We start from the raw sequence: 57671 nt of genomic DNA, 5'->3' as shown, positions 1-57671 counted from the left end.
GACCATTCTTCTATTCCGCGAATAATAGCTTCTAAAGCAAATCCTTTTTGAGTTAAAGAATATTCTATACGAACTGGTGTCTCAGGAAAGACTTTACGTTCGACAATTCCTTCTAGTTCTAATTCTTTCAATCTTTCTGAAAGTAATCTTCCGCTAACAGGAAGAGAAGATTCAAGCGTACAAAAGCGCTGAGATCCAGAAAAAAGTTGGTAAATAATTAGTGCTGTCCATCGTTGGCTAAAAAATTTCATTCCTTTTTCAAAGCGAGGGCATAATGTAGAATCATTCATTTTCCTTCACCTCCTAAAATAAATTATATAACATCTTACTATTAGTAACAAATGTTTTTATAATTAATTACTTGACGTAAATTAATTACGAATGTATACTCACTTACATAAAGTAACTAAGTTGTTTTATGTAACTAAAACTCTTTTCTTTAAATGGCCAAAGTTGTAATGATACATATTGCATATAAGCTGAGAGAAAAAAGAATAGCATCTGTAAAAACACTTACGTTGTGTAAGTTAAACAATAAAAAATATAACAATGGAAGAGAATTTTTAGAGATTCTCAATACTAGGAGGTACCTAATGGTTACAACAGATACAATTCATATGTTAGAAGATAAAATTCAATTTATACATCAAGATGGAAAGGATATTTATTTAGTAGGACCTATCAAATTGCCAATTAATTTATATGGGGAGACTAAAATTTTCCAATGGTATTCTTGGTTACAATGTAGTGAGGTTACAAATAGTGTAGAAGGAATTATCGAAAAACTCTCATCTATTAATTTAGCTGATATGCAGCAATCTAGTGTGCTTGTATATGGTGATTTTGAGAATTCTGAAGATGCCCTAATTCGTATACATAGTATTTGTCACACCGGTGATATCTTTGGTAGTAAACGTTGTGACTGTGGATTCCAATTAAAGCAGTCTTTACAAATGATTACAGAACATGGTTCAGGTGCTTTATTTTACTTAGCGAATCATGAAGGAAGAGGAATTGGTTTGTTTAGTAAAGCAATGACGTACCTCTTGCAAGAAAATGGGTTAGATACAGTAGAAGCTAATCTGAACCTAGGCTTTGAAGATGATGTTCGAAACTATGATGATACAATTGAAGTATTAAAAGCGCTACGCTCAAAACCTGTAAAACTTATTACAAATAATCCGAAAAAATTAGAAGCGTTACAAAAAGCTGGATTAAATGTCACGAGTCGTGAACCGTTATGGGGTGATATCTCAGAGTTTAATGAGAAATATTTGCAAACGAAGATTCAGCGTTCTGGACATTTTGAAGGGGGACACTTACATGCTTGAGCATGAATTGTATATGAAGCTAGCACTAGAAAATGCCAAGGCTATGAAGGGACAAACGACTCCAAATCCATTGGTTGGATCTGTAATTGTAAATGATAATCGAATTGTAGGGGTCGGAGCACATATGAAGGCCGGAGAACCACATGCCGAAATACATGCGATACGTATGGCTGGAGAACAGGCACGTGGTGCTACAATCTATGTAACTCTTGAACCTTGTTCTCATTATGGTAGAACAGGGCCTTGTGCTGAAGCAATTGTACAAGCAGGAATTAAGAAGGTAGTAGTTGCTACACTTGATCCAAACCCGCTTGTTTCTGGACGTGGAATTAAAATTCTACAAGATGCAGGTATTGAAGTACTTGTAGGAGTGTGTGAAGAAGAATCTAAAAAAATGAATGAAGTCTTTAATAAATATATTTTGACAAAGCGTCCATTTGTAACGATTAAATCAGGAGTTACATTAGACGGGAAAATCGCTACGTCTTCATCGGATAGTAAGTGGATTACATCTACAGAAGCAAGACAAGAAGTACACCAAATACGAAACGAAAATGCGGCTATTTTAGTAGGAGCGAATACTGTTCAAAAGGATAATCCATCATTGACAACGCGTATTCCAAATGGACGAAATCCAATTCGAATAATATTGGACTCGACATTACGCATACCGATGGAAGCTAACGTTGTTACAGATGGAGAAGCTCCTACCTGGATATTTACAACAAGTAATCATGCAGCGAAAAAAAAGAAAGCATTAGAAAATGTAGGAGTTAAAGTATTTGTTACTAGCGGAGAAAAGCATATAAACTTACATGAAATGCTTGATGTTTTAGGGCAAAAAGGAGTTTCCTCCCTGCTTATTGAAGGTGGTGGAGAGGTAAATGCTTCGTTTATTGAAAATAAATTGATGGATAAACTTATATTATATGTCGCACCAAAAATTATTGGGGGCAGATTGGCGCCTAGCTTTGTAGGGGGGACTGGTATTACTAAAATGCAAGATGCAATTGAATTTAAGGATATATCATTTACCCAGGTTGGAAAAGATTATAGATTTATTGGCTATCCAGAATATCGGAAAATATAAGGAGAATAAAAGCTACTTATATTTTCCGATAAATGGATTGCAGAAAGGAGCGATGAAGAGTGAAGTTTGGATTTGATATCGATGATACATTAATTGATTTAAGGCAGCATGCTTTTCATTTATATAATAAGAAATTAAACAAAAAAGTAGGATTGGATGTATTTCATTCTTTAAAAACAATTGAAATTCATGAAGCATTTGGCATGACTTCGGAGGAAGGCAGTCATATGTGGAATAGTTTGCTGGATGAGATTTATTATACTTCTTGTTCACCGTTTCCATATGCAGTAGAGACATTACAAGAATTAGAAAAACAGGGACATGAAATATACTATATAACAGCACGGCCTAAAGAACATGGAGAGCAAACAAAAAAATGGTTAATAGAAAAAGGTTTTCCGGTATATGAAGATCGCTTTTTCTATGGAATGAGGGATGAAGAAAAAATACACTTCATACAAGAAATAAAATTAAACTATTTCTTTGATGATAAGCCGGCAGTCTTAGAAACGTTAATAGGAAAACCGATAAATGTGTATGCAAAAACTACTTCTTACAATCAACATCTCAATATCCCGCGGATTACAAGTTGGACGGAGTTAGGAGATATTATAAAGAAAGAAATGTGAGGATTTAACTGGCAAATCAAATAGAGCTAAGAGTATATTGAGTGTTACAATTTTAGAGGAAAGACATAGGTGTTATGTCTTTCCTTATTTTTTTTTGGATTACAGGGAATACTATCGTTTCTTTAAAGTGTGATGTGTTAGGAGTACTTTTGATAAAGAGGAACTAGAAAAATGAGCAATAAGAAAAATATTTTTAAGCTAGTCTTGTATGCAGTGTAATTTATATATCAATGATGGGTTCCTCTGGTGCCACAATATTTTTGGATATTTTGGATGAGAAGTTCAAGAATTAATAGGGTGTGTTCATAATCATGAATTTTTGGAAAACCAAAATTACAATGTTAGGTTATTTTGAATCAGTAGTGGATGATATGCAAAATTGCATATTACAAAATAAACATCGTAATTTTTGGATTCTTGGTATAAAATACATTACTTAAACTATATATTAGAATGGAGAAAGTGAATTGGAATTATTAAGAAACAGTAAGGTTGGTACAAAACTAAACATATTAATAACTATATCAAGTATTGCATGTATAGTATTATCCCTAATAGGGTTTTGGGGATTAGAAAGAGGGAAAAGTACTTCCTCTAATATGTATGAGGATAATTTACTACCAATTGAGTGGATTGGGATTGTAGAATCTAATTTTTATCATGTTAATATGAACTTTATGGAAATTATGGTATCAAAAGATGAAAAAAGAATGAATGAATTAATAAGAGAAATGGACGGAATTCGTCAGGAAAATGATCATCTTTTAAAGCAGTTTGAGGCTAAAGTTATTTCTACTAAAGAAAAAGAATTATATAACACGTTTTATGAAACATTTAATGAATTAAGAACTCAAATGAAGAAAGCGCAAGAATTAGGGAAATCTAATAATGAGGAAGCATATGCATATTACCTAAAAGAGATTGAACCTAATATGCAAAAATCAATAAAATCAATTCGTGAATTGATTTTATATAATAGTAATAATGCAGAGCTTTTACAGAAGGAAAATAATAATAGTGCTCAAAATACAATGATAATGTTTGTTAGTATTTCGCTTTTAGCAATTTTAATAATTATATTAATTGGATATATTATTAAATTAACTATCCGAAAACCACTTGTGTTACTACAAAATGATATGGAAAAAGTAGCAGCTGGAGATTTAACAACACGTACTCCTTATAAAGCAAATAATGAATTAGGGCATATTGTTCAGTCTTTTAATAGTATGTTAGATAACCTTCAACAATTAATTGCGAATGTTAAGATGACAACACAAGAGGTTATTTCTACTACGGAGGGCGTATTACAAGATACAAATCGAGCGTCTAGTATTTCAAATGAGGTTGTACAGACTGTTTTAGAAGTAAAAACAAAAATAGAAGGACAGGTAACTAGTATTCAGGAGAGCTCATCCTCAATGGAAGAAATTACAACAGGGGTGCAAACTGTAGCTGAATCTTCAGCAGTAGTCGCTGAGGTAGCAGTAACGACTACAGAACGAATAAATATCGGTAGTGAAGTGATAAATCACTCTATTCTTCAAATGAATAGTGTACATGATGTTGTCGAGGAAACATCAAAAGTAATAAATAAACTTGTTACACGTACACAACAGATTGATACAGCTCTCGCTGCAATTACTAATATTGCCGAACAAACGAATCTTCTTGCCTTAAATGCCGCTATTGAAGCGGCACGTGCTGGAGAGAATGGGAAAGGATTTGCAGTGGTTGCCGCAGAAGTTCGAGACTTGGCTGAGCAATCTAAAGAATCTGCAAAGGAAGTGAATCATTTAATAAAATCCATTCAAAAAGATACCCAAGATACAGTTAATGTCATGCAAAAAGGACAACAAAAGGCAGTAGAAGGAAAAGAAGCTGCTTACAAAGCGAATCAAACCTTCTTGTCTATTATGAGAGATATTGATAAGATTACAAGTCAAATTCAAGAAGTATCCGCAGCGACAGAAGAGATGTCTGCTGGTACAGAAGAAGTAAATGCTTCTCTTTCGCTAGTTTCTGAAACTGCAACGGATGTGAAAAAGGAGACGCTTCAAACAGTAAATTCAATTCAATCACAGGCCGTATCAATTGAACAAATATCAATCCAATCCAACAAAATGAAAGAAAAGGTGGAAGAATTAACGGAACTGGTTTCAAAATTTAATATTACAGAACAAAAAGGATGAGTAAATCATAAAAGTTTACGTATGGCTATCAGCCTAAAAATAATTGATTTTTCGCGATTAAAAAGATTTAAGTAATTAATTCAATCACAAGTTTAATAACATGTATAAAAAAACATGAAGACTTAAGAGTCTTCGTGTTTTTTTTTGAATAATGTCTGAAAAAATATTGATAATTATAGGATACTTTGGGAATTGTCATTAAGTATTCGTATATGCAAAATTACATACATTTAATGATTGATAATCACGAGTTAATGTAACTATAATAATTACACTGATAAGTAACTTACTGACGACAGTTATAAGTGAAGAAGGAGGGTTTTATTGTATTTTGTATATAAAAAATAGAAAAGGAGATATGCAAATGAAAAGATTACTTGTTATAGGCATCATGTATACAATCTTTTTCCTCATAGGAAATATACATTTACATGCTGATGAACGAACAAATGTAAAAGAAATTACTAGTTTAGAAGAGCCTACTTGGATATTTCAGGCGGGCATAAGTAAGGGTAAATATCACGATCGACAAGATTTAGGATTTATTTTGCAGAGAAATACACCATTAAAGGTAAGACAAACGAATCCTAATTTTAAAGACAAATTAACATTACGTTTATTGTCTAATGACTCTAAAAATGAAAAATCCATACAAGTAGGAAATGAATGGATTACCATTCAAGGTGATACGCCTTTAGTTCCTTTCATAGATACTCCGTATGGTGAAGAGCACGCTGTACTTGAGTACCAAGTAGGGAATGAAAGTGCTACTAAACCTCTTCCCATTTATAAACAACAAGGAAGTGTATCTCAATTTTTTAGTACATGGGATCAATTTGATGGAGAGTATGCGTTACTTCAAGGGGAGAGTTTTCAATTATTTATACCTAAAAAAGATAAAGAAATAGTAAGGTCTTTAAAAGATTTTCAATCATTGGATGAGTTAATTGCGTATTATGAAGATATTTTTGCGATGTATGATTCAATTATTGGTTTAGATGGTTCAGCGGTTGAAAATAAAAAAAGTCAAAATCGTTATTTTTTAAAAGCAGATATATCTGGTGCTGGCGGTGCCTATTATGGCACAAATTGGACAGCGAATAGTTCAGATAGTACAAAAATGTGGTTAGATAAACTGAGTTGGGGAACTTTACATGAAATCGCTCACGGATACCAAGCTGGTTTTGATAATCAAGGAATATTTACAGGAGAAGTTTCTAATAATCTATTCGGTGTTCAATATCAATATAGTAAATATGGAAAAAAAGCAGATCAAGTTGGTTGGTTGTTTAATTTCGGGAAAAAGGAACAAGTAGAACGGAATTTATATTATGCTTTAATGAAAGAAAATAAAAATTATGATGATTTAGATTTACGACAAAAACTTATTCTTTTAACGATGGCGAAACAAAAAGCTGGTGATGAAGCTTTTGCAAAAATGTATCAAGGTTATCGAAAACTAGCTAGCAATGCTGCTTTCAAAAAGGATGATCATTCTTTACCGGATTTAATGAATCAGTATTATAGTGAGAATGGACAAGTTGATTTTACACCCGTGTTTGAAAGATGGGGCTTTAAGCTTAATAATAAACAAGTAGAGATAAATAGGGCGAAAGGTTATTCGGCTGTTACGTCTTTAGCCTATATAGTGCCTGAATCACAATTAGCTAAAGCGAGAGCTCTAGTTGATTCTGATATTACGATAAACTCCAACTTTGAAATAGTTACAAATCAGCAAATTGCTTCACTTGGGCTAAAAGGGAATTTGCATATCCATTTAAATACAAATGAAATAGATACATTGAAAGGAGGAAAAATTAAATTAAAAGAAGGGAATACAGTTGTTCAAGAGAAAACAATTGAAACAACAGATATCAATTTACAAGACGTACCAAATGGAGTTTATACAGTTGAAATTTCAGGTGGGAAAACGGATAGTATGTACCATTTTAGTTCGTATTATGCCTATGTAAAAGAAAAAGATAATAGTCTAACGATTGATGTTAACGAAATGAAAGTGAGTAAGTTGGTAAATCAAACAATTCAATTCCTAGGATTAGGAGATGACCAGTTTGCCGAATTAAATACAGACTTAGAGCAAAAGCAAGCTGTTTTTACGGTTACTACTAAAACTCCTCATAGCTATTATACAGATGAAAAATACGCATCAATAGAGGTGTTTAATGATAAGGGAGAAAAAATTTATACGAAGGAAATGGAAGGAACAAATGTAACGATAGTAAACGATAGCATTTCACTAAAAGAAGGATATAGAATTAAAATCTATCATGATGAAATAAAAAAACGATTAACTAGTACAGCTACTATTATTAATCCTATGAATAAAACGAATGAATTTATAATGACAAAATGGGGATTGAAAAATACTTATTTGAAAAATAATCCAGAAGGAAATCTTATGCAAAGAATTGATGAAGAAATGGAAGAAATTATAGGTAATCCAGTTTTAAAAGAGATACCAATGCAAAAATTAGAAATGAAAAAGAATGTGTGGATGGCGATAAATATGTTATCAGAACCACAAAAAATAACGTATATAAATAAATATAAAGATAGCTTATATAATGAGTAATTTTTGAGAAATGAAATGAATCTAAAAGTAACGACGCAATCTATCTATATTATGAGGAATCACAATTCATAGTAGATAAACATAGATAGCTTGAAATATCTATGTTTCCAATTTTGAAAAAACATTCGTTTAACTTAATAATAAGATTATAAAGGAGTAAGAATATGAATAATTTCGTAAAGGTAGGTTTAACTACAGGAGTCGTGTTATCGGCGATTATACCCTATGGAGGAGTGCATGCGGAAACAGAAGATTTAAAAGTGGAAACAAAGGAAGATACGTTCCGAACAGGTAATTTAACAGCACCTTCTCAAAATTCGGCAGAAAATGTAGCAAAGGATGCACTAAAAGGAAAAACAGAACAAGCATTATCATCAAAGCAAGTTAATACGGAATCCAAAGTTAATTATAATGTTACGCAAAGTCGTAAATCTTATGATGGTACTACATTGGTACGTCTTCAACAAACGTATGAAGGACGTGATGTATACGGATATCAACTAACAGCACATATTAATGATGATGGTGTACTTACGAGCGTTTCGGGGGATAGTGCCCAAGATCTACAACAACAGGAAGATTTGAAACAACCTATTACTTTATCAGAAGAGGATGCAAAGAAACAGCTTTTCAACATCTATGGAAATGATCTCACATTTATTGAAGAACCAGAAATTAAACAAGTGGTATATGTAGATGAAAATACAAATAAAGCTACAAACGCATATCAAATTACTTTTAGTGCATCTACACCTGAATATGTATCTGGTACAGTATTAATTGATGCTTTTGGTGGTAATCTATTAAAAGAACTCGTTCAAAAATTGGGTATACAAGTAGATAGTAGTATTGTCCAATCTGCGACAGCAAATAAATCACAAGATCCTTCAAAATTAACAGGTACAGGAAAAGATGACTTAGGCATTAATCGTACGTTTGGAATTACACAGCGAAGTGATGGAACGTACATGCTTGCAGATTATTCTCGTGGTAAGGGAATTGAAACATATACTGCTAATTATAAAGATTATAATAATTATAGAAGAAATGTATGGGGGTATCTCGATGATTTAGTAACAAGTAATTCTACAAATTTTACAGATCCTAAAGCAGTTAGTGCCCATTATTTAGCAACAAAAGTATATGATTTTTATCAAGAAAAATATGGCCGTAACAGCTTTGATAATAATGGGCAAAAAGTAATTTCTGTCGTTCATGGTTGGAACACAAATGGTACGAATAAAGGAAATCCTAAGCAGTGGTTCAATGCATTTAGTAATGGGGCTATGCTAGTATACGGAGATCCAATTGTTAGAGCATTTGATGTGGCAGGACATGAATTTACACACGCGGTTACAAGAAATGAGTCTGGACTTGAGTATGCAGGAGAAGCTGGTGCAATTAATGAGGCTCTATCTGATATTTTAGGAGTAGCAGTTGAAAAGTATGCCAATAACGGAAAGTTCAATTGGACAATGGGAGAACAATCAGGTCGTATTTTTAGAGATATGAAAAACCCATCATCTATCTCTTCTAGATATCCGGAGGACTATAGACATTATAATAACTTACCTATTGATGCTGACCACGATCATGGTGGTGTACACACGAACTCTAGCATTATTAATAAAGTAGCTTACTTGATTGCTAGTGGTGGAAACCATAATGGAGTAAACGTACATGGCATTGGAGAAGATAAAATGTTTGATATTTTCTATTATGCAAATACGGATGAATTAAATATGACTTCTAACTTTAAAGAATTAAAAGAAGCTTGTATTCGTGTAGCAACGAACTTATATGGTAAAGACTCATTAGAAGTACAAGCTGTCCAACAAGCCTTTAAAGCAGCTTATATTTAATATTATTTTGATGAATTATAAACCCTTTTATTTTAATATAGTAATTAATTTGTGTGTATAGGCAAAAACCTTGTAGAATTTTTCTGCAAGGTTTTTTTAGAATTTTATTTTACAAATGTGTTATATGGTTTTTAGTTAATTAGAATAAAAATAATCTTATAACTGTATGTAAGAATGTGTGATTTTACAACCTTTTCTATGATAGAAAAGGATACTACGTTAGTAAATGTAAAGGGTTAGAAATTATGGTTTATGGGTTACTTTTTTGTTCCTATGGAACTTTAAAGTGCGTAATTTTCTTTATCGTTAATATATATCATAATGGTATTTATTAGTTGGTTTTAGCGTTACTCTGTTGTTGATGTGATTTTTTAACATTACAATGATTAGAATCAGAATTATCGAGTAGATCTAAATGATGATAATTTCGATTTTTAATTCCGTACAGAGTCCAATAGCTACATAATTTTCGTTTATACTCTTTCGAAAAAAGGGTGGATCTGCTTATTTTCTGTTAAAGATAAGAGAAGTGAACCACAATATAAACGTAATTATTTATTCCAACGTAAGTCAATCATTTAGCACATGAATTTGGAGGAATCTATATGCATATGCAATTAAAAGGAAAAACAGCACTGGTTACTGGATCTACGGCAGGGATTGGAAAAGCAATTGCCACTTCATTAGTAGCGGAAGGAGCTACTGTACTTATTAATGGACGCCGTGAAGAAAATGTTAATCAAACGATAAACGAAATTCAAGCGCAGTATCCGGATGCTATCCTTCAACCCGTAGTAGCTGATTTAGGAACAGAAAAAGGGTGCCAAAATGTGATTGAAAAGTACCCTGAAGTAGACATTCTTATTAATAACTTAGGAATTTTTGAACCTGTAGAATATTTTGATATTCCTGATGAAGATTGGTTTAAATTGTTTGAAGTCAATATTATGAGTGGTGTTCGACTTACTCGCTCGTATTTAAAACAAATGATTGAAAGAAAAGAAGGAAGAGTCATCTTTATTGCTAGCGAAGCAGCTATTATGCCATCTCAAGAAATGGCTCACTATAGTGCGACTAAAACGATGCAACTCTCACTTTCTCGCAGTTTAGCTGAGCTGACGACAGGAACGAATGTGACTGTTAATACTATAATGCCTGGTTCGACTTTAACGGAAGGAGTGGAGACTATGTTAAATAGTCTTTATCCTAATGAGCAATTGACAATAGAAGAAGCTGAGAAGCGATTTATGAAAGAGAATCGACCAACCTCTATTATTCAAAGACTTATTCGACCAGAAGAAATTGCCAATCTTGTCACTTTCTTAAGCAGCCCACTTTCTTCAGCAATTAATGGTTCCGCGTTGCGAATAGACGGGGGATTAGTACGTAGTGTGTTTTAAAAAATTAAAAACAACATAATATTCTGTTGAAGGTAAAGATGGTAAGGCAAATGAGTTGTATTTTATCTATTAATGGAAATATACAAAAAGTAAATTGCGACATGCAAACAGCCGAATTTTCTACTATAAGAAAAATTCGGCTGTTATTTTTTACTTGTTGTAAAGGATGGAAAGCTTTTAAGGTTGTGGCACGCCTCTTAAGACAAAGATAAGGCGAAGCAATCCCGCTGTTATTTGTATTATTTAGTGAAAGTTACCAAACGTTTTTCAACACTATTTTCCCAATTGCTTTATTTGACTCCAAATATTCATGTGCTTGTGCAACTTCATCAAACGTAAAAGGTTTAGAATCTAGCAATGGTCGAAGGTGTCCTTCTTCTACTATTTGCGTTAGTTTAGTTAAAATTTCCCCGCAAGCGTCACGTTTATCTGTATGTAATATTTTTAACGCCATAAAAGTAACGTGCAGAGAGAGTCCTTTTGCGTGTAAAGGAGAGAGGTCATGGGTTGAACGAGCAGCGATTGTTACGACGGTTCCATTGACCGCAGCAGCTTCAAAAGAATGATCAAGATTCTTGCCGCCTACTGTATCAAATATAACTTCAAATCCGTTTCCGTTCGTATGTTTTTGTACATATTCTTGAACAGATTCTTCTTTATAATTAATAGCTATGTCGGCTCCTAGACGATGGGCTATGTCTATTTTGCTTTGCTGAGAAGCGGTTGTAAAAACTTTAGCGCCTGCCCATTTAGCTAGTTGAATGGCTACGTGTCCTACGCCACCAGTAGCTCCATGAATGAGAACATTTTGACCAGGTTTAATATTTGCACGATCAAATAAAGATTCCCAAGCTGTAATTGCAACTAATGGTAGAGCAGCTGCTTCTTCCATTGTTAAATTTTTAGGTTTGTGAGCAATTAATCGCGCATCAGCAAGCATAAATTCTGCAAGTGCACCTCCAGTTTCTCTAAAACCTCCGGCACATCCGTATACTTCATCCCCTGATTTGAATTTCGAAACACCTTCTCCTACTTCAATAACAATACCAGCTACATCGCCGTGTAATATAGCTGGAAACTCAGGAGCGACTGCTGAAACAGCGCCACTACGCATTTTTGTATCGATTGGATTTACACTTGTTGCTTTTACATCGATTAGAACATGACCTGGTAAAAGTTTTGGTTTTGAAACTTCTTCTAATTGAAATACAGATGAATCCCCAAAAGAATGAATAATTTGTGCTTTCATAGTTTATACCTCCTGTTTGTGGTTATAGCATAGCAAAGTGCGAAAAATAAGTATAATATTTTGAATTTGGTTAGTGAGAATTTTATATAAAGAAGAGGAAAGTGCATGAAATGAAATAATGTAACGTACTTCTAAAAACTACTGTAAAGCTTTTTGAAGAAAGGGTAGATGTTATTTTTGCAGCATGATTTATTATTACTCACTTAGTATAGGTACTTAAAAGTGCCTACATCACTTTAAAGTACGTACTGTTATTCATGTTATGGCCGATTTATAATAACACTCGTAGCACAAAGAAAGTTATAACGATTACAATCGGCAACAATGTGGTGTTGCAGTGTTGCTTATGAATTTTGAGAAGAAATATGAAAAGTATAGATTTATATGAATGAAGGAAAGTGAGTGAAACACATGGAAAAGTTTGCGAACCATTTTGGATATAATCGTATGTTTGCGAAAGATCAACTTACATTAGGAGTTCACATTCCGATTGAAAATTATCAGTTTCATGCTCCAACGATGGAAAAACAAGTAGAGTTAGTACAAAAAGCGGAACAATATGGTTTTACAGGTGTATGGCTTCGCGATGTATTGCTGCAAGACCCTGACTTTGGTGATCCTGCAACAGGTCAAATTTACGATATGATGATTTATTTGACATATTTAGCAAGCAAAACAGAGAAAATCGCATTTGGAACGTCGGCAACTGTATTGTCACTTCGTCATCCATTGCGTGTGGCGAAAGAAATTGCTACATTGGATCAACTATTTCCAGAAAGAATTATGCTTGGCGTTTCATCCGGTGACAGACGTGCTGATTTCAAGGCGTTAGGTGTTAGTCATGAAACACGAGGTGAAAAGTTTAGAGAAGCGTTTGCTTACTTGGAAGAAATTTTGTATAAAAACTTCCCGTCTATCCAGTCGACACTAGGAGAAGTTCATGGTGCGAATTTAGTTCCAAAACCGTCTAAGCATATTCCAACCTTTATTACAGGTTTTAGTCAGCAAAATATGGACTGGTTCGCTGAACATGGAGATGGATGGATGTATTATCCACGTAGTCCAGTACATCAAGCGGGAGCAATTGGACAATGGAGAGAACTAGTAGAGGATTATCATCCAGATGTATTCAAACCATTTATACAACCGATGCATTTAGATTTATCTGAAAATCCAAATGAACGTCCTACACCGATCCGTTTAGGTTACCGTACAGGGCGTAAGGCACTAATTGAATTACTTGATATATATAAAAGTATTGGTGTGAATCATTTATTCCTTGCTCTATTTGATGGTCAACGTCCAGCTGACGAAGTATTGGATGAGCTAGGAGAAGAAGTACTACCTCATTTCCCAGCATTGTAAAGGAGTGTAAAGAATGAAAGCAATAGGACTTATGCAATATGGAGATAAAAGTGTACTACAAGAGATTGAAATGCAGAAACCGCTATTGGGAGACAACGATATACTGATTGAAGTATATGCAGCTGGTGTAAATCCTGTGGATTGGAAAATACGTGAGGGTTTACTTCAAGACGTAATTTCTTATGACTTCCCGCTCGTTTTAGGATGGGATGTTGCAGGTGTAGTTGCTGCTATAGGAAAAAACGTAACAGCATTTAAAGTGGGGGATGAAGTATATAGTCGTCCAGATATTGAACGAAATGGTACGTATGCAGAGTACGTGGCTGTAGATGAGAAGTATGTAGCGAAAAAACCGAGAAATCTATCTTTTGAGGAAGCAGCATCAATCCCTCTAGTAGGTTTGACAAGTTGGCAAAGTTTAGTGAAATTCGCTAATGTTCAAAAGGGTAATAAGGTTTTAATTCATGCTGGATCTGGCGGGATTGGTACGTTTGCTATTCAGCTAGCAAAAAGCTTCGGTGCACATGTTGCAACTACGACTAGTACGAAAAACATACAGTTTGTAAAGGATTTAGGCGCTGATACTGTCATTGATTACAAAACAGAAGATTTTTCTTTGCTTTTGCATAATTACAATATTGTATTTGATGTGTTAGGCGAGGATGTACTAAAGGATAGTTATAAAGTACTTGCACCAAATGGAAAGTTAGCGTCTATCTATGGTCCGAAAGGTATGGAAATTCTGCAAACTGAAATAGCAAGAGAGAAAAATATTCAGAGTGACCATATATTTACTGAACCTAACGGATATGAACTTTCTCTTATTACAGAATTAATTGAGGGCGGGAAGATTAAACCTGTTGTAACACATGTGTTGCCTTTACATGTAGAAGGCGTAAAAAAAGCACACCACATAAGTGAGTCAGAACGTGCTCTTGGCAAAATTGTATTGAAGAAACATTAGTAAAGTATGAGGTTTTAGAGACAATATTTTGCTAAGTAGCGAATGAGCTTATATATTCTATTCTAGCAATTGTTTTAAAAGGGAGAGAACAAATGGATTCAATGACATTTCTTTTATTCGGAGCGACAGGGGATTTAGCGAAACGCAAAATTTACCCTGCTTTATATAAACTATTTAGTAATCAAAATATACCACAATCTATTTCGATTATCGGTATTGGCAGAAGGGCAATGTCAGATGTGGAATTTCAAACAAAGGTGGAACAATCCCTTGCTACATTTTCTAGAATATCTTCTGATGACGAATCAGGAGTAGAAGAATTTATTAGCACATTTCGTTATTGTCAATTAGATACAGCGAATATAGTGGGCTATCAAGATTTACTGAGCCTTGTAAAAAAGCGTGAAACAGAATTAAATATTTCTGAAAACCGTATGTTTTATCTATCTGTTGTACCAGAAGTATTTGATGTGATTGCTTTAAATATTAAAGAGAGTGGATTGTGGACTACAAAAGGATTAAACCGTCTTATTATAGAGAAGCCTTTTGATTATAATGTAACGTCTGCTCGCGAGTTTAACCGAAAATTAATTGAAGATTTTGATGAAACTGATATTTATTATATCAATCATTATCTTTGAAAATGAATGGTAACTAGGAATACACTTAGAAAAGTATTACAAAATAAATAGTATTTAATTCAAGACATTTTTATTGACGATAATAATTTATGTGGTTAATATACTAGACATAGGATTACTTAATTACTAAAAGTAATTAGATATAAAATATTTCGTTAAGTTCTATAAATAAGTAAGTTGCAGTAGAAATGCTTTGAATTGCCACTATTAATATTGGGGACAATGAGAGAGCGAAAGGTATAAAAAGAATTGGAATTAGATAACTCTTTGTTTTTTATAAAAACAGGAAGTATAAGAGTATGAGCTTCTGTACAATTCATTTTTAGTATATTGAAGAGGATTATACAACAAGAGGGGGACTGAACTTGGAATCAATGACCTTTGTTTTATTTGGAGCGACAGGGGACTTAGCGAAACGGAAAATTTACCCCGCGCTATATAACTTATATAGAGATCAAAAGCTTCCAAAGCAAATATCTGTTATCGGGCTTGGAAGACGTCAAGTATCTCATGAAGATTTTCAAGAAAGAATAAAAGAATCAATAGAGACGTTTTCTCGTCAGAGGGAAGAAGGTACTCCGGAACTGGAAGGTTTTTTAGATAATTTTCGCTATTGTCCATTAGATGTGAGTAAGCCGGAAGACTATGAGAGATTATTACAAGTCGTTCGTGAAAGGGAAGAAGAACTACATATAAAAGGTAATAGAATGTTCTATCTTTCAGTTGCTCCTGAATTTTTCGAGACGATTGCTTTAAATATTAAGGAAAGCGGACTTGATAAAACGGATGGATGGAAACGCCTGATGATTGAGAAACCGTTTGGGCACGACCTTACATCTGCTCGTGAGCTGAATGATAAGCTTAGTCGCACGTTTGAAGAAGACGAGATATACCGTATCGATCATTATTTAGGTAAACCGATGATTCAAAACCTTGAAGCGCTAGAATTTGCAAATCCTGTTCTCCAGTCGATTTGGAATAAAGAACATATAGCGAATGTACAAATTACAGCTAGTGAAACGGTTGGGGTTGAAGAAAGAGCTGGATATTATGATCACGCAGGAGCCATTCGAGATATGGTTCAAAATCATATGTTACAAATATTAATGATGACTGCTATGAATCTGCCGGAAAAGGTTAATGCGTGTGAAATTCGAGAGGAAAAACGAAAGGTAATGGAGACGCTTCGTAAAGTGAAAAAAGAAGACGTTCAAAACCATATCGTTCGCGGTCAATACGCTTCAGGAGAGATAAAAGGTGGGCAAGTTGTAGCATATAAAGAGGAACCAGGAGTAAATCCTTCTTCTAACATAGACACATTTGTTGCTGCTCGCTTGTGGATCGATAATCCGTTTTGGACTGGCGTTCCATTTTATATACGAACAGGAAAACGAATGAAAGAAAAGTCTACTCGTATTGTAATCGAATTTAAAAATACGTTAAAACAGCAATATCAAGATAATAATCCAAATGCAGAACCTAACTTATTAATAATTGAAATTAGCCCAGGTGAGAACGTTTCATTACAGTTAAATAGTAAAAATCCATTGAAAAATGGAGAAATTGAACCGATGCGTATTAACTTTACTTGTGAGCAAGCGGATGTGGGAGTACCTGAAGCGTATGAAAGACTCATTCATGATGCTGTGAGTGGAGACGCTACATTCTTTGCACATTGGAGAGAAGTTGAATTGTCATGGGAATGGGTACAACCAATTCTTGAAGCGTTCGAGGAAAACTTATTACCGCTTCATGAATATGAGTCTGGTTCATATGGTCCAGAAGCGTCTAATGAACTGTTGCAAGAAAGTGGATTTAAATGGTGGTTAGATCAAGAGACGGAAAAATAAGTACTTTCTTTCATGAAAGCATTTAGGGGGACGATTACTATGACACAAAACATAAATCAATTAGCAGTGAATACACTTCGTACGTTATCGATTGATGCTATTAATGCGGCAAACTCAGGTCATCCAGGTCTTCCGATGGGAGCAGCACCAATGGCTTATGCATTATGGGCGAATCATTTAAATTACAATCCTAATCACCCAGAATGGTTTAACCGTGATCGTTTCGTTTTATCGGCGGGACATGGATCTAGTCTGTTATATAGCCTGCTTCATTTAGCTGGATATGATGTTTCAATTGATGACTTGAAAAACTTCAGAAAGTTAAATAGTAAAACACCAGGACATCCTGAGTTTGGTCATACTTCTGGAGTCGAAGCGACGACAGGCCCGTTAGGACAAGGGATTGCCAATGCTGTCGGAATGGCAATGGCAGAAGCGCATTTAGCAGCGAAGTTCAATAAGGATGGTCACTCTATTATAGATCACAATACGTACGCTTTAGTCGGAGATGGTGACTTAATGGAGGGTGTCGCTTATGAAGCGATGTCAATGGCAGGACATATGAAACTTGGCAAGTTAATTGTACTGTATGATTCAAATGAAATTTCACTTGATGGTGAATTAGGCATTGCTTTCTCTGAAGATATTCAGAAAAGGGCAGAATCTGTACATTGGCAATATGTAAGAGTTGAAGATGGAAACGATGTCGATGCTATTACAAAAGCTATTCAATCAGCGAAAGAAAATACGGATCAACCTACTCTTATAGAAATTAGAACTATTATAGGTTATGGAAGTCCAAAAGTTGCTGGAACGAACAAAGCACATGGTAATCCGCTTGGAGTAGAAGAGGCAACAGCGACAAAACAAGTGTATGGTTGGGGTTATGAGGAAGATTTCTTTGTACCTGAAGAAGTAAAAGCTCATTTTAATGAACTGAAACAAAAAGGTATTGAAAAAGAAAATGACTGGAATGAGCAGTTCAATTCATACAGAGAGTCGAACCCTGCACTAGCAGATGAATTAGAAAAAGCGATTACAGGTGATGTTTTAATTGAAGCGAAAGACATTCTATCCTTTGATATTGAAAAAACGATTTCCACTCGTGTTGCAAGTGGGGAAGCTATTAATCATTATGTGAAATCAATTCCTTCTATTTTCGGTGGAAGTGCAGATCTTTCTCATTCCACTATGACAGATATAAAAGGTGAAGCTGTGTACGCGGTAGAATCGTATGCTGGACGAAATATATACTTCGGTGTACGTGAACATGCAATGGGCGCGGCAGCGAATGGACTGGCTCTCCATGGAGGAGTAAAACCTTTCGTAAGTACATTCTTTGTATTTAATGATTACCTTCGTCCATCGATTCGACTGGCTGCACTGCAAAATTTACCTGTTACTTACGTATTTACACATGATTCGATTGCTGTAGGAGAAGATGGTCCAACGCATGAACCAATTGAACAATTGGCAGCGCTTCGAGCAATTCCTGGTCTAACAGTTATCCGTCCGTCAGATGCAAATGAAACAGCAAGTGCTTGGGCGTATGCTTTACAGCAAACGGATGGTCCAGTCGTTTTAGTACTGAGCCGTCAAAATTTACCGGTGTTTAATGAAACGAAAGCGAACATAGAGAATCTCTCTAAAGGAGCTTACGTATTAACACAAACGAATGAAAATCCGGATGTAATTTTAATTGCGACAGGTTCTGAAGTATCCTTAGCTACTAGTGCGAAAGCAAAATTAGAAGAAGATCAAGTTTCTGTTCGCATCGTTGCAATGCCGAGCTGGGAGTTATTCGATCGCCAATCGAACGAATATAAAGAATCCGTTCTTCCGTCTTCTATAACGAAACGAGTATCTCTTGAAATGGGTGTATCTCTAGGTTGGGAACGTTATGTAGGACAAGAAGGAAAAGTACTATCAATTGAAACATTTGGAGCTTCAGGAACTGGAGCTGAAGTCATGAATCTATTTGGATTTACGACAGAAAATGTTGTTCAAATTACAAAAAATGTGTTGAATTCTTAAGCTATGACTGTGAATACCTTTCTGTACATACTAACATTTCAGTACTGAAAGGTATTCCAGATTGTAGTGATATGGATTTTTAATAAAAGATGATTTGAGGAGGAATTATATTATGCAAGTAGGATTAATTGGGTTAGGTAAAATGGGATTAAATTTAGGGAAAAATTTAATGGATCATAAACATGAAGTAGTAGCATTTGATTTAAATACGAGCGCAGTAGAAGAAATGAAAGAGTACGGGGCAACGGGTACATCTAGTTTAAGTGAACTTGTTCAGTCATTACAATCACCAAGAATTCTTTGGGTAATGGTACCACACGCTGTTGTTGATTCTGTTATTGATGAGGTTACACCACTTTTATCAAAAGGAGATATTCTAATTGAAGCTGGTAATTCACATTATAAAGAGTCTATCCGCCGATATGAGCAATTAAAGAAAGATGGCATTCACTTTATGGATGCAGGAACTTCTGGCGGAATGGAAGGCGCTCGTAATGGTGCTTGTTACATGATTGGAGGAGATCAAGAAGCTTGGGACATCGTTGAACCTATCTTCCGCGATACTGCTGTAGAAAATGGATTCTTATATGCTGGAAAAGCTGGTAGTGGTCACTTCTTAAAAATGGTTCATAACGGAATTGAATACGGTATGATGGCTGCTATTGGTGAAGGATTTGAGATTCTAGAGAAAAGTGAATTTGACTACGATTATGAAAAAGTATCAAGAGTATGGAACAACGGTTCAGTCATTCGTTCTTGGTTAATGGAATTAACAGAAAATGCATTTTCTAAAGATGCAAAACTGGATGAAATTAAGGGTGTTATGCATTCTTCTGGTGAAGGAAAATGGACAGTAGAAACAGCATTAGACCTTCAAACAGCAACTCCTGTTATCGCAATGTCTCTATTAATGCGCTACCGCTCATTAGACAATGATACATTTACAGGAAAAGTTGTAGCAGCTCTGCGCAATGAATTTGGCGGACATGCAGTAGAAAAGAAATAAAGTGAAACTTTAATAAGTAGGGGCTTTATTCCACATCAATCGGGCTTTTACGGGATAAGCATATTAAACATGTAACTCATCAACGTTTAAAAACTGGAGGGAATTGATCATGAAATTTTTTATTGATACTGCAAATCTTGAGGACATAAAAAAAGCATATAAACTTGGAGTTTTAGCTGGTGTTACAACGAATCCTTCTTTAGTAGCAAAAGAGGGCGTTAAGTTTGAAGACCGTATCGCAGAAATTTGTCAAGCAGTACCTAAAGTTGAGTCTGTTTCGGCAGAAGTAACGCCAGATGCTGTTACAGCTGAAGAAATGATTGCTCAAGCAGAAGAATTAATTAAAATTAACGGTGGCGATAAAAATGTCACGATAAAACTTCCAATGACGCTAGCAGGATTAGAAGCTTGTCGCTATCTTACTGAAAAAGGTGTGAAAACGAACGTTACACTTATTTTCACTGTGAACCAAGCACTTTTAGCTGCTCGAGCAGGTGCAACGTATGTTTCTCCATTTTTAGGACGCTTAGATGATATTTCTGAAGATGGTGTACTATTAGTTGCTAAAATTGCTGAATTATTCGATGTTCATCAATTAGATACACAAATTATTGCGGCTTCTGTCAGACATCCAGATCATGTAACTCGTGTAGCGATGGCAGGTGCTCACATTGCAACAATCCCTTATAAAGTAATCGAGCAACTTGCTATGCACCCATTAACAGACCAAGGTATTGAGAAATTTGCTGCGGATTGGGCGAAAGCTCCTAAATTATAATGCATGAAAGTGAAGGTGCTTTCCGAAAATTGCTTTTCATGAGAGGACAAATCCTAAGTAACTTCATCGTTTAAACTGGATCCTGATTTTGTAGTCTTACTACGTGAAAAAAGCAGAGATGAAAGTGTCATTCACTTTTAAAAAAGGAAAAATTGATCGCGCGAAGCGTTTATCACAATAACATTATAATTATGAAAGAGAAATCCCCTTATTAGAGAGATGAGTTATAGTGTATCTCTAATAAGGGAGATTCTTTTTATATAAATCATTATGATGTGAAGATGCTTTTAAACGTATAGCAATATGTAAAGGTATCTTTTACTCAAGTAAGAACTATATAGGTTCTTTTAATTATATAGTAATTATGAAAGGGTTTACATAAAGGGGGATTGAGTATGAATATGTACCTTTTAATTATTACATTATTATCAATTGTAATTGTTATTTTAGGGGTATCGTGGTGGAGATGGCATGCGTTTATTAGTTTAACGGTTGCAAGTTTGTTTTTAGCAATTATGTCTGGAATGCCAATGGATAAAATAGTGAGTGCTTATGAAACGGGAGTCGGAAGTGTTCTCGGGCATTTAGTAGGTATTTTAGTATTAGGTACAATTTTAGGGAAAATGATGGCAGAGTCAGGTGCTGGAATGCAAGTGGCAGAGTTCTTTATTAAATCCTTTGGGATAAAAAACTTACCATGGGCTATGTTAATTGCAGGTTTTATTATTGGAATTCCGGTGTTTTTTGAAGTAGGTATTTTAATATTACTGCCGTTAGTAATTTCAATTCATAAAACAACGAAACAAAATATTTTATTGATAGCATTACCAGCAATTGCTGGGCTATCTGTCGTACATGGCCTTGTTCCTCCGCATCCAGGGGCAATTGTAGCAATTGGTATTTATAAAGCGAATCTTGGGAAGGTACTATTGTATTCACTCATTATTACATTTTTTGCAGCGATTATTGCAGGTCCTATATTTGCGAAATGGATTCACAAACGTGTAATTCCTGAAAATGAGCCAGAATTGATTCGTGTAAATACAAAATCAACGAAATTACCAGGAATAGGAGTTTCATTTTTAGTTATTTTGTTACCTGTTATGTTAATGGTTTTAGCTGCAGCAGCTCCTTATGTGCCTCTTTCTACTACTTTGATGAAGACTGTCACATTAATCGGTAGTCCTATCATTGCACTATTGATTGCATGTTTTGCAGCGTTTTATTTTCTTGGATTTCGCCAAGGTATCGATAAAAAGGCTATTAAGAAGGTAACAGAAGATAGCTTATTACCAATCGGTTCAATTGTTGCGATTATTGGTGCTGGCGGGGGATTTAAGCAAATTCTTATCGATAGTGGCGTAGGGAATGCTATTGCTCAAATGTCTGAGCATTTAGCTCTATCCCCAATTGTATTAGCATTTATAGTAGCAGGATTAATTCGAATTGCGACAGGGTCAGCGACAGTCGCTTTAACAACAGCAGCGGGTATCGTTTCGCCAATCGTTGAAAATACAACAGGTGTGAACTTAGAGTTACTCGTTATTGCAACAGGTGCAGGAGCATTAATGTTTTCACACGTAAACGATGCTGGTTTTTGGATGGTAAAAGAATACCTAGGGTTAACAGTGAAAGAAACATTTAAAACATGGACGGTATTAGAAACGTTACTTTCATTTATCGCTTTTGGAGGAGTTTTACTACTCGATATGTTTGTTTAAGATAAAGATGTTTCTATTTAGATAATTGTGGCATACAACGTTATCAATAGATAAAAGGAATGTATTTTTATGGTGGGATACTGTAACAATTTTTTGTTAGGAGGAAGAAATGGTGAGCTCAAAATATATGATTGGTGTAGACATTGGGACAACTAGTACAAAATCAGTTCTATTTTCTACTGATGGATCTGTTATTGCTAGTCATGGAATTGAATATCCTTTATATTCTCCTACGCCTGAAACAGCGGAACAAGACCCAGAAGAAATTTTTCGTGCAGTAATAAATACGATTAAAGAAACTGTACGATTAAGTAGTGTACAGCCAAGTGATATTCTTTGTGTCTCTTTTAGTTCGGCAATGCATAGTCTCATTGCTGTAGATGAAAAGGGGAATCCATTAACGGGATGTATTACTTGGGCAGATAATAGAAGTGCAAGCTGGGCGGAGAAAATAAAGAATGATATGAATGGTCATGAAATTTACCTTCGTACTGGCACACCAATTCATCCTATGTCACCGCTTTCGAAATTAGTTTGGCTACAGAATGAGCAGGCAGAATTGTTTGCAAAAAGTTATAAATTCATTTCTATTAAAGAATATGTTTTTTACAAGTTATATAAAGAGTATGTAATTGATTATTCTATAGCGTCAGCAACAGGGATGTTTAATTTGAAATCTTTAAAATGGGATGAAGAGGCTTTACATGTTGCGGGAATTACAGATGAAAAGCTTTCTAAACTTGTTCCAACAACGCACAGTTTAACAGGATTAGATGAAGAGCTTGCCAAAGAGATGAATGTACTTGTTTCTACGCCTTTTGTAGTAGGAGCGAGTGATGGAGTACTATCTAATTTAGGTGTAAATGCAATAGGTCCTGGCGTTGTGGCTGTTACAATTGGTACAAGCGGTGCGATACGTGCTGTAACAAATCGTCCTGTAACAGATCCAAAAGGTAGAATTTTTTGTTATGCGTTAACTGAAGACCATTGGGTAATCGGTGGACCAGTTAATAATGGCGGTATGATTTTCAGATGGGCTCGTGACCAATTGGGTACTTCAGAGATTGAGCTTGCAAAGCGTTTAGGGAAAGATCCATATGAAGTACTTACTGAAATAGCAGCAAAAGTGAATCCTGGATCTGACGGTTTATTGTTTCACCCGTATTTAGCAGGGGAAAGAGCTCCTTTATGGAATGCAAATGCACGAGGATCTTTCTTTGGACTCGGATTGCATCATAAGAAAGAACATCTTATCCGTGCTGTTTTAGAAGGAGTAATTTATAATTTATATACGGTTCTTCTCGCTTTAAAAGAGTTAATTGGCGAACCGAAAAAAATTCAAGCGACAGGCGGCTTTGCAAGGTCGGAACTTTGGAGACAGATGATGGCGGACATCTTCCATCAAGACGTATATGTTCCGGAAAGTTTCGAAAGCTCTTGCTTAGGAGCTGCAATCCTAGGTTTATATAGTTTAGGTGAAATAGATACATTATCTGTAGTTTCTGAAATGGTAGGTGCAGATTTCCATCATGAGCCAAACATGGAAAGTGTGGAAAAATATAAAGATTTAACGCCAATCTATATCCGTCTGTCCCGTCAATTGGAAGAAGAATATGAAAGTATAGCAGCGTATCAAAAAAAGTGGGTTTAAAAGCTATTTACCAAGAAAATATGGTAACGTATAAAGAGGTACTCCGATTTTTTAGGATACTCTTTCAACATAAAATATTTTAAGAAGCATGATGAACGAAAAATATAGGGAGAGAGGGTTATGAAAATGAAGGATAACAAAGAGTTTATTGGATATGTTGGAACTTACACGAAAGAAAATAGCGAAGGAATATATAAGTTTACTTTAGACACAGAAGCAAAAAAAATTAGTAATGTAACACTTGCCGCTAAGCTGGATAACCCTACATATGTAACGATTAACCGAAAGAATGAATATCTCTATTCTGTTGTTAAGGAAGGCGAATCTGGCGGTGTAGCTGCGTATTCCATTGATAGTCATACTGGAGAACTAATAGCGAAAAATAGACAAGTAGTAGAAGGTTCTTCTCCTTGTCATATTAGTGTTGATAGTGGAAATCATACAGTAGTTACAGCGAATTACCATAAAGGAACGATTGAGTCTTTTGAAATAAATGAAGAAAATGGAACTGTAAATCCTGCTTCATCTATTATGGCACATGAAGGTTCAGGTCCGAATAAAGAAAGACAAGAAAAACCACATGCACATTACGCGGGGTACACTCCTGATGAAAAATATGTAGTGGGCGTTGATTTAGGGATAGATAAAATAATTACGTATGAAGTAAAAGATAGTACATTAACAGAAGTGAATCGTTTATCTGTAAATCCAGGAAGTGGTCCAAGACATATTACTTTTCATCCGAATGGAAAGTATGCGTATGTGATGACGGAGCTTAGTTCAGAGGTTATTGTGTTAACATATAATCCTGCAGAAGGATCCTTTACAGAATTACAGTATATTTCTACTGTTCCAGAAGAGTTTGATGAAAATAATCAAGGAAGTGCGATTCATATTTCTTCTGACGGCCGTTTTGTATATGCAGGTAATCGTGGTCATAATAGTATCGCTGTTTATAGCGTAGATCAAAATTCAGGTCAGCTTACATTTGTTGAACACACATCTACAGAAGGAAATTGGCCAAGAGACTTTGTATTAGATCCTACTGAAAAGTTCCTTGTTGCTACAAATGAAAAGTCACATAATCTTGTGTTATTTTCAAGAGATGAATCTACAGGTAAGTTAACACTTTTACAATCTGATGTTGCTGTGCCAGAGCCTGTTTGTGTGAAGTTTGTAAATGTTTAAGTTGTGTTCGATATAATTTCATAAACTTAGAAAATAATAAAAAGCAAAGCGATATCGCTTTGCTTTTTATTATTTCTTTTTCGGTCTACGTACTAATTCGCCGCCGCAGTTTGGACAAACGTTATGTCTTTCTTCTGTACATGGTGCGCAAAATGTACATTCATATACACAAATGTATGCTTCAGAATCTTGTTCGAGCGATTGATCGCAAATTTGACAGTTTGTTTTCATTTCTAGTGCCATAATAAGTCTCCTTTTTAGTTAGAAAATTTATAATTTAATTATAATTCATTAAATAGAAATAGTCCTTTTCAATTGAAAGGAAATCGAATAATAAATTTATGAATTGAAACGAAAGATGCTGGTTTATTTTAAAATTGATTATTTATTACAGTTGGAATATTATGAAATAGTCAAAAGACAACAGGGGGTATAGATTTTGACTAATCATAACGATCATTTAAAAGCAAACTGCGAAAAATGCTTCGGTCTATGTTGCGTTGCATTACCGTTTGCAGCATCGGTAGATTTTGCAGTGAATAAAGATGGTGGTAAACCATGTTCCAACTTACAATCAGATTTTAAATGTAGTATACATAAAAATCTTAGAGGAAAAGGTTATAAAGGTTGTACAGTATTTGAATGTTTCGGTGCTGGGCAGAAGATTTCTCAGGGTACGTTTAAAGGGATTGATTGGAGGAAAGATGCAAAGCATGCAAGAAAAATGTACGATGCTTTTCCGGTTATGCATCAACTTCATGAAATGCTTTGGTATTTGAATGAAGCGATTCTTTTAAATGCAACACAGCCAATTCATAAAGAGCTGGAGACCGCAATTGAGGAGACAGAGCGACTTTCGAATTTAAATCCAGATGAGTTAATGAAAATAAATATTCCAATGCATAGGGCAGAGGTGAACATTCTTCTTTTAGAAACGAGCGAATTAGTATGGAAGGAAATGAATACTGCGCGTAAGAAACGAATCATTCACCGCGGAGCAGACCTTATGGGAGCGAATCTGAAAAAGAAAAATTTACAAGGTGCAAATTTAAGAGGAGCTTACTTAATTGCGGCTAACTTAAATGGTGCAGATTTAAGAGGAGCAGATCTCATCGGAGCAGATTTGCGAGATGCAGATATTCGCGGGGCTGATTTTACTAATAGTATTTTTCTGACGCAAGTTCAAGTTAATGCTGCTAGAGGGGACAAACATACGAAATTACCGAAATTATTGTCTCGTCCATCGCATTGGAGTGCGTAAAGAGTGAGGAGTATTTAGTGTGGATATATTTCAGTATTTAGAAGAGATGCAAGAGGATGTCTTTTCGTTAGCAGTAGAGCAAATAGAAGCGAAGTATTATGATATTTGTTGCATGTTGGCGTCTACAGAATATGCAGAACGAATTAAAGTAATTGATGTAGAGTCATATAAGGTAAGTATTCGAGTAGGTTTGGATGCAGCTGTAGAAATGGCTACTAATGAAGAAGCAAAAGCGATTTATTTTGAGTATGACCTTGATAACGAGTGGACTAGTCAGTTTTATATTTGTGAGGAGTATGCTCCACTTGAAGAAGAGGATGATGATTGGGCTTCTGAATGGACATATGATGTTGAGGGACCGGAGTCTGTAGAATTAGCGGATATGTATAATGAAAATGGCTTTGACACAAGTGAAAAAGCAATCGGTATCACTTTATATTTAATTGCTAAAACGCTGTGTAGTTTTATAAGTGTACGTAGTGAAGTGCAAAATAATATACCGATTTGTATTGGTTTTCACGACCAAGATCCAATAATGCGAACAGGCAGAGACTAAGAATCTCTGCCTGCTTTTTATTTCTTTTCAAAAGTAGTAATTAAAACGCTACATATAATAAGAATACCACCAATAAAAAAGTTACTATTTAATGTTTCATTTAAGAGCAACCAACCAAGTAACGATCCAACGATAGGTTGGAAGAAGAAAAATAAGGAACCTATGCTTGCATCCAGTAATTCTAATCCTTTATTCCAAAGGAAAAAGGCACCTGCTGTTGAGACGATTCCTAAGTATAATACGCCTAATATTACGTACGTATTTACTGTTCCGATAGAGGCCGCTTGTAGCTCCCATATCATAAAAGGTGTAATAAAAAAGAGTGAAAAGAAAATTGCGTACGTTGTAATAACTAAGGATGAAAATTGGATTGAAGCGATTTTTACATAAATAGATAGTAAAGCCCACGTAATAGCGGCTCCAACTAAAATGATTGTTCCGATAAAATAGGAGCCAATTTCAATATCCCATCCGATTACGATAATGACACCGATTGTCGCTATTATAGTAGATAAAAGTCTACGAGCAGTTAGTTTTTCTTTCAAAATGAGCGCTGCAAATATAACCATAAATGCAGGTGTAGCTGATGTAACTAACGAGCCTGTATGAGCGTCGGATAATTTTGTTCCGATAAATTGGCATGTGATCGAAATGAAATAGCCGATAAATCCAATCCAAGCGAATAGGAGCCAATCTTTTTTGCGAATGGTTACTTTTTTCTTTTGCTTTTTCTCAGCTAGTTTCAAAATGCCATATAAAACAACAAAAGCGATAATAAAGCGTAGCCAAACGAGTGTTAGTGGTGGGATAAAATCGAGTACGTATTTGCTAACAACATACATACCGCCCCATATACTTGCTGCTAGTGATAAGTATATAGCTCCTAAAATTGTTTGTTTCATTTGAAATACCTCCGTCTATTTTTAGGGTAATATGAGTTCCCTAAGACGAGGCATAGTGTATGTGCTAAATGAATGCCCGTCTTAGTTTATAGACGGCCTACAGGTTGATCGTTTTCGAATGAAGTGTTGTAGTACATGAGTGCATTCCTCCTTCATAATTTTATAATGATATTATAACTTAATTTTCAGTTTATTGGAGGTTCTTATGAAATATATCGTTATAAAATCACATGTTAGCAATTATCCTAATCCAATTCGCTTAGAAGAGAGGGGTGTAGTGAAAATGATAGAGAGTTACGTTGGTCCAGAAGACTGGGAAAACTGGATGTTTTATCACGAAGAGAAGTATAACTGGAAAGGATGGGTTTGGTGAGAAGGAACAGATGATGAGAAGGGCTGGACACCAAAGGAAAACTTACAAAAATATTAGTAATACTATTTGTTTAATAATTAGGACACATATTTTTTGTTTGTGAGTATATTGGTTGTAGAGTAAAAAGTAGATTAATAGAGAAAGAGGAGGAGATTGTAATAACTACAACCGTTATTTCTCATTTTTATAACGAAGAGTATTTGCTACCATGGTGGCTTATGCATCACACGAAACTGTTTGATCATGGTATTTTAATTAATAAAGGTTCAACAGATCGTTCCGTTGAGATTTGTAAAAAATTCGCACCGCATTGGGAGGTGCGAGATTCTGTAAATCCAGAGTTTGATGCATATGCGACAGATCATGAAGTGATGAGGATAGAACAAGAAGTACAAGGATGGAAAACGATTTTAAATACGACTGAGTTTCTTTGCGTGCAAGATAAAAATCAGTTTTGGAAATCGCTAAATGAATTGGGGGGGAGGATGTATTGGCTGGACGGGCTTATTATGGTTGATGATCCTAACTACAACTATCCGGACCTTAACTTTGGAATACCTTTAATGAAACAGCGATTTCATGGTTATTTACCAGAAGATTGGCCGTTATGGAGAAGAGGTAGATTTATTCATAATCATGAGCATGGAAGTTATACGGTTGGAAGACATTTATCTGCGCATGAATCGATGATTTATCCACCTCTTGCCTGTATATTATGGTTTGGGTTTAGTCCGTGGAACGATGCGATGAGAAAGAGAAAGTTACAAATTGGTCCGACTCTTTCTGAAGCTAGTAAGCATGGGGGAATGGGGACGCAACATATTGTTACGTCGGAAAGATTAGAAGAATGGTATAAGGAATTAGCGAGAGGAACGAAGGATTTACGTTTTAATGATGCATATCGTTATGTTTTTGTATAAATGATTTCCACCATAAAATTGTTTCTTCAATTCCTGTATTTAGATCGTATGTTGGTTTCCAGTTTACTTCAGTTTTTAAACGTTCTACATTAACCCCGACAAATAAAGGTTCATCTTTAGAGAAAGGGATTGCACCTAGTTTAATTAAATGTTCTTTTCCTATCTTTTTAGCAATGATAGAAGCTAACTTTTTAATTTGTACAGATTGACCAGAAGCGATATTGATGGTGCCTGTAACGCTGTGTTCTAATATTGTTACGAGAGCTTCAGCGACGTCACTCACATGGAGGAAATCTCTCGATTGTTTTCCATGTGTACATAGTGCCTCCTCGTTTTTTAATAAGGAAGTGATAATGTTAGAAACGAGCCGATTACCTTGTTCGTGAGGTCCATACATATGAAAAATGCGGCCCCAACACATGCTGAGGCCTGTTTGTTGTGCATACGTTTCTAGCCAGGAGTGCAGTGCATTTTTACATAAAGAATACGGGGTTTTATAGGAAAGGAGCGGTGAATCTTCAAATAATACGCCGTTAAACCATTCGTACTCTGCGCCAGTACCTGCAACGACAACACGCTTTCCACCGCATATTGTGAAGTGTTGAATCAATGAAATACTAGACTTTAGCCAATAGTAATTATTAATAGATACATAGCATGCTGGTGGCACTGCTTCCCAAGCAAGGTGAATGAGATGGCTAGGCTGAACGTCGGAAATGAATTGTTTTACTTCGTTATCGCGAAGCAAGTTTACTTTATGCCAATGGCAAGGGAGGTGAGAGGGTTTATTTTTATTATACGTGGCGTGCACTTCATATCCCTTTTGTATAAGTGAATGTACAACATATTTACCTATCCAGCCACTACCACCTGTTACAACAACTTTCTTCATGGCTCGATCACCTCAACTTCTGGAACCGTCACTAAAAATTTACCGCCCCATTCACGAATGAAAGAGCATTCTTTCATAATTTCGTCTTTCAAATTCCAAGGAAGTATGAAAATGTAATCCGGTTTTGTACGTTTAATTTCTGCTGGAGATTTTATTGGAATACGAGTTCCTGGTAAAAGGAGATTTTGTTTGTGAGGATTTTTATCTACTGTATAAGCTAGAAACTCTTTACCTATCCCGCAATAATTCAAAAGGGTGTTTCCTTTAGCTGGAGCACCGTAACCGATAATTTGTTTGTTTAAAGTTTTCGCTTCAATAAAAAACTTTAAAATATTTATTTTCAATTGTTCGATGCGTTTAGAAAAAAGGAGATAGCAATCTAAAGTATCTAACCCTTGGTCGACTTCTTTTTGAATTAATTTTGTAACATTGGAATGGATAGTTGATTGGGCACTTAGATGGTTTACAAAAATCCGTAAGGAACCACCATGCGTTGAAAGTTCTTCTACATCAACAATTTGTAAATGATGATGAGCTAAAATTTTTTGAAGGCTTATAAGTGAGAAATAGGAGAAGTGCTCATGATAGATAGTATCGAACTGATTAGATGATATGAGGTTTAATAAGTGCGGGAATTCAATTGTTATCGTTCCATCACGTTTTAATAAGGTTTTTAAACCAGAGACAAAATCATGCAAGTTTGGAACGTGTGCTAATACGTTATTTGCGACGATTAAATCAGCTTGTGGTAATTTTTTTGCTAAGTCATTACTGAAAAAATTCACATGAGTAGGAATTCCTTTTTTGATAGCGATGTCTGCTACGTTTTTTGCTGGTTCAATTCCCAACGCATCGATATTTTCTTTTTGAAAGTATTGTAATAAGTACCCATCGTTACTTGCAATTTCAATCACTTTTGAATGTTTCGTTAAGTTGAAACGCTTAATCGCCATTTCTACATATTGTTTAGCGTGTAGTAGCCAACTTGAGGAGTAAGAGCTGAAGTATAAATAGTTATGAAAAATATTTTGTGGAGATTCAAATTCATCTAGCTGTACGAGTAAACAAGAGTTACAAACAAATGTGTGCAGGGGATAAAAAGGTTCCATTTTATATGAGCTTTCAGGAGCTACAAATGAATTAGCGAGAGGGGAAACGCCTAAATCTAAAAAAGTATTAGTTAGTAATGAGTGGCAAAAACGGCATTTTTTCTGTTCCATTTTATAGCCCCCTTATAAATTTTTGAATGTGTCGATTTGTTGTCGTGTGAAAGATTCTATATTTTCACCAGATGCATATTTTTTGTACCAATCAACAGTCCAAGTAATAGAATCATCTGTTGATAACTTAGGAGTCCAGTCGAGTTTGTTTACTGCTTTTGTACTGTTGAGTGTTAAAATTGGTGATTCATAAGGAGTTTTTGTAGAGGGAGAATGGATTGTGAGTCGTTTATTCCATAATTTCATTACGGATTGAATGACATCATTTACGGTTCTGCTAGGTTCATTGATTGGACCAAAATTCCACGCTTCTGCATATTTAGCATCATTCCAAAGTTTCTCAGCTAAAAGGATGTAGCCGTGTAGAGGATCTAAAACATGTTGCCATGGACGGATGGCATATTTGTTTCGAATACACAAAGTATGATTGTGCAAATATGCCCGAATGATATCAGGGAATAATCGATCTTCTGCCCAATCACCACCACCAATAACGTTACCTGCTCTTACAGAAGCAAGCGAAGTAGTATTCGTGTGAAAAAAAGATTTGTGATAAGATGTTGTAACTAATTCAGCACAAGCTTTACTAGCGCTATAAGGGTCGAAACCTCCTAGTCGGTCATTTTCCACGAACGCTCGGTCGCCACTACCGTCATTCTCATAACATTTATCGCTTGTCACATTAATAATGGCACGTACGCTTTCGACGGACTTTGCTGCTTCTAGCACGTGGACAGTACCTAAAACATTCGTTTTGAATGTATCGATAGGATTTTTGTATGAAGCGGTTACGATTGGCTGAGCTGCTAAATGAAATATTATGTCGGGTTTATGCTGCTTCATGGCATGAAATAAAGAATGGTAATCTGTAATATCGCCTTTTATTGTCGTGCACTCTTTTGCTACGTTACCTTGTTCAAAAATGTTAGGAATGGATGGGGGATGAGAAGAAAAGCCTACTACTTCTGCACCTAAAGAACTTAAGAAAAGGGTGAGCCAGGAGCCTTTAAATCCAGTATGTCCCGTAATAAATACTTTTTTCTTATTCCAAAAAGATGATGAAGCCATATTACCAAACCTTCCACGGAGCGTTATTACTTTCCCATAGCTCGACTAATTTATTTTTATCGCGCAATGTATCCATCGGATGCCAAAAACCAGAATGTTGATATGCGGCCAATTCATTTTTGTTTACTAACTGAACTAAAGTGTCTGTTTCAAAAACAGACTTATCTCCACTAATGTAATTGAAAACTTCAGGATTTAAAACGAAAAATCCACCGTTAACCCATCCGCCATCACCTAATGGTTTTTCTTGAAAAGATGTTACAGACTGTTTATCTAATATGAGAGAACCAAATCTACCAGGAGGTTGTACGGCAGTAACAGTAGCCATTTTTCCATGTTTTTTATGGAATGTAATAAGTTCTTTTATATTTACATTACTTAATCCATCACCATAAGTGAGGCAGAAAGGTTCGTCTCCGACATAATTTTGAATCTTTTTCACTCGGCCACCCGTTTCGGTATTTACACCAGTATCGATTAGTGTAACTTTCCATGGTTCTACACGATGAGAATGGCTAGTAATTGTATTATCGTTTAACTGTATTGTGAAATCAGACATGTGTAAGTTGTAATTTAGAAAGAACTCTTTAATTGCATATCCTTTATAGCCTAAGCAAATAATAAACTCAGTAATCCCGTAATGACTATACAAACTCATAATGTGCCATAGAATGGGCTTTGTTCCAATTTCAATCATAGGTTTCGGTTTTAAATGTGTTTCTTCCCCAATTCTTGTACCGTACCCACCAGCAAGAATAACAGCTTTCATTTTTTCCTCCTAAAATAAAAATTTATTATTTATACAGTATTCATGTTTTATGCAAATGAGATTGTTTTTGATTAAGCGAATGAAAATGTTTGAGGTGATGACGATGCAGAAAATATTACGGTTTGAATTTTGGGAATAATTCTTGATATTCAGGGTTATGACGGAGGTCTTGTGTTAGGTTACTAAGCTCTAAAAAACGTATGTCCAGTACTTCAGGAGATTGACCGTAATGTGTTTGAAGCCCCATTTGAATACCCCTTTTTGAAAGGGTAGGTGTAATTTGTAATTTTCTTGCTTTTGATTGTTCATTCCAAGGGCTAAAATAGAATTTTAAAATAAATGAAGGATAGTCATAAATTATATATCCGTGCCGCGAATGATGTCTACCAGGTAAATATGCACCGTCTAGATGATTGTGAATAAATCTCCAAGCACATCCTAGATTTGGGTTATAAGGGAAGACACCGTGGTATCGCTGTTCTACTAAGGGGATAGAATATCTAGGCTTTGAATAATTATAATTATGATTATCTATCATTAAAATCATTCTAATCGCATACATGTTTTGGCCTAGTGTATGAAGAGATGAAAAAAATTCTTCAGTATTATTACAACAAAAGAATTCAGTAGTATTTAAAACGATTTTCCAACCTGAAACTTCTCTTTCAATTTCCATCACTTCAATATCAGTATTAGTTGGATCAAACTCAAGAAATCTTGAATTTCGTACTTCCCAGTGGGGTGCTAATAGTTTACAAATCTCTACGGAACGATCTGTAGACCCTCTATTAATTAAAATGCCGTGATCAAATATTTTCGTGTGATGCATAAGCCACCATGGAAGTAGGTATTCTTCATTATAAAAATGAGAAATGATTGTCTTTTTCATGTTAATTCCCTCCTATACAAGCAATCGTTATTAGTAGGATATGCTTTTAAATAAGAAAGGTTAAAAAGGGCAGACAATGTAGTGATTAGGTAATAGTTTAGTGATTTTATTGCATAAGTGTAGATTACTCGTATTGAATAATCATAGGATGAGATTGAAATTTTGTATAAATTGTGAATAATAAACCGTCACGTTTGACTGTACAGTTTATGTGTTGTATGATGTAAGTAATATAAACAAGGGGGGAAGATCGTTGGGAAGGTGTATCGAATCGGACAGTTGGCTCTCATGGCTCACGTGTCGAAACGAACGATTGATTATTATACGAATCTAGGTATCTTAAAAGCGGAGCGATCTCAATCTAATTATCGCTATTACGACGAAACAGCATTTGAGACATTACAATTTATTGAGAAGTGCAAAGAAATGCATATGCCGCTTTGTGAGATTAAAGAGAAAATCGAGGAGAAGAAGAAGCTGCTCGGTATCAATGAACACGTTTCGAAACAAGTGAATGAAGTGACAGACCATATTCATCGATTAGAAGTGGAGCTTACTGAGTTAAAACCGCTTTTAGATGAATTGACTGATTCACAACGTGAAAAAATATCGAAATCTTTATCAGGTCAAACGACAGCTTTAATACAGACACTTGCTCTATTATTATAGAATAAGTGAAATCCGACCTCTTTAATTTTTGTATCGGGCTATGTTTTCTAACAAACAAATAAGAAAACATTATAGTATACAGGAGGTGGACACCTTAGTTTTTTAACTAAGGGGATTCATTGGAAATATTTAATTTAGTCATGGTTGCGATTTTAATCGCATTTACTGGATTTTTCGTAGCAGCAGAGTTTGCGATTGTAAAGATACGTTCAAGTCGTATCGACCAGCTTGTTGCGGAAGGAAAACGCGGTGCTTTAGCAGCGAAAAAGGTAACAACAAATTTAGATGAATATTTATCTGCTTGTCAATTAGGTATTACAGTTACAGCTATGGGATTAGGTTGGTTAGGTGAACCGACAATTGAAAAGTTATTACACCCGTTATTTGAGAAATGGAACTTAAATCCTTCTATTTCATCAGTATTAACATTTGGTCTTGCTTTTATGATTATGACGTATTTACACGTTGTAGTAGGAGAATTAGCTCCAAAAACGATGGCAATTCAAAAGGCTGAAAGGGTAACGTTATTATTGGCAGGTCCATTAATGATGTTCTATAAAGTAATGTATCCATTTATTTGGGTATTGAACGGTTCAGCTCGTGTGATAACTGGTTTATTTGGTTTAAAGCCAGCTTCAGAACATGAAGTAGCTCATACAGAAGAAGAATTACGTCTTATCCTTTCAGATAGCTATGAAAGTGGCGAAATTAATCAAGCTGAATACAAGTATGTAAATAACATTTTTGAATTTGATAATCGTATTGCAAAAGAGATTATGGTACCGCGAACAGAAATCGTTGGTTTCTACCTGGAAGATTCAGTAGAAGAACACATGAAAGTAATCCAAAATGAGCGATACACACGTTATCCGATTTTTGGAGAAGATAAAGATGATATTATCGGTATGGTCAACGTAAAAGATTTCTTTATTCGATATATGACCGAGGATCAAAAAGATTTATCATCTATTCGCTCGTATATGCGTCCGATTATTGAAGTGATGGAAACGACTCCAATTCACGATTTATTACTTCAAATGCAGAAGAAGCGAATTCCGATGGCTGTTTTATATGATGAGTACGGAGGAACAGCCGGAATTGTAACGCTTGAAGATATCTTGGAGGAAATCGTCGGCGAAATTCGTGACGAATATGATGAAGATGAAGCACCGCCAATTCAACATGTGAACGAGCAACATATCATTGTTGATGGAAAAGTGCTTATCTCAGAAGTGAAAGATTTATTTGGATTACACATCGAAGAAGATGATGTGGATACAATCGGTGGATGGATTATGATGCAAAATCATGAAATCGAAGAAGGACAACACGTTGAGGCAGAAGGTTATGAATTTAAAGTGTTAGAAAAAGACGCTTACCAAATTAAACGTGTTGAAATTCGTAAGATGGAACAAGAACAAGAAGAAGAGAAAGCAGCAACTGTGTAAGTTGCTGCTTTTCTTCTAAAGTACAAAAAATGAGAACTTAGGAGCGGATATTTTGATTCAAGAAGCCTTACGTGTATATCGATTACAATTGTATGTGATCTTTAGTGGTTTACTACTTATGTGGACGATTACTCCGTTTGGAAAACAAGTGACAGGGTTCGGTATTGGATTAGCAGTAAGCGCCTATTGTCTTTGGTTATTAGCTCGCAGAGTGGAGAAACTCGGGAAAAGTATCGTAATGAAGGAAAAGGCTCCTGGATTAGGAGTTTTAAACCGATTTGCAGCTGCTATTTTAGGAGCTATCATCATGTATGAAATTGAGCATGAAATGGAAATGTGGGCATTCGGTACAGGTATTTTAGGTGGTCACTTTTTAATGATTGCAAATTTAGCTTATGCAAATATGCAATTAGTGAAAGAAGAAGAGAAGCAAAGGGAACATGCTTCGAAAAATATAGAGCTATGATGAAAGGGACCTAATCGGGTTCCTTTTTTAATTTAGCGATATTATACAAGTAATCAAATTAACGACAAATATAATACGCTTCTTTTTTGCGTTTTTCAATAGTATGAAAAATAATAAAAAAATTTTAAAAAACCCATCGATTTCTAAAGGTTATGTATGTTATTATGACAAAAGACTTTTTGAAAGAGGTGGATACCAATGTTACAAGCGCTACTTATTTTTGTGCTTCAAATTATTTACGTTCCAATTTTAACAATCCGTACGATTTTGCTTGTAAAGAATCAAACAAGATCCGCTGCTGGTGTTGGATTGTTAGAAGGAGCTATTTACATTGTCAGTTTAGGTATTGTGTTTCAAGATTTATCAAATTGGATGAACATCGTTGCCTATGTCATTGGCTTTAGTGCGGGACTGTTATTAGGCGGTTATATAGAGAATAAATTAGCAATTGGTTATATTACGTATCAAGTTAGTTTACTAGACCGTTGTAATGAATTAGTAGATGAGTTACGTCACTCTGGATTTGGCGTTACAGTATTTGAAGGCGAAGGTATTAATTCTATACGTTATCGCTTAGATATCGTCGCAAAGCGTTCTAGAGAGAAAGAGCTTTTAGAAATCATTAATGAAATTGCACCGAAAGCGTTTATGTCTTCGTATGAAATTCGTTCGTTTAAAGGTGGATATTTAACGAAGGCGATGAAGAAAAGAGCGTTAATGAAGAAGAAAGATGAACATGCATCGTAAAAAAGAGGAGTAGTGCTGCATTAAAAGCGCAGTATAAGTCCAAATGTAAAAGGGAGGAATCTATTTTGATGTAGATTCCTCTCTTTTTTTATGAAAAATATTCATCTATTAATTCAAAAAAACTAAATCGTATAATTATGTTTTTTACTCATTCTCAAATTAATGATTAGCCATATAATTTGAAAAAATACCGGTATGATAAACGTGATTGATAAAACGATAAGTGATATTGATTTAATTTCAGGTGTTTGAATAACACCAGCACCATCAACATCTCGTAGCCAAATAATAGCGGCCCATATTCCAAAAACGATAATCCAAAATATGTTACCAATCCACCAAGAAATCCATCGTTTTTTCATGTTAGCATCCCCTACATTTATCTACTGTTAAAAGTATATTTTCGTTCGTTACATTTATAATGAAACAACTTTAAAATTAGTTTTTAACTGTATATCTAACTTGTTTGAAGGTTACTATTTCTCCATCATCATTATCATCTTTCGTTTGTAAAAGTTGAACTTTTGGTTTGTAGTCCGTCCTATGAGCGTGTTCGATATCTTTAATGTTAAGTTTGTAGGATTCACCATTTTTTAGTTTTTGTTCCAACACTTTTTTATTAGCAACATAAATAAAAGTTACTTTATTTTCATCAATGCCTTTAGTTTTAATTTCTAATTCATTGTCTTTTGCTGTAATCGTTGGTGTTAATAATTCCATACTGCCTTTCCCGCTTTCTAAAGAATTCTCTGCTATAGTTGAACATCCTGATAATATGATTCCAGTGAATAGAAGAACGGCTAATTTCTGTTTCATAACATCCCTCAATTCCATGTGATTTTTGATTTTGGTATTGCTAGATTACTAGTGTGGAGCGTAAATGTTTAGTTAGTACCCTCTTAATTGTACCATAATATGTAAAATGAAACAGGGTGTATATCCAATTTAAGGGAGAATGAAAGTTTACTTATTGCCGTAAATTAGTATTTTTACAGTAGGCATATATCTTCTTTAGGAAATCCTTTTTCATATTTAAAATATGTAATGAAATAAAACCAATAAGTCCTATTCCACCGAAAATAAGCCATGGTGTATACATTCCGCTTAAGTTGGCTGTAAAAGATGTACCGGTATAATTACCGATGATAAAGCCAAATGCGAGTGATAGTTGATAAAATCCGAAGAAAGTGGCTGTATATGATTCATTACTGTAATTTGCAATAGCGATATCAGCGTTAGGTAATACGAGTGTTTCACCGATTGTAAATAAAATTACACAAATAAAGAGCCAATATGGGTGTTGAAATAAAGGAATGAGTAAAAAGGAAATACTCATTAATAAAACACCGTATTTAATAATCGAAAGTGTGTTGTATTTGTGGAATAATTTTCGGAATAATACCATAAATATGACGCCTGTTATCGCATTTATCGTAATAACGAGTGTAGCAAGTTGATTGCTATTACTAATGTTTTTCATATGAAGTGGAAGTGCGACAGTAAGCTGAGTAAACATAATGTAGAAGAAAATCATGATAAAGGAAAACAGAAGGAAAGACTTGTTTTGTAAGATGGCCTGTATTCCTAATGTAATAGACGTGTTTTCAGTAGTGACTTGGAAGTGATTTTTAAGTAAGTAAAAGATAAAAGCGAATAACAGCATAAGTGATCCTGTTAGAGAGAAGGCATAGATTGGATCAAGTAAGAGTAAGAACCCTCCTGCAATTGGTCCGATTATTGCACCGCAATTAAAGCTAAGGTTTAAATATGTAAATAAATTTTTTCTCAAATGAGCTGGTTGTGAACCGAATATGGCGCGCGTAGCAGGTTCGTAAAATGCAGTTCCGAAGCCAATAAGTGCAGAAGAAATAGAAATTGTATAGAAATCAGAGCATATTCCTAAAGCGATAAATCCGATTCCTCTCAAAAATAAACCGGCTATCATCATAATGATATAGCCTATTTTGTCAGCAATTAACCCTGAGAATAATGGGATAACTCGTGATGTAATTGTCATAACCGTCAACACTGTTCCTACTTGGACAGCAGAAAAATGAAGAAAGGTTAATAGATAAATAGCTAAAAATGCGTATACTGCAAAATACCCAAAAGACATAAAAAATGAAGAAATAAGCATGAAACGTATCGGTGTTGAGAAACTTTTCATAGAAATCCTCCTAATTATGTAACCAGTAAAATTATTTGATGGTTAACTATTTTATACTATAATTATACATAAAGTCAGAAAAAAGTAAATTTTAAGAAGAAGGTGGATCGAATTGAATCAAAACGCTCCAAATGAACTAGAATATATTCGGGAATTTTTAAATACATGGAGAATACCAAACGATACGAGAGAGCCAATTGATTTGCTGCAAACAGAAGAAGACATAAAGCTCTTTATGAAAGAATATTTTGATGAAGAGTTTCCATTTCATACAATAGAGGAATTAAGAGGTTTTCGGGAAGATATTCGGATGACAATTGAAGGCGAAGGATCATTGCAAAAATGGTTAGAGAAATACCCATTTCATGTACATATAAAGGATGATATGAAAGGTATTACATATGAACCGGTATATGAAGAGAATGTGTATACAAAAGTGTTAAGCATTGTGTTAATGTCAATTCAAGAAAATGTGTGGGGAAGGTTAAAAGCATGTCCAGATTGTCGCTGGGTATTTTATGATCATTCGCGAAATGGAAGTAAAAGATGGTGCGGCATGTATGCTGGAGAAGAAGGAGGAAGAGCATGCGGTACGATTGCGAAAGTGAAAAACTACCGGGCGAAGAGAAAAGGGCGATCTGGTTATGATATGTAATTAATATTAGAGAAAGAAAAATGGATGGGGGAATGTAGAATATGAAAGGTACGCAAATGTTAGCTTTAAATAAAAAGTGTTGGGATACAGTTGCACCTTATTTCTTTCAAGTGGATTGTTTACCTAAATATGGTCCGTATACGGCGTCTGAAGATGAGATTCGTTTGTTCGATTCAATCAGAAAGAAAAAGGTTCTTGATATTGGCTGTGGAAGTGGGCATTCGTTGCAATATATGGCGGAACAAGGGGCAGAGGAATTATGGGGGCTTGATCTTTCGAGTACACAAATTGAAATAGCGAATAAGACGTTAAAGGATTGGAATCCAAAGTTAGTATGCGGAGCAATGGAAGAAGAAGGAGATATTCCGAAAGGATATTTTGATATTGTATATTCCATTTATGCATTAGGTTGGACTTCGGATTTAAGAAAAACGTTGGAACTGATTTATTCATATGTAAAGCCAGGGGGAAGTTTTATTTTTAGTTGGGAGCACCCAGTATATTCAAACTTACAGTATGGTACGGAAGAAGTTGCTATAAAGTCTTCTTATCATGAGGAAACACCCATTACGTTTGAAACATTTAAAGGAGAAAATGTACAAGCGACATTATATAAGAGAAAAATAAGTACATACATAAATGAGTTAAATAGAGCGGGATTTAAAATTGAGAGAATAGAAGAGCCTGAACCATCGAGCTCGTTTGATGAAGAACTAACTGAGCTGTCTACGAAATATTATTCTTTATATAAAGCTAGGATGGTGCCAACTACTTTTATTATGAAAGCTAGAAAGTAAACTGTTTTTATAAAAGAAGCCTATCATTTCAAACAAATGATAGGCTTCTTTATTTTAATAAAATTGAGGTTAAATGTGTACTTTTGTTATAAAAATGCATTTCATATAAAAAGTGTAATTATTTTTGGGGAGGGGGATTGTTGTGCGTCATCATAGAAATTGCAAAAAATTCGGAGTGGCACTGCCTCTTCCACTTATAGGAGCAACTGGTCCGACAGGTAATAGTGGTCCAATCGGTCCAACTGGAGGGCATGAAGGTCCTGTTGGTCCTACAGGGGTGACTGGACCGACGGGAGCAACTGGGCCCCAAGGTCCTCAAGGTATCAGGGGGATACAAGGTCCCCGAGGGACAACAGGAGCACAAGGAATACAAGGAGCTATTGGTGATACAGGAGAGCAAGGTATAACTGGCCCAACTGGTCTCCAAGGTGCTCAAGGATTAATTGGAAACCAAGGTTTAATTGGTGATATTGGAGTACAAGGATTAGAAGGAATACAAGGAGCTACGGGTCCTGCTGGTAGTCAAGGTATACAAGGCACACAAGGAATACAAGGGGAAATAGGTGAGCGAGGACAAACGGGAGCACAAGGAATGCAGGGAGAGAGAGGCATAACTGGAGTCTCGGGTGTAACTGGTCGACAAGGTCCTCAAGGTGTTCAAGGAATACAAGGAGAGCAAGGGGCTATTGGTATACAAGGAGAAGACGGCCTCCAAGGGATACAAGGAATTACTGGAGAGGAAGGGCCACAAGGAGCTCAAGGAATACAAGGTGAAGTGGGTCCAACTGGTTCTACTGGAATACAAGGTGCTCAAGGGATAAGTGGAATAAAGGGGATAACAGGTGCAATAGGTTTACAAGGCCCACAAGGTGTGCAAGGAATACAAGGTATAACGGGAGCAACAGGCTTTCAAGGGATAAAGGGAATAAGAGGTATAACGGGAGCGACGGGTAGTATCGGTATTCAAGGCTTAGAAGGACCACCGGGCGGTCCGACGGGAACAACCGGTCCAATTGGTCCATCTAGTGGAGTGACTGGTCCATCAGGTCCACCAGGTCCACCAGGAGGTCCAACAGGTCCAACGGGAGCGACTGGTTCAACAGGTGTAAGCGGAGAGATAGGTCCAATTGGAGCGCAAGGAGTGCAAGGTATAACCGGTCCAACAGGTCATCAAGGTGTAAGGGGAGCGCAAGGTTCCCAAGGTGTAGTTGGAGCAGTTGGAGTACAAGGTGCCCAAGGTCCTCAAGGTAACCAAGGTATAGCAGGTCCAACTGGTGCAGAAGGTTCTCAAGGAATACAAGGTCCGCTGGGAGTAACTGGTCCAACTGGTGCAGAAGGTCCTAAAGGTATTCAAGGTATTCAAGGTGTAATAGGTCCAACAGGTGCACAAGGAATGGTGGGAATACAAGGCGTATCCGGTCCAGTTGGTGTTACAGGAGCGGAAGGAACTCAAGGTGCACAAGGAATCCGAGGAGCAACCGGTCCTGCTGGAGCACAAGGAATCCAAGGCGTACAAGGAATTCAAGGGGAAGCAGGAGCAGCTGGAACACAAGGTCCTCAAGGGGTTCAAGGGATACAAGGGACTACCGGATTAACAGGTACACAAGGTGCCCAAGGTCCTCAAGGAGTACAAGGAATAATAGGACCGACTGGAGCTATTGGTTTGCAAGGTCCTCAAGGATTACAAGGAATAACGGGTCCAACAGGAGCTCAAGGAGTGCAAGGAATACAAGGTGTGCAAGGAATTATCGGTCCAACAGGTGCACAAGGAATTAGAGGCCCCCAAGGAAATACAGGGGAAATTGGTATAACAGGACCTCAAGGAGTCCAAGGAGCGCAAGGTAGTCAAGGGCCCCAAGGTCCACAAGGAAATGTTGGAATTACAGGTGCAACGGGTGAAACTGGGGCTACTGGAGCAACCGGGGCAACTGGACCACAAGGTGTGCAAGGAGTGCAAGGGATTACGGGAATACAAGGAATAACGGGAACGACAGGAATTACAGGTGCAACGGGTCCGCAAGGAATACAAGGTATACAAGGAGTTCAAGGTTTGCAAGGCCCAACTGGAGCAAGTGGAGTGACAGGTGCTAGTGGTAGTATAGGACCAGTTGGAGCGCAAGGTAGTCAGGGGCAAAACGGAGCGGTTGGACCTACAGGTGCAACTGGTAGCGTAGGAGCAATAGGCTTCTCGGGAATAGTAGGAGCGACTGGAGCGACTGGTTTACCTAGTGGGGGCGGTTATTTCTTTTCCACTGCAACGAGTGCAATTGCAGCGAATGCGCTAATACCAATCAATTCTGGTTCTACAATTTTTGGATCAGGAATTAGTTTAACAAGTGCAACAACTGTAACGTTGAGTACGCCGGGAATATATTTAGTAAGTTATTATTTTCAAGGTGATCCAACTAGTGGGAATGAAACGATTTCAGTAAGGCTGACATTAAACGGAACGCAAGTCGCAGGGAGTTTTATTTTTTATGTTACAGCAGGTTTTTTATTGGAACCAGCGATTTCTAATACGATGATAATTCAAGTTACTTCTTCAAATTCCACCTTGTCATTACAAAATGGTCCATTAGCTATTGGGCATGTAACGACATTAGCGGGAGTAATAACAGCTAGCTTAAACATATTACAAATAGTTTGATGCGTTACAAACGGGAGGAGATGCTTGTGAAGAATCAAGATAAGTGTAGTAAGTTTCAAGCACCTATTCCTTTTCCGCCGCCAGGTATTACGGGGCCCACTGGACCAACCGGTCCAGCCGGTGCTTTAGGTGGACCGACTGGACCACAAGGAATACAAGGCGTACAAGGTCCAATCGGTCCAACTGGTCCTCAAGGAATACAAGGAGTGCAAGGGGTGCAGGGAGAAAATGGTCCAACAGGCCCAACGGGTTTAACTGGACCACAAGGTTCTCAAGGTAATCAAGGACCTATGGGAGAACGAGGGCCACAGGGAATACAAGGTGTTCAAGGAATTCAAGGTGAAAGAGGTCCGACAGGTCCAACTGGTATTCAAGGGATACAAGGAATTCCTGGCCCAATAGGTCCGACAGGTCCAACAGGAATACAAGGTATACAAGGAATGCAAGGTGAAATCGGGTTAACAGGTCCAACAGGAATACAAGGTATACAAGGAGTACAAGGTGAAATCGGTCCAACGGGACCAACTGGAAATACGGGTATACAAGGTGTTCAAGGGAATTTAGGGAGTAGTGGTTTACAAGGGGTAATAGGTATACAAGGTATTCAGGGACCAATTGGCCCGACAGGTCCAACAGGATCTCAAGGAATTCAAGGAGAACAAGGTCCAATGGGACCAACAGGGGTAACTGGCGTCCAAGGTTTACAAGGTCCACAAGGTGAGATGGGGCAGGTCGGTCCAACAGGATCTCAAGGAATTCAAGGAGTGCAAGGTGAAATCGGTCCAACAGGCCCAACTGGTTTACAAGGTGATCCCGGTCCAACAGGACCGACAGGAGCAACTGGGATAACTGGTCCGACTGGTTCTGCAACAGGTCCGACGGGAGCAACAGGTCCAACGGGGCCACCGGGAGGCCCGACAGGTCCAACAGGTCCAGCAGGATCACCAGGGGGCCCAACAGGTCCGACGGGAGCAACAGGGGCAACAGGGGCGACCGGAGCAACGGGAGCGACTGGAATTCAAGGAGTGCAAGGAGTACAGGGACCAACTGGAGCAACAGGTTTAACAGGAGTGCAAGGAGTGCAGGGACCAATGGGGACAACTGGTCCAACGGGTGATCAAGGTATTCAAGGACCTCAAGGTGTAATGGGAGTAACAGGTCCAACCGGTCTACAAGGTTTACAAGGGATACAGGGACCGGTAGGAGCAACCGGCCCAACCGGCCCGCAAGGTGTGCAAGGGGCACAGGGGCTAATCGGTCCAACCGGCCCACAAGGAATTCAAGGCATACAAGGTGAGCAAGGCGTAAGGGGAGCAACGGGTCCAACTGGTTTACAGGGGTTACAAGGGATTCAAGGCATACAGGGACCAACTGGACCCCAAGGAATCCAAGGAGTACAAGGGCTGAGCGGCATAACAGGCCCAACCGGTCCACAAGGAATTCAAGGCATACAGGGACCTCAAGGAAATATCGGTCCAACCGGTTCGACTGGAATCCAAGGAGTGCAAGGTCCAGAGGGTCCAACTGGTCCAACAGGGGCGACAGGACCACAAGGAATTCAAGGCATACAAGGTCTACAAGGCCCAACCGGTCCACAGGGCATTCAAGGAATCCAAGGAATCCAAGGGCCTATTGGTCCAACCGGCCCAACTGGACCGCAAGGAATTCAAGGGGTAACCGGTTCGACGGGACCAACCGGAGCAACTGGAGCAACAGGTCCAACTGGAGTAACGGGGCCTCAAGGTCCCCAAGGAATTCAAGGACCACAAGGAGTAACAGGGCAGACGGGAGCAACTGGAGAGATAGGAGCAACGGGCTCACAAGGTCCACAAGGAATCCAAGGACCACAAGGGATAACAGGTCCAACTGGTGCAACCGGCCAGACGGGAGCGACGGGTCCAACCGGTCCACAAGGAATCCAAGGTCCACAGGGTGTGACAGGAGCAACCGGAGCAACCGGCCAGACGGGAGCGACTGGTGCAACTGGACCGACCGGAATACAAGGCATACAAGGAATAACTGGAGCAACAGGGGGAACGGGGGAAACGGGTCCAACAGGTGCCACGGGTCCAACTGGCTTGACAGGAGCAACAGGATCATCTGCTATATCGACAGGTGGCGGATATTTCTTTTCTACATCAACAAGTACAATTGCTGCAAATGCCAACATTCCAATTAATTCAGGGTCCACTGTATATGGCACTGGTGTATCTTTAACTAGTGCTACGACAGTCACAGTAGCGACGCCAGGAATATATTTAGTAAGCTACTATTTTCAAGGGGATGCAAATGGGGGGAATGAGACAGTATCTGTTAGATTGCTATTAAATGGAACGCAGCTAACAGGAAGTTTTATACAAAACGTAACGACATCAACTGTCGTAATCGAACCAGCCATTTCAAATACACTTCTTGTGAATGTGACGAGTGCCAATTCAACATTAATATTACAAAATGGCCCGTTAGGTGTAGGGCATGTGACTACTATAGCAGGTGCGATTACAGCAAGTTTAAATGTAGTGAGAATTTTATAAAGAATATAAAAAACACAAGGAATGTCTTTGTAAGACACACCTTGTGTTTTTTAATATTAAATAAACATTTTCTTTATCTTTTTGGTTGAAAAATATGTTGAAAGAAGTATTTGTGATGTAAGTTATCTACAACTTTATTTGCTTGATATGTGCGATGTTGTTCTAATCGAAGTCTTTGCTCCATCATTTTTATTGCGTGATCAGATAAACGTAACATAATACATTCTCCTTTTCTATAAATATAGGTGACTATTTGATATCGATCCCATATTTATAATTAAGGAGGCAAAATGTGTAACATAGGCAAAAAACACCTTCCTCTCCCATTACGCTTACGAGGTTAGCTGTCGGACTCGGGAAGTGAGAGTTTCCCTACTTAAAAAAGATTCGCCCCAAGTAGCATAGCTACAAAATTGGTTCCCCCGCTCCAAAATTTGGACTCAGCAAAAGGTTTTATAAAGTAAAAAATAACATAAAGGAGTGAACAAGTCAAATTATTTTGTGTATTCTGTCTTTTTTAATTGCGTAAGAATCATACCGTCAGGAAGTATTGTATCTGATACTGTAATGAATCCGTGTTTTTTATATAAAGTAATAGCAGGGGTATTCGCTTTACCCGTTTGTACAATATATGTCATAGAAGAAGGGAACATGTTAAATATATAAATTAGGAGTTTCGTTGCGATTCCTTTTTGGAAAAAATCGGGCGATACAACTAACCTGTGGATATCGATTAATTTTTCTTCTTGTACAAAAGAAATAAAACCGACAAGTTTATTTTCAGAAAAATATCCATAGAATGTTTCAACACAACTTTGAATATCGTTTACAGTATCATATAAACGAGGTATGGCAGTACTATTTAAATAGTCTGCTTCAACTTTATAAGCTGGAATTTGAACCTGTAAAATGGATGTTGCTACTTCAAAAGAAGTGGAATTTAACTTAAGAATCATAGATAATGAAGCCTCCTTTAAATATGGTATATGAATATAATTGCTTTATGGGTGAGTTTGACAATATTTTTCTTTTTTGCATATAATATATGTATCTCCATATGTAAAATAGTAGTAAATATATTTCTTTAGTGAAATATGATTAGCAATGATAAATACATATGTTTGTATTGAATCATACAAACTATAATAGAAATGGAGGACTAAAAATGGGATGGATTATCACATTAATAGTTGGTGCTATTATAGGTGCAATTGCTAGTTCTATAACGGGTAAAAATTTCCCAGGTGGTATGTTCGGAAATATTATCGCAGGTTTATTAGGTGCTTCGTTAGGTGGTAGATTATTTGGATCCTTTGGGCCATCATTTGGTGGGATTCATGTCGTGCCGGCATTATTAGGTGCAATCGTGTTAATTATTATTGTATCATTTGTAGTGAAAGCTGCAAGGAAATAGAGATATAGATTATGATGAAGAGCCCTGAATAAGGGCTTTTCATCATTCGAAGAGGTGGTTTCATTGGAGAAAATAAATATAAGAAAAAGAGATAAGTTAAGAAAGTTTTTTAGAGAACAAAATTATTTGGCGGTATTACTTGGATTTGCGTTATTGTTCATTAATATTTTATTGCTAACAAAAATATCATTTGTTTTTACACCGTTTATCGTATTTTTAAAAACAATTTTCTTCCCAGTACTATTAGCAGGCGTGCTATTTTATATTTTGCATCCATTCGTTTCGCTTTTAGAAAAGAAAGGTGTTTCAAGAATCGTATCGATAGCTTCTATATATTTAATCGTACTAGGATTATTTGTATTTTTAGTTGTAACGGTTATCCCTATTATTAAAGATCAAATTGATGCATTAATTGATAACTTACCGTATTTTGGCCATGAGATTGAACAAGCAGCACGTAGATTCGGGGAAAGTAATTTACTCGGTAAAATTCAGGAGAATTTAAATATTAATGTTGCGAATATGGTAAAAGAATACACAGTTGATTTTACAAAGTCATTATCATCAGTAACTGGGAATGTAACTGGATTTTTGAGTACTGTTACAGAGGTTGTTTTAACATTTGTAATGGTTCCATTTATATTGTTCTATCTTTTAAAAGATGGTGAGCAATTGCCGAATCACTTTTTAAAGTTTATTTCAGAGCAAAGACAACCAGCAGCAATGAGAATACTAGATGATATGCATTATGCGATTAGTTCGTACATTAGAGGGCAAATTATAGTTAGCTTGTTTATCGGTATTATGCTATTAATCGGTTACCTTATTATCGGTATTAAATATGCAGTACTACTCGCTATTTTAGCGATGATTGTAAATATCGTTCCGTACGTAGGACCAATTATCGCAATTACACCAGCGTTAATTATTGCGTTTATTGATTCGCCAGGGATGGTTTTAAAGGTAATTATTGTAATGATGGTTGTACAATTAGCAGAAGGTAAATTTATTTCTCCGCAAGTTATGGGTAAGAAGTTAGATATTCACCCAATTACAATCATATTTATCATTTTAACTGCCGGAAACTTATTCGGGATTATGGGCATTATTTTAGCCATTCCAGGATATGCGATATTAAAAGTGTTAGTTACACACGGTTATAGATTTGTTAAGTTGAATACATGAAAAAAAGAGCTAAAACAGTGGGAACTGTTTTAGCTCTTTTTTATTAACAATTCATTTGCATATTGGCGTGCCCATTGATCCGCTTCCAATATAGCATCAAGTGAAGGATCTTTTACATTATGATGAGCTTCAACTGTTTTGTAAATTGTTTTTTCAATATCGAAAAAGGCAATTTCATTTTTTAAGTATAGTGCATTCGCAATTTCATTTGCTGCATTTAATACAGCGGGAGTAGTACCACCGATTTTGCCACATTCATATGCGTATTGTAGACAAGGGAACTTCTCTAAATCTGGTTTTTTAAAATGTAAACTACCGATTTCTAATAAATTTAATTTTTCATAGGAAGAAGGTAGCCGAGTAGGATAGTGAAACGCATATTGAATCGGCATTCTCATATCAGGAGCACCGAGCTGTGCCATAACTGATCCATCAATAAATTCTACTAAAGAATGAATGATACTTTCTTTATGAATCATTACATCAATTTTTTCATACGGAATATCAAATAGCCATCTCGCTTCCATTACTTCAAAGCCTTTATTCATTAATGTGGCAGAATCAATCGTTAGTTTTGCACCCATTAACCAGTTTGGATGTTTTAAAGCGTCCTTAGCTTGTAATGTTTGCATTTCTTCACGTGTTTTATCACGAAAAGCACCACCGGAAGCTGTTACAATTAACTTCTCAATCTCTTTATTATTTTCTCCGTTTAAACATTGGAAAATAGCTGAATGCTCACTATCTACTGGAATTAAGCGACATCCGTTTTGTTTCGCTAGTTCAGTTACGATATGTCCAGCTGCAACCAAAGTTTCTTTATTAGCAATAGCGATATCTTTCTTCGCTTTTAATGCTTCAATTGTTGGGAGTAATCCTGAAACACCTACAACAGAGCTTAATACAAGATTTGAATCAGGGTGAGTAGCTACTGCAATTAAGCCATCAGTCCCGTGTGTGATTTTTGTATTTGCTGAAATACGCGTACGAAGCTTGTCTGCTAAGTCTTTTGTCGCAACGCTTACAATACGAGGTTGAAACGTTTTGATTTGTTGCTCAAGAAGATCGATATTATAATTTGCGGTTAAACCAACGATTTTAAAATGTTCAGGATGAGCTGAAACGACATCTAATGCAGATGTGCCGATGGATCCTGTTGAACCTAAAATTGCTATATATTTTACCATGAAAAAACCTCCAAAGTTGTTTCGAATATTTCTACAAACCTATATAACATTAGACAATTGAAGTGGAAATTCCTGCTATATAAAATAGAAAATTAGGGTTTATTTGGAAGTGAAATGTGATAAACTGTAAAAAATAACGAAAAAGCAATGAAAGAGAAGAGTACATATTCGAAACTTTTTAGAGAGCTGATGTGTGGTGGAAATCAGTAAGGGATGAATATGGAATGGGCTCTGGAGCTTCTAACTGAAATGAGTAGGTAAAGACGGTTACTTCACGTTAAGAAGTTGAAGTGAGCTATAATGATAGCTAATTAAGGTGGTACCGCGGGAGTCTCTCGTCCTTTTTTAAGGATGAGAGGCTCTTTTTATTTTGAGAAAGGAGGAGTTAGTGTGAGTGAGAAAATAATGTTAACAGGAATTAAGCCGACAGGTTATCCGCATTTAGGAAATTATATTGGTGCGATTAAACCTGCATTACAAATGTCAAAGAATAATGAAGGAAAAGCATTGTACTTTATAGCTGATTATCATGCATTAAATGCTGTTCATGATACAGAGAAGTTCAGCAGTTATACGAAAGAGGTAGCAGCTACTTGGTTATCGCTTGGACTTGGAGAAGATGTTATTTTTTATCGGCAAACAGAAGTGCCGGAGATTCTAGAATTAGCTTGGATTTTAGCTTGCCTAACTCCGAAAGGTCTTATGAACCGTGCTCATGCGTATAAAGCGAAGGTGGAGCAAAATAAAGAAGCAGGGTTAGAGGTCGATGCGGGAGTGAATATGGGGTTATACACGTACCCGATTTTAATGGCAGCTGACATATTATTATTTCAAGCTACTCATGTACCAGTTGGAAAAGACCAAATTCAGCATATTGAAATTGCGCGTGATATTGCGACTTATTTTAATCATACATTTGGCACGACATTTACACTTCCAGAGTATGTCATACAAGAAGAAGGAGCTATTTTACCTGGTCTTGACGGAAGGAAGATGAGTAAAAGTTACGGAAATGTGATCCCATTATTTGCAGAGCAAGCAAAACTACGAAAGTTAATATTTAAAATCAAAACAGATTCTTCACTTCCAAATGAACCGAAAGAACTAGAAATCTTATTTACAATTTATAAAGAATTTGCGACAGAGGCTGAAATACAGTCGATGCGTGAAAAATATGAGACTGGAATCGGATGGGGCGATGTGAAAAAAGAGTTGTTTCGCGTTGTAGATCGTGAGTTAGCTGGACCTCGTGAGAAATACACTATGTATATGAATGAACCAAATTTATTATATGAAGCGTTAGAAAAAGGTGCTGAGCGAGCAAGAAAAATCGCGAGGGTAAATTTAGCGGAAATTAAAAAACGGATTGGATTTGAGAGGGGATGCTGAGCGTTCCCTTATTTTTTTATAAAAAAATCGAACGAAATTTTAATTTGTTACCAATATAGATTGAGGGAGGGATAAAAATGGTTACAATTCTCGAATTAAAAATGTTACTCGTTCAAATAGGAACAGAAATTGTACCACCTAGTAATCTAAAAGAAAAAATTTTAATTCAAGTTAATCTAATGGAGGAAATAACATTTAATCATGTTGAGGTGAATAAAGATGAGTGAAATTGTGTTAGCAGTTCAAGGTTTAAGTAAGACATATGAGAGTGTAGATACAAATGTTAGAGCCTTACAAAATGTATCTTTGGAGTTAAATAAAGGAGAACTCATTGCCATAATGGGAACGAGTGGATCTGGAAAGAGTACATTACTGAACATTCTTGGTGCTCTAGATAAGCCTGATGAGGGGGTTATCTATGTAAATGGTGAAGTACCTGAAAATATGTTCATTGAACCGTATGCGACAGAGTACAGAAGGGATAACATAGGATTTATATTCCAGTCATTTCATTTATTAAAGGATTTATCTGTAGAAGAAAATATTGCGTTACCCCTCATATTATCAGCTGATTCAGAAGAGGAGATACGAGAAAAAACAAATAAAATATTAGATGTTCTAGGTTTAGTAAATTGGAAAAATCATCAACCAGTGCAGCTTTCTGGGGGACAACAACAACGTGTTGCAATTGGTAGGGCGTTAATAACATCTCCTCCAATTGTTCTTGCAGATGAACCTACTGGAAATTTAGATTTCAATACGTCTAATGATATTTTACGAGTACTAGTCGATATGAAACAAAAATTTAATCAAAGTATGATTCTTGTTACTCATGATCCCCACATTGCTACGTATGCAGATCGGGTTCTCTTCTTTCATAATGGAGAAGTGGTTGATGATTATACGTGTTCTCATGGAGTAAATGATATGAATATTATTTTAGATAAATTCAGAAAATTAATGGAGAAATCAAAATGATAAAATCAGTACGAGGATTAAGTTTACGCTTTTTTAAGACGAATAAATTCACTGCTATTTCCTCTATCGTTAGCGTTATGTTGGCTGTTTCTCTAATTGTTACGATGATTGTATTTTCGAGTCATGCGAAACAGTCTGTTATAAATGAAGTGAAAAATGTATACGGAGATATGGATTTATCTGTCGGATATAATCCTGATCAAAATAAGTTGATGGATAAATCTTTACTGCAAAATATTAAGGAACAAGAAAATGTTGAATACATGTCAAAAGTATTAGTAAATCATTTGCAAGTAAATAAATTGAATTCAGCTATTTATACAGTAGGTGTTCAAATTGATTCATTATCTAAAAGTCGATATCACTTTTCTAAAAATATATCAAATGAAGAAGTAACATTAAATGATGGATTAGCAGAAACTTTACAAGTAAAAGTTGGGGAAAAGATTGAAATCGAAAATAAATCATATGTAGTAAAAGAAGTGTTGCCTGATATAGAAGCTGGAGGTTTAGCTCCAGATATACTTATTTTATCTGAAGGTGTGGTGAAACAGCACGTATATGAAAAAACGGGTAAACACAATGAAGCTACTTATTTGTTAATAAAAGCAAAAGAGAATGCAGATGTACTAGCATTGTCTAGTGAAATTCATAAAATAGACAAAGAATTAAGAATCGATATTGCGGAGGAAGACGAGTTTTTAAAAAGTAATTTAGCATCATTACATATTTTTATAATCGTTTTATCTACATTAATACTTATTATTACTGCGTTATTGTTGGTGTCTAATTTTGAAGTGTTTTTATATAAATATAAAAGTCAATTTGCTATTATGCGATCAATGGGAGCAACAACGAAACAAATGTTTAAAGTTATATTTATTCAATGTAGTGTAATCAATTTCTTTGGTGGAATATTAGGTTTGTTACTAGCTGTAATAAGTAACCGTTTTTTACAAAGTTGGCTAGAGCGTGTATTTGCTTTTCAAATTAATTCAATGAATTTTGACTATACAATAGCAATTGTAACAGTGATTTTTAGTATCTTTTTTATTGAACTGTTTATGTTATATCCGTCATACAGAAGTTCGAAAATATTGCCAGTAAAGCTTATGCGGGAGAATGAAGAATCCGATTTTTCTAATAAAAAAACACGCAGTATTATGGGGAAATTTCTTTTAATGAGTAGCGTATTTTTAACTGTTTTAGGTGGGTTTGTAGCAAATACGGGAGATACGCAGGCAATAGTGATATTAATAGGAGCTATATTTCTCGTTTTAGGAGTATATATTTTATTTCCGACTTATCTCTCTTCGATATTAATAGCATGTCTACCTATAATGAAAAAAATATTTGGAAGGAATACATTTGTTGCTATTAAAAATGTAATTCCGCAAGTAAGAAAAAATACATTTGTTATCTTAATGATAAGTACAATGATGGTGATAGTTGTCTTCGGTTCCACTATATTTAAAACGATGCAAAAAAATAATGAAAGATATTTAAAAAGAGAATTTCCAACACATATTGTTGTGGAAAATCGTTTGAATAATGATTCAACAATTTCCTCACCTCATATACAAAATATATTTAAAGAAATAAGTAGTGTAAAAGGAACTAGTACGATTAGTACGAACTCACTGGCAGAATTAAAGCAAGGTGAAAAATATATTACTTTTGACTATAATTTAGGTGATGTAAAGGAAATGGAAAAGCAAGGGTTACTGCCAGAAGTACCTGCAAATTTAGAGAATAGTATAATTGTTACAGAAGAGTTAGCGGGGCGATATAAACTTCATGTAGGGGATATCGTTCAATTGGGTCTATTTTCAGAACAGGAACAAAAAGTTAGACCGACTGGTAAGGTAGAAGTTGGATTAATTGTTAACGAGCTACCGAATTCTCCTTCGGTACTTATGGATTGGAGTAATGTAACATATAAACAAGATTATACAGTTTTTGAGCGTGCATTTATTAGTTCAAATAATGAGAGAGAGACGTTGGAGCAATTAAAGAAAGTGAAAGGTCAATATCCACAATTAAAAATAAGTAGTTATACTCAATCGTTAAAGCAATCTAATTTAATGTTCCAGCAAAGGTGGTCTATATTCATCGTTGTTATTGTAGTAATTTTGTTTAGTGTAACATTAGGGGTATGTAATACACTTATAAATAATATTCAATCTAAAAGAAAAGAGTTTGCTATTTTACGAGCGATAACAGTTAAGAAAAAGGGGATTGTACAAGTTATTTTGACGCAAGTTAATTTATATGTACTTATCGGATTAGTACTTGGGGTTGTTATAGGAATATTATTAACCTATATGGTAAGTATAATAGATCGTACACCTTTATTTTTTGATTTCAAACTTATCGTAACGGTAGTAGCGGGGATGTTCGGAATAGTCCTTATTATTTTTATCCCTTTTGCTAATAGAATAGGAAAAAGGGACATTGTAGAAGAGTTAAATAAAGATAATAAATAAAAGAGGTTAACCCAAGTAGCTATTCAGCTACTTTTGGGTCAATCTCTTTTTTATTAACAATTGATTTCCATATTGGTGTGCTCATGAGCGCCTAAAGGAGGGGATTTTATGTAATGATGAGTCTTAACGGTTTTAATGAAAAACAATGTATAGTGCGTGATATAAGTTAAATGCCATCAAGTAATATCATTAGGTGAAGTAAGGAGTTCGCACTTCTTTTCCGAACTTATTAGTTGCATATATGAAAAAATATGCTAATATAGGGTTACTTATTAAACATGTTTAATAAGTAAAATTAAAGTCACTTATTAAAGGTGTTTAATAAGTTGGCCCTATTCAATAAAAAAGGAGATGAATGTATGAAAACGGAGAAAGAAAAGATGGTGGCAGGAGAAATGTATATTGCGGATGACGAAGAATTGGTGGCTGATAGGGTGGAGGCAAAACGTTTAACACGCCTTTATAACGAGGCGATGGAGACAGGAGATGAGAGGCGTTTTACGTTATTAAATCAGCTTTTAGGTTCTTCAACTGATGGGAAAGCACAAATTAATCCTGATTTTCGTTGTGATTACGGCTACAATATTCATGTCGGAAAGAGCTTTTTCGCAAATTTCAATTGTGTGATTTTGGACGTTTGTGAAGTTCGAATCGGTGATAATTGTATGTTTGCACCTGGTGTTCACATTTATACTGCTACTCATCCATTACATCCGGTGGAACGAAACTCTGGCAAAGAATATGGAAAACCGGTAAAGATAGGTAACAATGTTTGGGTTGGCGGAGGAGCTATTATTAACCCTGGTATTTCAATTGGAGATAATGTTGTAATTGCTTCAGGGGCAGTTGTGACAAAAGATGTACCTAATAATGTAGTTGTTGGTGGTAACCCAGCTAAAGTTATTAAAACGATAGACTTATAGAAATCGTTTTTTATGAGTGCATGAATAAACAGATGTCGTATCGTATAGAAAAGGTGAAAGATGTTTCATATAAAGAAAAATAGTACGGAAAATCGTACGAAGACATTACTTACTTCTTGAAACGCTCTTTTTCGTATTTGTTTTGCCGGTTTTCTCGTTTGCTGTAAGTTTCTATCATGCCTTTCGAGAGGACTCCCACCTCTAAACGTAAGTGAAGGTGGTGAGGTGAATCGAAAGAAATATTTTATTTTCAAGAAAACAATAGAAACATACGTTCTGTTTTTCTATAATATCCTTAACAAGGAGGTGAATAAAATGACAAAGGAAAATCCGTCAAACTATAAAACTCTTCAAATTTGGATTAAAAAAGGGCATCGTATGTATTCTTATTTTCAAGAATGTTGTCATAACGCTAAGAACATGTACAACACCACAAACTTTTATATACGCCAGGTGTACACTGGATTAACACAAGAAAAAGAGTTGCAGCCTTTGCAAAAAGAAGTTCTGGATAATATTCATAAAAATATTGATAAGATGAATGACACACAACTTCTTGCCTATCAGAAGAAATTGGAAAAAGAGAAATTAAAGCCTAAAGAAGAACAGAAAGAGATTACATGTAATTTGTTTTCAGAACCTAATTTTGAAAAACCTTATGTAGATTACAACTTTCTAGATGCACTATTTAAGGCTATGATTCAAAATGATTATCGAGCTTTGCCTACGCAATGTAGCCAGTCAATCATGAAGGGTTTGTTCCAAAATTGGAAATCTTTTTTTGCTAGTTTAAAAGACTATAAAAAGAATCCAAACAAATATGCTGGAACGCCTAGGATTCCAAAGTATATTCGTTCTTCTGAAAAAGAGATTCTGTATACAAACCAAGATTGCATCATTAAAAACGGTAGATTTTTAAAGTTTCCAAAGACGAAATTGCAATTAAATATTGGGAAACTAGGTTTCACTGAAGGTAAACTGAAACAAGTTCGTGTGATTCCAAAATACAATGAATATGTAGTGGAATTGGTAATTGATGTTCCTTCTGAACAACAAATGATTGAAGAGAATGCTCGTTATATGAGTATTGATTTAGGGATTGATAACCTTGCAACCATCGTAACAAACACAGGTATGAAACCTGTCCTTGTTAAGGGCAAACATATCAAAAGCATAAATCAATATTACAACAAAATGAAGAGTCATTTTACAAGCATTCTTAGAAATGGAAAACAAACGAATGAAGGACCTTTTACTTCTAAAAGGATAGAAAAACTTCATCAAAAACGTTACTTGAAAATAAAAGACGTCTTCCATAAAGTTAGTCACCATATCGTAAAACTAGCTCAAGAAGAAGAAGTTTGTAAAATCGTTATTGGTCAAAACAAAAGTTGGAAACAAGAAACGAATATGGGAAAAAGAAATAACCAATCGTTTTGTCATATCCCGCATAATTTACTGATTCAAATGATTACATACAAAGCAAATGCTGTAGGCATTCAAGTTGTTGTAACTGAAGAATCATATACATCGAAAGCAAGTTTTCTGGATAACGACTTCATTCCAACGTATGGAGAAAATGACC

Annotated in this window: 52 protein-coding genes, 1 riboswitch and 1 other annotated feature (2 of these 54 running past the window's edge); of the genes, 37 read left to right on the top strand and 15 right to left on the bottom strand. The window is 35.9% G+C overall.

Translation table 11 applies throughout. The features are described 5' to 3' along the window. Nucleotides 1-290, bottom strand: partial view of a winged helix-turn-helix transcriptional regulator gene (locus QCI81_RS03840; RefSeq protein WP_001000104.1) — the 5' portion only. Its footprint begins 28 nt before the window's first position; 290 of the gene's 318 nt are visible here — the first part of the coding sequence; it begins with the start codon at nucleotides 288-290; its stop codon lies beyond the left edge, outside the window. A 303-nt stretch (nucleotides 291-593) separates the two neighbouring features. Between QCI81_RS03840 and QCI81_RS03835 the strand changes: the two genes are divergently transcribed. The 7 genes from QCI81_RS03835 to QCI81_RS03805 all read left to right on the top strand — a co-directional run bounded on the left by QCI81_RS03835 (nucleotide 594) and on the right by QCI81_RS03805 (nucleotide 11097). After that, nucleotides 594-1331 (top strand): GTP cyclohydrolase II, encoded by a 738-nt coding sequence (locus QCI81_RS03835; RefSeq protein WP_071731207.1) that lies wholly within the window; start codon nucleotides 594-596, stop codon nucleotides 1329-1331. Then, nucleotides 1324-2421: a bifunctional diaminohydroxyphosphoribosylaminopyrimidine deaminase/5-amino-6-(5-phosphoribosylamino)uracil reductase RibD gene (ribD, locus tag QCI81_RS03830; RefSeq protein ID WP_353810615.1), complete on the top strand. Its 1098-nt coding sequence runs from the start codon at nucleotides 1324-1326 to the stop codon at nucleotides 2419-2421. Before QCI81_RS03835 ends, ribD begins: the two co-directional genes overlap by 8 nt. 59 nt (nucleotides 2422-2480) lie before the next feature. Next, on the top strand, nucleotides 2481-3050 hold the full coding sequence (locus QCI81_RS03825; RefSeq protein WP_000668226.1) for a 5' nucleotidase, NT5C type: 570 nt from the start codon (nucleotides 2481-2483) through the stop codon (nucleotides 3048-3050). A 467-nt stretch (nucleotides 3051-3517) separates the two neighbouring features. Further along, nucleotides 3518-5242, top strand: a complete 1725-nt coding sequence (locus QCI81_RS03820; protein WP_071731206.1) for a methyl-accepting chemotaxis protein — start codon at nucleotides 3518-3520, stop codon at nucleotides 5240-5242. A 364-nt stretch (nucleotides 5243-5606) separates the two neighbouring features. Then, a complete protein-coding gene (locus tag QCI81_RS03815; RefSeq protein ID WP_071731244.1) occupies nucleotides 5607-7835 on the top strand; it encodes a putative mucin/carbohydrate-binding domain-containing protein in 2229 nt (742 codons plus the stop codon). Nucleotides 7836-7999: 164 nt separating this feature from the next. Continuing rightward, nucleotides 8000-9697, top strand: coding sequence for a M4 family metallopeptidase (locus QCI81_RS03810; protein WP_069355978.1), 1698 nt, complete (start codon nucleotides 8000-8002; stop codon nucleotides 9695-9697). A 605-nt stretch (nucleotides 9698-10302) separates the two neighbouring features. Then, on the top strand, nucleotides 10303-11097 hold the full coding sequence (locus tag QCI81_RS03805) for an SDR family NAD(P)-dependent oxidoreductase (RefSeq protein WP_000551091.1): 795 nt from the start codon (nucleotides 10303-10305) through the stop codon (nucleotides 11095-11097). Between the two features lie 253 nt (nucleotides 11098-11350). Here the strand turns inward: QCI81_RS03805 and QCI81_RS03800 are convergent, their stop codons facing one another. Continuing rightward, nucleotides 11351-12346, bottom strand: coding sequence for a zinc-dependent alcohol dehydrogenase family protein (locus QCI81_RS03800; protein WP_071731205.1), 996 nt, complete (start codon nucleotides 12344-12346; stop codon nucleotides 11351-11353). 411 nt (nucleotides 12347-12757) lie between these two features. On the opposite strand from QCI81_RS03800, the gene QCI81_RS03795 reads away from it, so the two are divergent. The 10 genes from QCI81_RS03795 (at nucleotide 12758) to QCI81_RS03750 (ending at nucleotide 25544) form a co-directional block, all read left to right on the top strand. After that, nucleotides 12758-13711, top strand: a complete 954-nt coding sequence (locus QCI81_RS03795) for an LLM class oxidoreductase (protein WP_071731204.1) — start codon at nucleotides 12758-12760, stop codon at nucleotides 13709-13711. A 13-nt stretch (nucleotides 13712-13724) separates the two neighbouring features. Further along, the gene (locus QCI81_RS03790) at nucleotides 13725-14675 is read left to right on the top strand and encodes an NADP-dependent oxidoreductase (RefSeq protein ID WP_071731203.1); all 951 of its coding nucleotides are present in this window, start codon (nucleotides 13725-13727) and stop codon (nucleotides 14673-14675) included. 92 nt (nucleotides 14676-14767) lie between these two features. Continuing rightward, on the top strand, nucleotides 14768-15316 hold the full coding sequence (locus tag QCI81_RS03785) for a glucose-6-phosphate dehydrogenase (protein WP_000377932.1): 549 nt from the start codon (nucleotides 14768-14770) through the stop codon (nucleotides 15314-15316). 365 nt (nucleotides 15317-15681) lie between these two features. Then, the gene (gene zwf / locus QCI81_RS03780; protein ID WP_071731202.1) at nucleotides 15682-17166 is read left to right on the top strand and encodes a glucose-6-phosphate dehydrogenase; all 1485 of its coding nucleotides are present in this window, start codon (nucleotides 15682-15684) and stop codon (nucleotides 17164-17166) included. A 39-nt stretch (nucleotides 17167-17205) separates the two neighbouring features. After that, on the top strand, nucleotides 17206-19200 hold the full coding sequence (tkt, locus tag QCI81_RS03775; protein WP_071731201.1) for a transketolase: 1995 nt from the start codon (nucleotides 17206-17208) through the stop codon (nucleotides 19198-19200). Between the two features lie 112 nt (nucleotides 19201-19312). After that, entirely contained in the window at nucleotides 19313-20206 is an 894-nt protein-coding gene (gene gnd / locus QCI81_RS03770; RefSeq protein WP_001195925.1) for a phosphogluconate dehydrogenase (NAD(+)-dependent, decarboxylating), read from the top strand. 109 nt (nucleotides 20207-20315) lie between these two features. After that, nucleotides 20316-20984 carry a fructose-6-phosphate aldolase gene (fsa, locus tag QCI81_RS03765; RefSeq protein ID WP_000667692.1) on the top strand — a complete coding sequence of 223 codons (669 nt, stop codon included), beginning with the start codon at nucleotides 20316-20318 and terminating at the stop codon, nucleotides 20982-20984. A 395-nt stretch (nucleotides 20985-21379) separates the two neighbouring features. Continuing rightward, a complete protein-coding gene (gene gntP / locus QCI81_RS03760) occupies nucleotides 21380-22705 on the top strand; it encodes a gluconate permease GntP (protein WP_001057601.1) in 1326 nt (441 codons plus the stop codon). 109 nt (nucleotides 22706-22814) lie between these two features. Next, nucleotides 22815-24356: a gluconokinase gene (gene gntK / locus QCI81_RS03755; protein WP_071731200.1), complete on the top strand. Its 1542-nt coding sequence runs from the start codon at nucleotides 22815-22817 to the stop codon at nucleotides 24354-24356. A gap of 120 nt (nucleotides 24357-24476) precedes the next feature. Further along, complete coding sequence (locus tag QCI81_RS03750; protein ID WP_081366350.1) at nucleotides 24477-25544, top strand: lactonase family protein; 1068 nt, start codon at nucleotides 24477-24479, stop codon at nucleotides 25542-25544. A 69-nt stretch (nucleotides 25545-25613) separates the two neighbouring features. Here the strand turns inward: QCI81_RS03750 and QCI81_RS03745 are convergent, their stop codons facing one another. Continuing rightward, nucleotides 25614-25787, bottom strand: coding sequence for a DUF1272 domain-containing protein (locus QCI81_RS03745; protein WP_001162788.1), 174 nt, complete (start codon nucleotides 25785-25787; stop codon nucleotides 25614-25616). Between the two features lie 196 nt (nucleotides 25788-25983). Here QCI81_RS03745 and QCI81_RS03740 point away from each other — a divergent pair, with 196 nt between their 5' ends. Both QCI81_RS03740 and QCI81_RS03735 read left to right on the top strand, forming a co-directional pair. Beyond that, entirely contained in the window at nucleotides 25984-26805 is an 822-nt protein-coding gene (locus tag QCI81_RS03740) for a pentapeptide repeat-containing protein (protein WP_071731199.1), read from the top strand. Nucleotides 26806-26824: 19 nt separating this feature from the next. Next, a complete protein-coding gene (locus QCI81_RS03735) occupies nucleotides 26825-27361 on the top strand; it encodes a hypothetical protein (RefSeq protein WP_000350943.1) in 537 nt (178 codons plus the stop codon). Nucleotides 27362-27378: 17 nt separating this feature from the next. Here QCI81_RS03735 and QCI81_RS03730 read toward each other — a convergent pair whose 3' ends face one another. After that, nucleotides 27379-28263: a DMT family transporter gene (locus QCI81_RS03730; RefSeq protein ID WP_000814762.1), complete on the bottom strand. Its 885-nt coding sequence runs from the start codon at nucleotides 28261-28263 to the stop codon at nucleotides 27379-27381. 205 nt (nucleotides 28264-28468) lie between these two features. On the opposite strand from QCI81_RS03730, the gene QCI81_RS03725 reads away from it, so the two are divergent. Then, the gene (locus QCI81_RS03725) at nucleotides 28469-28636 is read left to right on the top strand and encodes an SH3 domain-containing protein (protein ID WP_000875292.1); all 168 of its coding nucleotides are present in this window, start codon (nucleotides 28469-28471) and stop codon (nucleotides 28634-28636) included. A 107-nt stretch (nucleotides 28637-28743) separates the two neighbouring features. After that, nucleotides 28744-29556 (top strand): glycosyltransferase family 2 protein, encoded by an 813-nt coding sequence (locus tag QCI81_RS03720; protein ID WP_071731198.1) that lies wholly within the window; start codon nucleotides 28744-28746, stop codon nucleotides 29554-29556. Here QCI81_RS03720 and QCI81_RS03715 read toward each other — a convergent pair. The 5 genes from QCI81_RS03715 to QCI81_RS03695 form a co-directional block, all read right to left on the bottom strand. Next, nucleotides 29525-30448: an NAD-dependent epimerase/dehydratase family protein gene (locus QCI81_RS03715; protein ID WP_023522547.1), complete on the bottom strand. Its 924-nt coding sequence runs from the start codon at nucleotides 30446-30448 to the stop codon at nucleotides 29525-29527. The genes QCI81_RS03720 and QCI81_RS03715 overlap by 32 nt on opposite strands. After that, the gene (locus QCI81_RS03710) at nucleotides 30445-31668 is read right to left on the bottom strand and encodes a class I SAM-dependent methyltransferase (RefSeq protein WP_071731197.1); all 1224 of its coding nucleotides are present in this window, start codon (nucleotides 31666-31668) and stop codon (nucleotides 30445-30447) included. Before QCI81_RS03710 ends, QCI81_RS03715 begins: the two co-directional genes overlap by 4 nt. A gap of 12 nt (nucleotides 31669-31680) precedes the next feature. Continuing rightward, nucleotides 31681-32736, bottom strand: coding sequence for a CDP-glucose 4,6-dehydratase (gene rfbG / locus QCI81_RS03705; protein WP_071731196.1), 1056 nt, complete (start codon nucleotides 32734-32736; stop codon nucleotides 31681-31683). Between the two features lies 1 nt (nucleotide 32737). Next, the gene (gene rfbF, locus QCI81_RS03700; protein ID WP_000648807.1) at nucleotides 32738-33505 is read right to left on the bottom strand and encodes a glucose-1-phosphate cytidylyltransferase; all 768 of its coding nucleotides are present in this window, start codon (nucleotides 33503-33505) and stop codon (nucleotides 32738-32740) included. Nucleotides 33506-33620: 115 nt separating this feature from the next. Then, nucleotides 33621-34394, bottom strand: a complete 774-nt coding sequence (locus tag QCI81_RS03695; protein WP_000750972.1) for a glycosyltransferase family 2 protein — start codon at nucleotides 34392-34394, stop codon at nucleotides 33621-33623. A gap of 261 nt (nucleotides 34395-34655) precedes the next feature. Here QCI81_RS03695 and QCI81_RS03690 point away from each other — a divergent pair, with 261 nt between their 5' ends. From QCI81_RS03690 to QCI81_RS03675, 4 genes are all read left to right on the top strand, one after another. Continuing rightward, nucleotides 34656-35063 (top strand): MerR family transcriptional regulator, encoded by a 408-nt coding sequence (locus QCI81_RS03690; RefSeq protein WP_000285639.1) that lies wholly within the window; start codon nucleotides 34656-34658, stop codon nucleotides 35061-35063. Between the two features lie 119 nt (nucleotides 35064-35182). After that, entirely contained in the window at nucleotides 35183-36511 is a 1329-nt protein-coding gene (locus QCI81_RS03685; RefSeq protein WP_000402258.1) for a hemolysin family protein, read from the top strand. 52 nt (nucleotides 36512-36563) lie between these two features. Then, nucleotides 36564-36977: an ATP synthase subunit I gene (locus QCI81_RS03680; protein ID WP_000613876.1), complete on the top strand. Its 414-nt coding sequence runs from the start codon at nucleotides 36564-36566 to the stop codon at nucleotides 36975-36977. Between the two features lie 198 nt (nucleotides 36978-37175). Then, the gene (locus QCI81_RS03675; protein WP_000938438.1) at nucleotides 37176-37724 is read left to right on the top strand and encodes a DUF2179 domain-containing protein; all 549 of its coding nucleotides are present in this window, start codon (nucleotides 37176-37178) and stop codon (nucleotides 37722-37724) included. A gap of 122 nt (nucleotides 37725-37846) precedes the next feature. On the opposite strand, the gene QCI81_RS03670 is transcribed toward QCI81_RS03675, so the two are convergent. From QCI81_RS03670 to QCI81_RS03660, 3 genes are all read right to left on the bottom strand, one after another. Further along, entirely contained in the window at nucleotides 37847-38086 is a 240-nt protein-coding gene (locus QCI81_RS03670; RefSeq protein WP_353810614.1) for a DUF3923 family protein, read from the bottom strand. Between the two features lie 76 nt (nucleotides 38087-38162). Continuing rightward, complete coding sequence (locus QCI81_RS03665) at nucleotides 38163-38558, bottom strand: hypothetical protein (RefSeq protein ID WP_078994344.1); 396 nt, start codon at nucleotides 38556-38558, stop codon at nucleotides 38163-38165. Between the two features lie 133 nt (nucleotides 38559-38691). Continuing rightward, nucleotides 38692-39891, bottom strand: coding sequence for an MDR family MFS transporter (locus QCI81_RS03660; RefSeq protein WP_000834875.1), 1200 nt, complete (start codon nucleotides 39889-39891; stop codon nucleotides 38692-38694). Between the two features lie 112 nt (nucleotides 39892-40003). Here QCI81_RS03660 and QCI81_RS03655 point away from each other — a divergent pair, with 112 nt between their 5' ends. The 4 genes from QCI81_RS03655 (at nucleotide 40004) to QCI81_RS03640 (ending at nucleotide 46524) form a co-directional block, all read left to right on the top strand. Continuing rightward, the gene (locus QCI81_RS03655) at nucleotides 40004-40546 is read left to right on the top strand and encodes a CGNR zinc finger domain-containing protein (RefSeq protein ID WP_001072930.1); all 543 of its coding nucleotides are present in this window, start codon (nucleotides 40004-40006) and stop codon (nucleotides 40544-40546) included. 41 nt (nucleotides 40547-40587) lie between these two features. Beyond that, nucleotides 40588-41343 carry a class I SAM-dependent methyltransferase gene (locus QCI81_RS03650; protein ID WP_000679197.1) on the top strand — a complete coding sequence of 252 codons (756 nt, stop codon included), beginning with the start codon at nucleotides 40588-40590 and terminating at the stop codon, nucleotides 41341-41343. A gap of 142 nt (nucleotides 41344-41485) precedes the next feature. Further along, complete coding sequence (locus QCI81_RS03645) at nucleotides 41486-43990, top strand: collagen-like protein (RefSeq protein WP_071731193.1); 2505 nt, start codon at nucleotides 41486-41488, stop codon at nucleotides 43988-43990. A 20-nt stretch (nucleotides 43991-44010) separates the two neighbouring features. Next, nucleotides 44011-46524 carry a BC_3345 family exosporium-associated protein gene (locus QCI81_RS03640; protein WP_353810613.1) on the top strand — a complete coding sequence of 838 codons (2514 nt, stop codon included), beginning with the start codon at nucleotides 44011-44013 and terminating at the stop codon, nucleotides 46522-46524. Between the two features lie 73 nt (nucleotides 46525-46597). Here QCI81_RS03640 and QCI81_RS03635 read toward each other — a convergent pair whose 3' ends face one another. Continuing rightward, entirely contained in the window at nucleotides 46598-46741 is a 144-nt protein-coding gene (locus QCI81_RS03635; protein WP_000945246.1) for a hypothetical protein, read from the bottom strand. Between the two features lie 96 nt (nucleotides 46742-46837). Further along, nucleotides 46838-46980: riboswitch (cyclic di-AMP (ydaO/yuaA leader) on the bottom strand. Nucleotides 46981-47018: 38 nt separating this feature from the next. Further along, complete coding sequence (locus QCI81_RS03630; protein ID WP_000601232.1) at nucleotides 47019-47480, bottom strand: GNAT family N-acetyltransferase; 462 nt, start codon at nucleotides 47478-47480, stop codon at nucleotides 47019-47021. Nucleotides 47481-47689: 209 nt separating this feature from the next. Here QCI81_RS03630 and QCI81_RS03625 point away from each other — a divergent pair, with 209 nt between their 5' ends. After that, the gene (locus QCI81_RS03625) at nucleotides 47690-47938 is read left to right on the top strand and encodes a GlsB/YeaQ/YmgE family stress response membrane protein (protein WP_069355969.1); all 249 of its coding nucleotides are present in this window, start codon (nucleotides 47690-47692) and stop codon (nucleotides 47936-47938) included. 63 nt (nucleotides 47939-48001) lie between these two features. Next, on the top strand, nucleotides 48002-49123 hold the full coding sequence (locus tag QCI81_RS03620; RefSeq protein WP_000411485.1) for an AI-2E family transporter: 1122 nt from the start codon (nucleotides 48002-48004) through the stop codon (nucleotides 49121-49123). A 29-nt stretch (nucleotides 49124-49152) separates the two neighbouring features. Here QCI81_RS03620 and QCI81_RS03615 read toward each other — a convergent pair whose 3' ends face one another. Then, nucleotides 49153-50310 carry a 1-deoxy-D-xylulose-5-phosphate reductoisomerase gene (locus QCI81_RS03615; RefSeq protein ID WP_071732253.1) on the bottom strand — a complete coding sequence of 386 codons (1158 nt, stop codon included), beginning with the start codon at nucleotides 50308-50310 and terminating at the stop codon, nucleotides 49153-49155. Nucleotides 50311-50448: 138 nt separating this feature from the next. Next, nucleotides 50449-50656, top strand: a binding site (T-box leader). A 44-nt stretch (nucleotides 50657-50700) separates the two neighbouring features. On the opposite strand from QCI81_RS03615, the gene QCI81_RS03610 reads away from it, so the two are divergent. The 6 genes from QCI81_RS03610 to QCI81_RS03585 all read left to right on the top strand — a co-directional run. Beyond that, a complete protein-coding gene (locus tag QCI81_RS03610; RefSeq protein WP_071732254.1) occupies nucleotides 50701-51699 on the top strand; it encodes a tryptophan--tRNA ligase in 999 nt (332 codons plus the stop codon). A 77-nt stretch (nucleotides 51700-51776) separates the two neighbouring features. After that, the gene (locus QCI81_RS03605; RefSeq protein WP_000256358.1) at nucleotides 51777-51926 is read left to right on the top strand and encodes a hypothetical protein; all 150 of its coding nucleotides are present in this window, start codon (nucleotides 51777-51779) and stop codon (nucleotides 51924-51926) included. After that, nucleotides 51919-52677: an ABC transporter ATP-binding protein gene (locus QCI81_RS03600; protein ID WP_071732255.1), complete on the top strand. Its 759-nt coding sequence runs from the start codon at nucleotides 51919-51921 to the stop codon at nucleotides 52675-52677. Before QCI81_RS03605 ends, QCI81_RS03600 begins: the two co-directional genes overlap by 8 nt. Next, nucleotides 52674-55163 (top strand): FtsX-like permease family protein, encoded by a 2490-nt coding sequence (locus tag QCI81_RS03595; protein WP_071732256.1) that lies wholly within the window; start codon nucleotides 52674-52676, stop codon nucleotides 55161-55163. The genes QCI81_RS03600 and QCI81_RS03595 overlap by 4 nt, the downstream gene beginning before the upstream one ends. 359 nt (nucleotides 55164-55522) lie before the next feature. Further along, the gene (locus tag QCI81_RS03590; RefSeq protein WP_000845630.1) at nucleotides 55523-56086 is read left to right on the top strand and encodes a maltose O-acetyltransferase; all 564 of its coding nucleotides are present in this window, start codon (nucleotides 55523-55525) and stop codon (nucleotides 56084-56086) included. A gap of 315 nt (nucleotides 56087-56401) precedes the next feature. After that, on the top strand, nucleotides 56402-57671 hold the 5' portion of the coding sequence (locus QCI81_RS03585) for an RNA-guided endonuclease InsQ/TnpB family protein (RefSeq protein ID WP_065484525.1). It continues 200 nt past the right edge of the window; 1270 of the gene's 1470 nt are visible here — the first part of the coding sequence; it begins with the start codon at nucleotides 56402-56404; its stop codon lies off the right edge, out of view.

The organism is Bacillus cereus group sp. MG20, assembly GCF_040459885.1.
Taxonomy (GTDB): Bacteria; Bacillota; Bacilli; order Bacillales; family Bacillaceae_G; genus Bacillus_A; species Bacillus_A cereus.
This window is presented reverse-complemented; position numbering and strand designations above follow the sequence as displayed.

Bases quoted from the DNA above. Each gene is read 5' to 3' on its own strand.
- QCI81_RS03835 (WP_071731207.1), top strand. From the start codon at position 594: ATGGTTACAACAGATACAATTCATATGTTAGAAGATAAAATTCAATTT.
- ribD (WP_353810615.1), top strand. From the start codon at position 1,324: ATGCTTGAGCATGAATTGTATATGAAGCTAGCACTAGAAAATGCCAAG.
- QCI81_RS03815 (WP_071731244.1), top strand. From the start codon at position 5,607: ATGAAAAGATTACTTGTTATAGGCATCATGTATACAATCTTTTTCCTC.
- QCI81_RS03810 (WP_069355978.1), top strand. From the start codon at position 8,000: ATGAATAATTTCGTAAAGGTAGGTTTAACTACAGGAGTCGTGTTATCG.
- QCI81_RS03805 (WP_000551091.1), top strand. From the start codon at position 10,303: ATGCATATGCAATTAAAAGGAAAAACAGCACTGGTTACTGGATCTACG.
- QCI81_RS03800 (WP_071731205.1), bottom strand. From the start codon at position 12,346: ATGAAAGCACAAATTATTCATTCTTTTGGGGATTCATCTGTATTTCAA.
- QCI81_RS03795 (WP_071731204.1), top strand. From the start codon at position 12,758: ATGGAAAAGTTTGCGAACCATTTTGGATATAATCGTATGTTTGCGAAA.
- QCI81_RS03790 (WP_071731203.1), top strand. From the start codon at position 13,725: ATGAAAGCAATAGGACTTATGCAATATGGAGATAAAAGTGTACTACAA.
- QCI81_RS03785 (WP_000377932.1), top strand. From the start codon at position 14,768: ATGGATTCAATGACATTTCTTTTATTCGGAGCGACAGGGGATTTAGCG.
- tkt (WP_071731201.1), top strand. From the start codon at position 17,206: ATGACACAAAACATAAATCAATTAGCAGTGAATACACTTCGTACGTTA.
- gnd (WP_001195925.1), top strand. From the start codon at position 19,313: ATGCAAGTAGGATTAATTGGGTTAGGTAAAATGGGATTAAATTTAGGG.
- fsa (WP_000667692.1), top strand. From the start codon at position 20,316: ATGAAATTTTTTATTGATACTGCAAATCTTGAGGACATAAAAAAAGCA.
- gntP (WP_001057601.1), top strand. From the start codon at position 21,380: ATGAATATGTACCTTTTAATTATTACATTATTATCAATTGTAATTGTT.
- gntK (WP_071731200.1), top strand. From the start codon at position 22,815: ATGGTGAGCTCAAAATATATGATTGGTGTAGACATTGGGACAACTAGT.
- QCI81_RS03750 (WP_081366350.1), top strand. From the start codon at position 24,477: ATGAAAATGAAGGATAACAAAGAGTTTATTGGATATGTTGGAACTTAC.
- QCI81_RS03745 (WP_001162788.1), bottom strand. From the start codon at position 25,787: ATGGCACTAGAAATGAAAACAAACTGTCAAATTTGCGATCAATCGCTC.
- QCI81_RS03730 (WP_000814762.1), bottom strand. From the start codon at position 28,263: ATGAAACAAACAATTTTAGGAGCTATATACTTATCACTAGCAGCAAGT.
- QCI81_RS03725 (WP_000875292.1), top strand. From the start codon at position 28,469: ATGAAATATATCGTTATAAAATCACATGTTAGCAATTATCCTAATCCA.
- QCI81_RS03715 (WP_023522547.1), bottom strand. From the start codon at position 30,448: ATGAAGAAAGTTGTTGTAACAGGTGGTAGTGGCTGGATAGGTAAATAT.
- QCI81_RS03710 (WP_071731197.1), bottom strand. From the start codon at position 31,668: ATGGAACAGAAAAAATGCCGTTTTTGCCACTCATTACTAACTAATACT.
- rfbG (WP_071731196.1), bottom strand. From the start codon at position 32,736: ATGGCTTCATCATCTTTTTGGAATAAGAAAAAAGTATTTATTACGGGA.
- rfbF (WP_000648807.1), bottom strand. From the start codon at position 33,505: ATGAAAGCTGTTATTCTTGCTGGTGGGTACGGTACAAGAATTGGGGAA.
- QCI81_RS03695 (WP_000750972.1), bottom strand. From the start codon at position 34,394: ATGAAAAAGACAATCATTTCTCATTTTTATAATGAAGAATACCTACTT.
- QCI81_RS03675 (WP_000938438.1), top strand. From the start codon at position 37,176: ATGTTACAAGCGCTACTTATTTTTGTGCTTCAAATTATTTACGTTCCA.
- QCI81_RS03670 (WP_353810614.1), bottom strand. From the start codon at position 38,086: ATGAAAAAACGATGGATTTCTTGGTGGATTGGTAACATATTTTGGATT.
- QCI81_RS03665 (WP_078994344.1), bottom strand. From the start codon at position 38,558: ATGGAATTGAGGGATGTTATGAAACAGAAATTAGCCGTTCTTCTATTC.
- QCI81_RS03660 (WP_000834875.1), bottom strand. From the start codon at position 39,891: ATGAAAAGTTTCTCAACACCGATACGTTTCATGCTTATTTCTTCATTT.
- QCI81_RS03650 (WP_000679197.1), top strand. From the start codon at position 40,588: ATGAAAGGTACGCAAATGTTAGCTTTAAATAAAAAGTGTTGGGATACA.
- QCI81_RS03640 (WP_353810613.1), top strand. From the start codon at position 44,011: ATGCTTGTGAAGAATCAAGATAAGTGTAGTAAGTTTCAAGCACCTATT.
- QCI81_RS03635 (WP_000945246.1), bottom strand. From the start codon at position 46,741: ATGTTACGTTTATCTGATCACGCAATAAAAATGATGGAGCAAAGACTT.
- QCI81_RS03630 (WP_000601232.1), bottom strand. From the start codon at position 47,480: ATGATTCTTAAGTTAAATTCCACTTCTTTTGAAGTAGCAACATCCATT.
- QCI81_RS03625 (WP_069355969.1), top strand. From the start codon at position 47,690: ATGGGATGGATTATCACATTAATAGTTGGTGCTATTATAGGTGCAATT.
- QCI81_RS03615 (WP_071732253.1), bottom strand. From the start codon at position 50,310: ATGGTAAAATATATAGCAATTTTAGGTTCAACAGGATCCATCGGCACA.
- QCI81_RS03605 (WP_000256358.1), top strand. From the start codon at position 51,777: ATGGTTACAATTCTCGAATTAAAAATGTTACTCGTTCAAATAGGAACA.
- QCI81_RS03600 (WP_071732255.1), top strand. From the start codon at position 51,919: ATGAGTGAAATTGTGTTAGCAGTTCAAGGTTTAAGTAAGACATATGAG.
- QCI81_RS03595 (WP_071732256.1), top strand. From the start codon at position 52,674: ATGATAAAATCAGTACGAGGATTAAGTTTACGCTTTTTTAAGACGAAT.
- QCI81_RS03590 (WP_000845630.1), top strand. From the start codon at position 55,523: ATGAAAACGGAGAAAGAAAAGATGGTGGCAGGAGAAATGTATATTGCG.